General features: G+C 74.1%; 57 protein-coding genes (1 of these 57 only partly in view). 25 read left to right on the top strand and 32 right to left on the bottom strand.

Annotated features, from left to right (window positions below; all coding sequences use genetic code 11):
* Positions 1 to 140 carry the 5' portion of an HD domain-containing protein gene (locus AKI01S_RS05415; protein WP_067812632.1) on the bottom strand. The gene continues 469 nt to the left of window position 1, outside the view, so the window shows 140 of its 609 coding nt (coding positions 1-140); its start codon is at positions 138 to 140; the stop codon falls past the left edge of the window.
* 201 nt (positions 141 to 341) lie between these two features.
* On the opposite strand from AKI01S_RS05415, the gene AKI01S_RS05410 reads away from it, so the two are divergent.
* The 3 genes from AKI01S_RS05410 to AKI01S_RS05400 all read left to right on the top strand — a co-directional run bounded on the left by AKI01S_RS05410 (position 342) and on the right by AKI01S_RS05400 (position 5119).
* Complete coding sequence (locus AKI01S_RS05410) at positions 342 to 1490, top strand: ATP-grasp domain-containing protein (RefSeq protein WP_067812683.1); 1149 nt, start codon at positions 342 to 344, stop codon at positions 1488 to 1490.
* Positions 1491 to 1701: 211 nt separating this feature from the next.
* On the top strand, positions 1702 to 3321 hold the full coding sequence (locus tag AKI01S_RS05405; protein WP_067812631.1) for an IucA/IucC family protein: 1620 nt from the start codon (positions 1702 to 1704) through the stop codon (positions 3319 to 3321).
* 193 nt (positions 3322 to 3514) lie between these two features.
* Positions 3515 to 5119 carry an AMP-binding protein gene (locus AKI01S_RS05400; protein ID WP_245681486.1) on the top strand — a complete coding sequence of 535 codons (1605 nt, stop codon included), beginning with the start codon at positions 3515 to 3517 and terminating at the stop codon, positions 5117 to 5119.
* A gap of 153 nt (positions 5120 to 5272) precedes the next feature.
* On the opposite strand, the gene AKI01S_RS05395 is transcribed toward AKI01S_RS05400, so the two are convergent.
* From AKI01S_RS05395 to AKI01S_RS05370, 6 genes are all read right to left on the bottom strand, one after another.
* On the bottom strand, positions 5273 to 5581 hold the full coding sequence (locus tag AKI01S_RS05395) for a hypothetical protein (protein ID WP_067812630.1): 309 nt from the start codon (positions 5579 to 5581) through the stop codon (positions 5273 to 5275).
* Between the two features lie 63 nt (positions 5582 to 5644).
* Positions 5645 to 6379 carry a class I SAM-dependent methyltransferase gene (locus tag AKI01S_RS05390; protein WP_067812681.1) on the bottom strand — a complete coding sequence of 245 codons (735 nt, stop codon included), beginning with the start codon at positions 6377 to 6379 and terminating at the stop codon, positions 5645 to 5647.
* 92 nt (positions 6380 to 6471) lie between these two features.
* Positions 6472 to 9825: an ATP-dependent helicase gene (locus AKI01S_RS05385; protein ID WP_067812629.1), complete on the bottom strand. Its 3354-nt coding sequence runs from the start codon at positions 9823 to 9825 to the stop codon at positions 6472 to 6474.
* Complete coding sequence (locus tag AKI01S_RS05380; RefSeq protein WP_245681485.1) at positions 9822 to 12959, bottom strand: ATP-dependent helicase; 3138 nt, start codon at positions 12957 to 12959, stop codon at positions 9822 to 9824. Before AKI01S_RS05380 ends, AKI01S_RS05385 begins: the two co-directional genes overlap by 4 nt.
* A 280-nt stretch (positions 12960 to 13239) precedes the next feature.
* Entirely contained in the window at positions 13240 to 13539 is a 300-nt protein-coding gene (locus tag AKI01S_RS05375) for an MGMT family protein (RefSeq protein WP_067812627.1), read from the bottom strand.
* Positions 13540 to 13569: 30 nt separating this feature from the next.
* Positions 13570 to 14250, bottom strand: coding sequence for a PucR family transcriptional regulator (locus tag AKI01S_RS05370; RefSeq protein WP_067812626.1), 681 nt, complete (start codon positions 14248 to 14250; stop codon positions 13570 to 13572).
* 146 nt (positions 14251 to 14396) lie between these two features.
* Here AKI01S_RS05370 and AKI01S_RS05365 point away from each other — a divergent pair, with 146 nt between their 5' ends.
* Complete coding sequence (locus AKI01S_RS05365; RefSeq protein ID WP_067812625.1) at positions 14397 to 15785, top strand: nucleobase:cation symporter-2 family protein; 1389 nt, start codon at positions 14397 to 14399, stop codon at positions 15783 to 15785.
* Between the two features lie 82 nt (positions 15786 to 15867).
* Here the strand turns inward: AKI01S_RS05365 and AKI01S_RS05360 are convergent, their stop codons facing one another.
* From AKI01S_RS05360 to AKI01S_RS05335, 7 genes are all read right to left on the bottom strand, one after another.
* Positions 15868 to 17049 carry a S8 family serine peptidase gene (locus tag AKI01S_RS05360; protein ID WP_067812624.1) on the bottom strand — a complete coding sequence of 394 codons (1182 nt, stop codon included), beginning with the start codon at positions 17047 to 17049 and terminating at the stop codon, positions 15868 to 15870.
* Positions 17043 to 17771: a hypothetical protein gene (locus AKI01S_RS05355; RefSeq protein ID WP_157419672.1), complete on the bottom strand. Its 729-nt coding sequence runs from the start codon at positions 17769 to 17771 to the stop codon at positions 17043 to 17045. The genes AKI01S_RS05360 and AKI01S_RS05355 overlap by 7 nt, the downstream gene beginning before the upstream one ends.
* Before the next feature lie 26 nt (positions 17772 to 17797).
* Positions 17798 to 19015 carry a S8 family serine peptidase gene (locus AKI01S_RS05350; protein WP_245681484.1) on the bottom strand — a complete coding sequence of 406 codons (1218 nt, stop codon included), beginning with the start codon at positions 19013 to 19015 and terminating at the stop codon, positions 17798 to 17800.
* Between the two features lie 26 nt (positions 19016 to 19041).
* Positions 19042 to 19884, bottom strand: coding sequence for a hypothetical protein (locus AKI01S_RS05345; RefSeq protein WP_157419671.1), 843 nt, complete (start codon positions 19882 to 19884; stop codon positions 19042 to 19044).
* A 67-nt stretch (positions 19885 to 19951) separates the two neighbouring features.
* Positions 19952 to 20086, bottom strand: a complete 135-nt coding sequence (locus AKI01S_RS54165; protein ID WP_281185833.1) for a hypothetical protein — start codon at positions 20084 to 20086, stop codon at positions 19952 to 19954.
* A 91-nt stretch (positions 20087 to 20177) separates the two neighbouring features.
* Complete coding sequence (locus AKI01S_RS05340; protein WP_067812620.1) at positions 20178 to 20687, bottom strand: Clp protease N-terminal domain-containing protein; 510 nt, start codon at positions 20685 to 20687, stop codon at positions 20178 to 20180.
* Between the two features lie 13 nt (positions 20688 to 20700).
* Positions 20701 to 20916, bottom strand: coding sequence for a helix-turn-helix domain-containing protein (locus tag AKI01S_RS05335; RefSeq protein ID WP_083998930.1), 216 nt, complete (start codon positions 20914 to 20916; stop codon positions 20701 to 20703).
* Positions 20917 to 21223: 307 nt separating this feature from the next.
* Between AKI01S_RS05335 and AKI01S_RS05330 the strand changes: the two genes are divergently transcribed.
* Positions 21224 to 21619 (top strand): STAS domain-containing protein, encoded by a 396-nt coding sequence (locus AKI01S_RS05330; RefSeq protein ID WP_083998928.1) that lies wholly within the window; start codon positions 21224 to 21226, stop codon positions 21617 to 21619.
* A gap of 372 nt (positions 21620 to 21991) precedes the next feature.
* Here AKI01S_RS05330 and AKI01S_RS05325 read toward each other — a convergent pair whose 3' ends face one another.
* Complete coding sequence (locus AKI01S_RS05325; protein WP_067812618.1) at positions 21992 to 22933, bottom strand: AraC family transcriptional regulator; 942 nt, start codon at positions 22931 to 22933, stop codon at positions 21992 to 21994.
* A gap of 81 nt (positions 22934 to 23014) precedes the next feature.
* Here AKI01S_RS05325 and AKI01S_RS05320 point away from each other — a divergent pair, with 81 nt between their 5' ends.
* The gene (locus AKI01S_RS05320) at positions 23015 to 23848 is read left to right on the top strand and encodes a Rossmann-fold NAD(P)-binding domain-containing protein (protein ID WP_067812617.1); all 834 of its coding nucleotides are present in this window, start codon (positions 23015 to 23017) and stop codon (positions 23846 to 23848) included.
* Here the strand turns inward: AKI01S_RS05320 and AKI01S_RS05315 are convergent, their stop codons facing one another.
* From AKI01S_RS05315 to AKI01S_RS05300, 4 genes are all read right to left on the bottom strand, one after another.
* On the bottom strand, positions 23849 to 24310 hold the full coding sequence (locus AKI01S_RS05315) for a hypothetical protein (RefSeq protein WP_083998926.1): 462 nt from the start codon (positions 24308 to 24310) through the stop codon (positions 23849 to 23851). It lies immediately after the preceding gene.
* Positions 24310 to 24897: a hypothetical protein gene (locus tag AKI01S_RS05310; RefSeq protein WP_067812678.1), complete on the bottom strand. Its 588-nt coding sequence runs from the start codon at positions 24895 to 24897 to the stop codon at positions 24310 to 24312. Before AKI01S_RS05310 ends, AKI01S_RS05315 begins: the two co-directional genes overlap by 1 nt.
* A 190-nt stretch (positions 24898 to 25087) precedes the next feature.
* The gene (locus AKI01S_RS05305) at positions 25088 to 25282 is read right to left on the bottom strand and encodes a CsbD family protein (RefSeq protein ID WP_067812616.1); all 195 of its coding nucleotides are present in this window, start codon (positions 25280 to 25282) and stop codon (positions 25088 to 25090) included.
* Positions 25283 to 25354: 72 nt separating this feature from the next.
* Positions 25355 to 25552 (bottom strand): hypothetical protein, encoded by a 198-nt coding sequence (locus AKI01S_RS05300; RefSeq protein ID WP_067812615.1) that lies wholly within the window; start codon positions 25550 to 25552, stop codon positions 25355 to 25357.
* Between the two features lie 191 nt (positions 25553 to 25743).
* Between AKI01S_RS05300 and moeZ the strand changes: the two genes are divergently transcribed.
* The 5 genes from moeZ to AKI01S_RS05275 all read left to right on the top strand — a co-directional run bounded on the left by moeZ (position 25744) and on the right by AKI01S_RS05275 (position 31243).
* Positions 25744 to 26925 carry an adenylyltransferase/sulfurtransferase MoeZ gene (gene moeZ, locus AKI01S_RS05295; RefSeq protein ID WP_067812614.1) on the top strand — a complete coding sequence of 394 codons (1182 nt, stop codon included), beginning with the start codon at positions 25744 to 25746 and terminating at the stop codon, positions 26923 to 26925.
* Positions 26926 to 27140: 215 nt separating this feature from the next.
* Positions 27141 to 27440, top strand: a complete 300-nt coding sequence (locus AKI01S_RS05290; RefSeq protein ID WP_067812613.1) for a hypothetical protein — start codon at positions 27141 to 27143, stop codon at positions 27438 to 27440.
* A 98-nt stretch (positions 27441 to 27538) separates the two neighbouring features.
* The gene (locus AKI01S_RS05285; RefSeq protein ID WP_067812612.1) at positions 27539 to 28303 is read left to right on the top strand and encodes an SGNH/GDSL hydrolase family protein; all 765 of its coding nucleotides are present in this window, start codon (positions 27539 to 27541) and stop codon (positions 28301 to 28303) included.
* 384 nt (positions 28304 to 28687) lie between these two features.
* Positions 28688 to 29665 carry a pectate lyase family protein gene (locus AKI01S_RS05280; RefSeq protein ID WP_218009555.1) on the top strand — a complete coding sequence of 326 codons (978 nt, stop codon included), beginning with the start codon at positions 28688 to 28690 and terminating at the stop codon, positions 29663 to 29665.
* A gap of 165 nt (positions 29666 to 29830) precedes the next feature.
* Positions 29831 to 31243 carry a HAMP domain-containing sensor histidine kinase gene (locus AKI01S_RS05275; protein WP_067812611.1) on the top strand — a complete coding sequence of 471 codons (1413 nt, stop codon included), beginning with the start codon at positions 29831 to 29833 and terminating at the stop codon, positions 31241 to 31243.
* Positions 31244 to 31289: 46 nt separating this feature from the next.
* On the opposite strand, the gene AKI01S_RS05270 is transcribed toward AKI01S_RS05275, so the two are convergent.
* The 3 genes from AKI01S_RS05270 to AKI01S_RS05260 all read right to left on the bottom strand — a co-directional run bounded on the left by AKI01S_RS05270 (position 31290) and on the right by AKI01S_RS05260 (position 33604).
* Positions 31290 to 31778, bottom strand: a complete 489-nt coding sequence (locus tag AKI01S_RS05270; protein ID WP_067812610.1) for a winged helix-turn-helix domain-containing protein — start codon at positions 31776 to 31778, stop codon at positions 31290 to 31292.
* A 162-nt stretch (positions 31779 to 31940) separates the two neighbouring features.
* Positions 31941 to 33137, bottom strand: coding sequence for a serine hydrolase domain-containing protein (locus AKI01S_RS05265; protein ID WP_245681483.1), 1197 nt, complete (start codon positions 33135 to 33137; stop codon positions 31941 to 31943).
* A gap of 140 nt (positions 33138 to 33277) precedes the next feature.
* Positions 33278 to 33604, bottom strand: a complete 327-nt coding sequence (locus AKI01S_RS05260; RefSeq protein ID WP_067812609.1) for a rhodanese-like domain-containing protein — start codon at positions 33602 to 33604, stop codon at positions 33278 to 33280.
* A gap of 37 nt (positions 33605 to 33641) precedes the next feature.
* Between AKI01S_RS05260 and AKI01S_RS05255 the strand changes: the two genes are divergently transcribed.
* From AKI01S_RS05255 to AKI01S_RS05245, 3 genes are all read left to right on the top strand, one after another.
* Positions 33642 to 34256: a TetR/AcrR family transcriptional regulator gene (locus AKI01S_RS05255; RefSeq protein WP_174567352.1), complete on the top strand. Its 615-nt coding sequence runs from the start codon at positions 33642 to 33644 to the stop codon at positions 34254 to 34256.
* Positions 34257 to 34344: 88 nt separating this feature from the next.
* Positions 34345 to 35583 carry an MFS transporter gene (locus tag AKI01S_RS05250; protein ID WP_067812608.1) on the top strand — a complete coding sequence of 413 codons (1239 nt, stop codon included), beginning with the start codon at positions 34345 to 34347 and terminating at the stop codon, positions 35581 to 35583.
* Positions 35584 to 35633: 50 nt separating this feature from the next.
* Positions 35634 to 36191 (top strand): TetR/AcrR family transcriptional regulator, encoded by a 558-nt coding sequence (locus AKI01S_RS05245; RefSeq protein ID WP_067812607.1) that lies wholly within the window; start codon positions 35634 to 35636, stop codon positions 36189 to 36191.
* A gap of 21 nt (positions 36192 to 36212) precedes the next feature.
* Here the strand turns inward: AKI01S_RS05245 and AKI01S_RS05240 are convergent, their stop codons facing one another.
* Both AKI01S_RS05240 and ku read right to left on the bottom strand, forming a co-directional pair.
* Entirely contained in the window at positions 36213 to 36506 is a 294-nt protein-coding gene (locus AKI01S_RS05240) for an LppU/SCO3897 family protein (RefSeq protein ID WP_067812606.1), read from the bottom strand.
* Positions 36507 to 36625: 119 nt separating this feature from the next.
* Positions 36626 to 37447, bottom strand: coding sequence for a non-homologous end joining protein Ku (gene ku, locus AKI01S_RS05235; protein ID WP_067812605.1), 822 nt, complete (start codon positions 37445 to 37447; stop codon positions 36626 to 36628).
* Between the two features lie 113 nt (positions 37448 to 37560).
* On the opposite strand from ku, the gene ligD (AKI01S_RS05230) reads away from it, so the two are divergent.
* The 7 genes from ligD (AKI01S_RS05230) to AKI01S_RS05200 all read left to right on the top strand — a co-directional run bounded on the left by ligD (AKI01S_RS05230) (position 37561) and on the right by AKI01S_RS05200 (position 42686).
* Positions 37561 to 38541, top strand: a complete 981-nt coding sequence (gene ligD, locus AKI01S_RS05230) for a non-homologous end-joining DNA ligase (protein ID WP_067812604.1) — start codon at positions 37561 to 37563, stop codon at positions 38539 to 38541.
* Positions 38531 to 39430, top strand: coding sequence for a non-homologous end-joining DNA ligase (gene ligD / locus AKI01S_RS05225; RefSeq protein ID WP_067812603.1), 900 nt, complete (start codon positions 38531 to 38533; stop codon positions 39428 to 39430). The genes ligD (AKI01S_RS05230) and ligD (AKI01S_RS05225) overlap by 11 nt, the downstream gene beginning before the upstream one ends.
* 121 nt (positions 39431 to 39551) lie before the next feature.
* Positions 39552 to 40886 (top strand): dihydrolipoyl dehydrogenase family protein, encoded by a 1335-nt coding sequence (locus tag AKI01S_RS05220; protein ID WP_067812602.1) that lies wholly within the window; start codon positions 39552 to 39554, stop codon positions 40884 to 40886.
* 13 nt (positions 40887 to 40899) lie between these two features.
* Entirely contained in the window at positions 40900 to 41091 is a 192-nt protein-coding gene (locus AKI01S_RS05215) for an Rv3202a family protein (protein WP_067812601.1), read from the top strand.
* A 197-nt stretch (positions 41092 to 41288) separates the two neighbouring features.
* Positions 41289 to 41909 carry a TetR/AcrR family transcriptional regulator gene (locus AKI01S_RS05210; protein ID WP_067812674.1) on the top strand — a complete coding sequence of 207 codons (621 nt, stop codon included), beginning with the start codon at positions 41289 to 41291 and terminating at the stop codon, positions 41907 to 41909.
* Positions 41910 to 42024: 115 nt separating this feature from the next.
* Entirely contained in the window at positions 42025 to 42258 is a 234-nt protein-coding gene (locus AKI01S_RS05205) for a DUF3107 domain-containing protein (RefSeq protein ID WP_067812600.1), read from the top strand.
* Positions 42259 to 42395: 137 nt separating this feature from the next.
* Positions 42396 to 42686 (top strand): GlsB/YeaQ/YmgE family stress response membrane protein, encoded by a 291-nt coding sequence (locus AKI01S_RS05200; RefSeq protein ID WP_067812599.1) that lies wholly within the window; start codon positions 42396 to 42398, stop codon positions 42684 to 42686.
* 105 nt (positions 42687 to 42791) lie between these two features.
* Here the strand turns inward: AKI01S_RS05200 and AKI01S_RS05195 are convergent, their stop codons facing one another.
* Positions 42792 to 43592, bottom strand: coding sequence for a hypothetical protein (locus tag AKI01S_RS05195; RefSeq protein ID WP_067812598.1), 801 nt, complete (start codon positions 43590 to 43592; stop codon positions 42792 to 42794).
* 428 nt (positions 43593 to 44020) lie between these two features.
* Between AKI01S_RS05195 and AKI01S_RS54820 the strand changes: the two genes are divergently transcribed.
* Together AKI01S_RS54820 and AKI01S_RS05185 are read left to right on the top strand one after the other, a co-directional pair.
* Positions 44021 to 46342 carry a DEAD/DEAH box helicase gene (locus AKI01S_RS54820; RefSeq protein ID WP_439951656.1) on the top strand — a complete coding sequence of 774 codons (2322 nt, stop codon included), beginning with the start codon at positions 44021 to 44023 and terminating at the stop codon, positions 46340 to 46342.
* A gap of 138 nt (positions 46343 to 46480) precedes the next feature.
* Positions 46481 to 48544 (top strand): phosphocholine-specific phospholipase C, encoded by a 2064-nt coding sequence (locus AKI01S_RS05185; RefSeq protein WP_067812673.1) that lies wholly within the window; start codon positions 46481 to 46483, stop codon positions 48542 to 48544.
* A gap of 40 nt (positions 48545 to 48584) precedes the next feature.
* Here the strand turns inward: AKI01S_RS05185 and AKI01S_RS05180 are convergent, their stop codons facing one another.
* Positions 48585 to 49259 (bottom strand): glycerophosphodiester phosphodiesterase, encoded by a 675-nt coding sequence (locus tag AKI01S_RS05180; RefSeq protein WP_083998924.1) that lies wholly within the window; start codon positions 49257 to 49259, stop codon positions 48585 to 48587.
* A 91-nt stretch (positions 49260 to 49350) separates the two neighbouring features.
* Between AKI01S_RS05180 and AKI01S_RS05175 the strand changes: the two genes are divergently transcribed.
* Positions 49351 to 50238 (top strand): alpha/beta fold hydrolase, encoded by an 888-nt coding sequence (locus tag AKI01S_RS05175; protein WP_067812597.1) that lies wholly within the window; start codon positions 49351 to 49353, stop codon positions 50236 to 50238.
* A gap of 33 nt (positions 50239 to 50271) precedes the next feature.
* Complete coding sequence (locus tag AKI01S_RS05170; protein ID WP_067812596.1) at positions 50272 to 50967, top strand: creatininase family protein; 696 nt, start codon at positions 50272 to 50274, stop codon at positions 50965 to 50967.
* Here the strand turns inward: AKI01S_RS05170 and AKI01S_RS05165 are convergent.
* From AKI01S_RS05165 to AKI01S_RS05140, 6 genes are all read right to left on the bottom strand, one after another.
* Positions 50884 to 51855 (bottom strand): lysylphosphatidylglycerol synthase transmembrane domain-containing protein, encoded by a 972-nt coding sequence (locus tag AKI01S_RS05165; protein WP_245681482.1) that lies wholly within the window; start codon positions 51853 to 51855, stop codon positions 50884 to 50886. The genes AKI01S_RS05170 and AKI01S_RS05165 overlap by 84 nt on opposite strands.
* Positions 51852 to 52646: a methyltransferase domain-containing protein gene (locus AKI01S_RS05160; RefSeq protein ID WP_067812595.1), complete on the bottom strand. Its 795-nt coding sequence runs from the start codon at positions 52644 to 52646 to the stop codon at positions 51852 to 51854. Before AKI01S_RS05160 ends, AKI01S_RS05165 begins: the two co-directional genes overlap by 4 nt.
* Complete coding sequence (locus tag AKI01S_RS05155) at positions 52643 to 53746, bottom strand: glycosyltransferase family 4 protein (protein WP_067812670.1); 1104 nt, start codon at positions 53744 to 53746, stop codon at positions 52643 to 52645. The genes AKI01S_RS05160 and AKI01S_RS05155 overlap by 4 nt, the downstream gene beginning before the upstream one ends.
* A gap of 8 nt (positions 53747 to 53754) precedes the next feature.
* Entirely contained in the window at positions 53755 to 54153 is a 399-nt protein-coding gene (locus AKI01S_RS05150; protein ID WP_067812594.1) for a 6-pyruvoyl trahydropterin synthase family protein, read from the bottom strand.
* Position 54154: 1 nt separating this feature from the next.
* Positions 54155 to 55132 carry a zinc-dependent alcohol dehydrogenase gene (locus AKI01S_RS05145; protein WP_067812593.1) on the bottom strand — a complete coding sequence of 326 codons (978 nt, stop codon included), beginning with the start codon at positions 55130 to 55132 and terminating at the stop codon, positions 54155 to 54157.
* Positions 55044 to 55620 (bottom strand): CDP-alcohol phosphatidyltransferase family protein (locus AKI01S_RS05140; RefSeq protein ID WP_157419670.1); only part of this gene is annotated, 577 nt, incomplete at its 5' end. The genes AKI01S_RS05140 and AKI01S_RS05145, both read right to left, overlap by 89 nt.

Genomic DNA, 55620 nt, shown 5'->3' with positions numbered 1-55620 from the left:
TCCACCAGGTCCAGCACGGCGACCAGATGGTCGCGCGTGTGGTAGCGGCGGTGCGGCTCCCCGTACCGGGCGTCCAGCTCGGTCCCGATGTGCCGGGTCGGCGCTCCGGCCAGTTCCACCCAGCGTTCCTCCAGATCCATGGGGCCATCCTCGTCCACGCGCGGCGAACCGGCCAATTCCGGGGCGGCCTTGCGATGCGCACACCACGACTCGACAAAACCGCCGTCAGCCGGGGACATGCGGTGCCATCGTTCTAGCGCGCGGAGCGCACCCGGATCACTAGGGTGACTTCGCGAGTCAGGCAAGCCCTACCTTCACCAAGCCGACTGGAAAGGGTGGCCGTGGCCGCCTCGCTCTACATCGTCGCCGGCAGAACCACCGACTCGGTCACCCACGGACTCCTTCCCGCCGCCGCCGTGCTCGGCCGGGAGCGGGGCCTGGAGACGGTGCTGCTCACCGACCGGCCCGCCGAGCACGCCAAGGTGTGGGACGGCCGCGTGGTCGCCTGCGACGTCACCGACTACCGCGAGATCATCGCCGCGGCCGGGTCCCGGCCCGCGGCGGTCCTCACCGACAGCGACCGGCTCCAGGCCCCGGTGGCGCTGGCCGCCGCCTACCTCGACCTGCCCGCCAAGGACTGGCGCGCGGCGACCCGCACCCGGAACCGGGCGCTGCTGCGCCGCCACCTGGCCGGGCTGGACCCGGTCTTCTGCGCCGACGCCTGGCGGGTCCCGCCGGACGCGCCCTACCCGCTGGTCCTGCGGCCCCGCGAGGGCGGCGGGGACGCGTTCCGGGTCCGCGACGCGGGGGAGCTGGCGGCGCGCCGCGAGGAGCTGAACTCGCGGCGCGGCGGCGCGCTGGTCGTCGAGGAGCACCTGCCCGGCGAGACGTACACGCTGGAGCCCCTGGGCGACGGCCGCGAGCTGCGGGTGCTCGGCGCGTTCCACGCCCGGGTCGCCCCGCCGCGCTTCGTCGTCGAACGCCTGGACTGGACGCCGCCGCCGGAGGGCGCCGACCAGGTGCTGGCGCAGCTGGAGGCGCTGGGCGTCGGGCTGGGCGCGTGCCACACCGAGTTCGTCGTCCACGAGGGCCGCGCCCGGATCGTCCGGATCGCCCACCGGCTGATCGGCGACCGCGACGGGCTCCTGCTGGCCGACCTGCTCGGCGTCCCGCTGTTCGAGCAGGTCGTGCGGGTCCATCTGGGCGAGCGGCTGCCGGACCCGCCGCCGCGCACCGACCGGCACGCGGTCGCCGACGCGGTGCTGACCGAGCGCAGCGGCGTGCTGGTCGCCGCGCCGGACCGCACCGAGCAGGAGACCAGCGGCGTGCGGATCTCCTACCGGCCGCGGCGCGTGGTCGGCGACCGGGTCGACGCCGGCCGCGCCGACCGGGACCGGCTCGGCACGGTCCGCGCGACCGGCCCGTCCCGCGCGGCGGTGGAGGCCGCCGTCGCCGCGTTCCGCGCCGCGCACACCTGGAAGATCGCATGAACGGGCCCGGGAAGCGGGAAGGCCGGTGCCCGGAGGCGCCCCGCAGGCACGCGGGACGCACCGCGAGCAGGCCGGAAGGGCGCGGCGCCGTCTGGACTGACCCGCGAGCGCGGCGAGCCGATGGGCACTGCGGCCACGCGGAGCGAAGCGACCAGAATGACGAGGGAAGACGGTGCCTGGGGGCGCCCTGGAGGCACGCGGGAGGTACGGCGTGAACGCGCGCCGAGCCGAGTCCCGTCTGGCCGCGCGCATCCTGGACACCCTGCTGCGCGAGGACTACGGGGGCCTGAGCAAGCACGTCGACCACGTCCACCGCGTCCTGACGCCGCCGGGCTGCGTCCGCATCCGGCTGCGCGGGCCGGACGAGGCGCCGACCGGCGGGATGCACCCGGGGTTCCTGTCGGAGCTGACCGTGGACCCCGACCAGGGGCTGCGGCTGGAGGAGGTCCTGCTGATCGCGCGGCGGGTCGGGCATCCGCGCGACGACCTCCGGTCGTTCGAGCGCGAGTGCCGCGAGTCCCTGGTCACGCTGCGGATGCACCAGGAGGCCCTGCCCGACCTGCTGGCGCGCCTGGCGGACGTGCCGGACGGGCTGCGGCGGGGGCCGGGCACGTTCTACGAGACGCTGGCGGCGTTCCAGGACCACCCGGTGTACCCGACGGGCCGGACGCGGTTCGGGCTGTCCCCGTCGGACCTGCGCAAGTACGCGCCGGAGTTCGACCCGGCGGTGACGCTGCGCTGGGCGGCGGTGCCGAAGTCGCGGGTGACGCGGGCGGGCGAGCGCCCCAACTGGTGGCCCGAGCCCGCCGACGTCGGCATGTCGGAGAGCCTCAACACCACGCACGACCTGCTGCCGGTCCATCCGCTGACGGTGCCGTACCTGCGCGACGACCGGGACGCGCGGCTCGGGTCGCGGCCGTATCTCCAGGTCATGCCCACCCTGTCGATGCGGACGGTCACCACCGACCCGCTGACGCATCTGAAGGTGCCGCTGCCGACCAGCACCCTGGGGGTGCGGAACCGCCGCACGATCGTTCCGGAGAGCCTGCCGGACGGGGCCCGCGCCGAACGCATCCTGCGCCGCGTGCTGCTCCGCGAGCCGAACCTGCCGGTCCTGCTGGCCGACGAGCAGACCTGGGGGCACGCCGGGTCGCCGTACCTGGGCTACCTGGTGCGGCGGTTCCCGCCGGAGACGGCCCGCGCGCACATCATCCCGGTGGCGGCGCTGACCGCCGAGTCGCCCGAGGGCGGCCCGGTCATCGCGCAGTGGAACGTGCCGTGGCTGTTCGGGGCCTATCTGGACGCGCTGCTGACGTGGAACGTCAAGCTGTTCCGCTACGGCATCGCGCTGGAGGCCCACCAGCAGAACCTGTCCCTGGTCCTCGGCGACGGGCGGCTGCGGCTGCTGCTGAAGGACAACGACGGGATGATGGTGGACAACCTGCGGCTGATGGGCGTGTTCGGCCGCGACAGCGAGCCGGGCCGCTTCCACGACCCGCGCATGACCACCGACGACCCCGAGGCGCTGGCCCGCGTGTTCGTCACGATCACGCTGCACCTGTGCGCGGCGGCCCCGGCGTTCGCGCTGGCCGAGCAGGGCCTGCTGCCGCTGCGCACCGGCCTGGGGATGATCGCCGAACGGCTCGACGCGCTGCTGGGCCCCGGCGACCGCCTGCTGCGCGCCCGCACCCTGGACGCGCCCGCGCTGCCCGCCAAGGCGATGGTGACCGCCGGGACCCTGGTCGACCGGTCCCGCCTCGGCTGCGCCGACATCAACAAGCACTACGGCCCGATGGGCCCCAACTACCTCCGCACCCTGTCGGGCCGGTGACCGCCCGCGTCGCCCGTGGCCGTCGAAGGGCCGCGCGTCCGGAGGCGGCGGGGGTGTGGTTCGGGTCACATGCCCGTCTCGGGGTGTCGCCGGGAGAGGTATTCGACTACATATCTAACTGAAAGCCGGGTATGGCCCTGACTCCCCCGTGGCCGTCACCCGCGGCCCTCCCCCACGGCAAGGAGAAGGTCCAGTGCTGCTCGACCGGGTCCGAACGTTGGCGAGTCAAGGGGCGCGGGCGACCCGCGCGGTTCTCGACGTCGGGGTGCTGCGCCCGGTGCGGCCGGACCGGCTGGCGCGACTGCCGCTCCAGTACCTGCGGTACGGGCCGGTCCCGGCGACGGTCGGGGCGATGGCGGCGCTGCGGTTCCCCGACCGGATCGCGCTGTACGACGAGAAGGGGCATCTCACCTACGCCGAGCTGGAGCGGCGCGCCGCCGCGCTGGCCACGGTGCTGGCCGGGCGCGTCGGCGACGGCGAGCGCGTCGGGGTGCTGTGCCGCAACCACCGGGGGTTCGTGGAGGCCGTGCTCGCCGCCTCCCGCCTCGGCCACGACGTCGTCCTGCTGAACACCGACTTCTCCGGCGCGCAGCTCGGCGAGGTCGCCGGGCGCGAGGACGTCGGGCTGCTCCTGCACGACCAGGAGTTCGACGAGGTGGTGGACGACGCGTCGTTCGGCGGGCAGCGCGTCCACATGTGGCGGGACCGGGACGAGGGCAAGCACCCGTCCGCCGACGAGCTGGTCGAGGGCGTCGAGCCCGAGCCGCAGAAACCGGCGCGCGCGGGGCGGACCATCATCATGACGTCCGGCACGACCGGGACGCCCAAGGGCGCGCAGCACGACGTCGGGCTCGGCGCGCTGCTCCCGGCGGCGGTCAGCCACCTGATGCGGGTGCCGGTGCGGTCCGGGGCGCCGGTCGTCATCGCGCCGCCGCTGTTCCACGTGCTGGGCTTCGCCTACCTCGCGGTCGGGATCGGCCTCGGCATGCCGCTGGTGCTGGCGCGCCGCTTCGACCCGGCCGCGACCCTGAAGGCGATCGAGGAGCACCGGGCGGAGACGCTGATCGCCGTCCCGGTGATGCTCCAGCGGATGCTGGACGTGCCGGACGGGCCGCGCCCCTCGTCGCTGCGCGTGGTGGTCTGCGGCGGGTCGGCGCTGCACCCGCACCTGTCGGAGAGGTTCATGGACGGGTTCGGCGACGTCCTCCACAACGTCTACGGCGCGACCGAGACGGGCTGGGCGACCATCTCCACGCCCGAGGACCTGCGCGCGGCCCCCGGAACGGTCGGCAGGCCGTCGTTCCGCCTCACCGTCAGGATCCTGGACGAGGACGGCAACGAGCTGCCGCCCGGCGAGACCGGGGAGATCTACACCGGCGGCGGGCTGAAGTTCGCGGGCTACACCGGCGGCGGGACCAAGAAGGTCCGCGACGGCCTGACCGGCACCGGCGACCTCGGGCACTTCGACGAGCAGGGCCGGCTGTTCGTCGACGGCCGCGCCGACGACATGATCGTGTCGGGCGGGGAGAACGTGTTCCCCGGCGAGGTCGAGGACCTGCTCGGCGAGCACGAGGCGATCGCGGAGGTCACGGTCACGGGCGTGGAGGACGAGCGGTTCGGCCAGCGCCTGGCGGCCCACGTGGTCCTCAAGGAGGGCCACCGGCTGACCGAGGACGACGTCAGGGCGTACGTGAAGCGCAACCTGGCCCGGTACAAGGTGCCCCGCGACGTCCACTTCGTCGACGAGCTGCCCCGCACCAGCACCGGCAAGGTCCGGCGCAAGGCGCTCCGCGGCTGACGTGCCGCCGAACGGCTGACCGTCGTCCGGCCGACGCCCTCGGCCGCACGCCGGTCACCGCGAGGTGCTCGCCCGGCGAGGCGTCCACGCCAGGGTTTCCGGGGAACGGTCCTGGGCGCGTTCCCCGCCCGGGCCGCCGCGCGGGAGGGCGGGTCAGGCGACGCGGACGGGGCGGTCCTCGTTGCGGGCGGCCATGCAGATGCGGGCCAGGTCGTTGAGGGCGTCGGCGCGGCGCTCGTCCAGGGAGCGGGTGTCGCCGGGCGCGGCCTCGGCCAGGGTGTCGATCACCAGTGAGAACAGCGGCCACTCGGCCGGCCCGATCGCGCCCTCGAAGTCCAGACCGCTCTCCAGGTCGTCGAGGTCGAGGTTGCGGGCGAAGGTCGCCAGCGCCGCCTCGGCCGCCACGATCCCGATGCGCATGGCCAGGGCGGCCGGCTCACGATCCACGGTGCTAGAACCCATGTTCGACAACATAGAACACACGAACGAAGACCGTCGAACGTTTGGACGAAAAACGCATCCGTTTCACCCGGCAATCGCCAGAAGCCAGAGGTTCGTGCGGGTGACGTGCGGTTCGCCGTCGATCATATGGGGGCGCAGCCCCGTGGCGGGTCCGCCCGCGAGTTCCGCGAGCACCTCCTCGCGGACGCGCGCGGCGGCGTCGGCGCCGGTCCGCGCCAGCCAGGACGCCAGCGGCACCCGCTCGTCGAACGGGTCGGCGCGCTTCACCTCGGCCCCGGCCCCGGTGACCAGCGCGGTGAGGCGGTCCTCGGTGAGGAGGGCGCCGTGCGCGGGGTCGCGCAGCCGTTCGATCCGGTCGGGGTCGCCGTCGGGTCCGGCGGGCCGTACCGTGTCGGCGACGACCAGCGCCGCGCCGGGGCGGCACACCCGCGCCGCCTCCCGCACCACCGCCGCCGGGTCGGCGGCCCGGTGCAGCGCGTTCCAGACGACGACCAGCGTGAACGTCCGGTCCAGCCAGGGCAGCGCGGCGGCGTCCCCGCGCATGAACGTCACGTTGGTGATGCCGTCCCGGTCGGCGGCCCGCTTCCCCTCGGCGAGGGCGGCGGGCGCCGGGTCGAGGGCGGTGGCGTGACGGACGCGGCGCGCGACGGCCCGCGCGACCGGTCCGGTCCCGGCGCCGACCTCCAGGACGACGTCCTCCAGGTCCAGCTCCGCGTCCATGAACCGGACCAGCCGGTCCAGGTCGGCCACCCCGGTGGGGAGCTCCCGCGCCGCCTGCTGGTCATCGACTTCACGCATCACCGTCACGCCGCCTCCTCCAGGGTGTTGCCGGGATCATCCCCGAATCCGGGGGAGGTGAACAGTGGGGAGTGACGACCATCACTTCCGCGTCAGATGGCGGGGATCTTCTCCAGCAGTTTCGCCAGGCCCGCGGCGTCGAGCAGGTCCACGGGCCGGACGGTGTGGTCGGCGCGCACGTAGTGGAACGCCGCCCCCACCCGGTCCAGCGGCACGCCCCTCAGGTCCGCCCACGCCAGCCGGTAGGCGGCGAGCTGCACCGCCACGTGCCGCATCTCCTCCTCGCCGGGCGGCGCGCCGGTCTTCCAGTCCACGACCTCGTAGCGGCCGTCCTCGTGCTGGAACACCGCGTCCATGCGGCCCCGCACCAGCCGGTCGCCGATCATCGTCTCGAACGGCACCTCGATGTCGACCGGCTCGCGCGACCCCCATTCGGACGCCTCGAACCGCTCCTGGAGCATGGCCAGGTGGACCTCGTCGGCGGCGTCCTCGTCGGCGGCGCCGGGCAGCTCCTCCTCGTCCACCAGGCGCTGCTGGCCCCAGCGGCTCTCCAGCCAGGTGTGGAACGCGGTGCCCCGGCGCGCGAACGGCGCGGGCGGGCGCGGCATCGGCCGCCGGATCTGGCGGGCCAGCGCCTGCGGGTCGCGGGCCAGGGTGACCAGCGAGGAGACGGTGAGGTTGGGGGGCAGCTCGACCAGCAGGCCGTCGCCGCCGCGGCCCCGGTCGCGCTCGGCGAGCAGCAGTTCCACGTCGCGCGCCCACGCCTGCATGCGGCCCTTGTCGGCGGCGGTGAGGCCGTCGGTGCCGACCCAGCGGACGTTGCGTCCCTGCATGGCGTCCTCGACCATGCGGGCGGCCTCGACGGTCGCCTCGTAGCGGGCCCGCGCGGTCGCGTCGGCGCGTCCCCGGTCGCCGGGCTGGACCGGCCAGGCGGCCTCCTCGTCCTCGGCCAGCAGCGGGTTGGTGGCGTCCTCGGCGGGCGGCTCGGTCCACACCGCCACCGACCCGGCCCCGGCCAGGCAGACCTCGCGGACCTCCTCCAGGAACGGCGAGGGCCCGAGGGGGCGCCCCGACTGCCCCCACCAGTAGCCGGTGCAGATCAGCAGGCTCGCCGACCGGGTGACCGCCACGTACGCCAGGCGGCGCTCCTCCATCAGGTCGCGGGCGGCGGCGGCCTCGTTGAACGCCACCAGGTCGTCGGTCTCCAGGCCGCGCAGCTCGGGCAGGTCGCGGCGGTCGCCGCGCAGCGGCCAGGGCAGCACGCGGGCGTTGTCGGTCCAGCGGGTGGTGTTCTGCGGCGGCGAGGGGAAGATCGACCCGGTGGCGGGGCCGCCGTCCTTCCTGGGCCGGTAGGACAGCCCCGGCACGATCACCACCGGCCACTCCAGGCCCTTGGAGGCGTGCACGGTGAGCAGCTTGACGCTGTCGGTCTCCCCGACCCGGCCCGCCGCCAGCCCGAACTCCTCGGTCTCGGCGGCCTTCAGGTACGCCAGGAACGCCCCCAGCGTCGCGTCCTCGGCGTCCCCGGCGAACTGCGCGGCGGCGTCGATGAACGCGTCCAGGTCGGCCCGCGCGGTGACGGGGTCGAGGCCGGAGCGGGCCGCGACCTCGATGTCGAGGCCGAGGGCGCGCTCGACCTCGTTGACCAGGTCGGGCAGCGACAGCCCGACCTGGGTGCGCAGGGACCGCAGCTCGTCGCGCAGCCGCCGCAGCCGGCCGTAGCCCTCGGGCGAGTACGCGCCCGGGTCGCCGAGGTCGTCCAGGGCGTCCACGAGGCTGCCGGTCTCGCGGTTCAGTTCGGAGACCAGCTCGCGGAGCGGGTCCTTGCCCTGCGGCGGGGCGTCCTCGCCCTCGGGGTCGGCGGCGTCGCCCGGGCGGGTGACGTCGCGGGAGGTCTCCTCGGCCAGGCGGCGCGCCCGGCGGCCGAGCGCGACCAGGTCGCGCGGGCCGAGGCGCCAGCGCGGCCCGGTCAGCAGCCGCGCCAGCGACGCCCCGGCGGTCGGGTCGTGCATGACCCGCAGCGTCGCGACGACGTCCTGCACCTCCGGCACGGTCAGCAGCCCGCCCAGCCCGACGACCTCGACGGGGATGGAGCGGGCCTCCAGCGCCCGCCGGATCAGCGGGAACTGCGACCGCTTGCGGGCCAGCACGGCGATGTCGGAGTACTTCAGCGGCTCGCCCTGCGGCCCGCCGTCCGGCGCGATCTCCGGGTCGCCCGCCATGAGCCGCGCGACCCGCGCGGCGATCATCTCGGCCTCCTGCTCGACGTGCTCGAACAGCGCGCACTCCACCCGGCCGCGCCCCTCGCGGCCCGCGCCGGGCGTCAGCACCGGCACCTGCGGGGTCTCCTGGCGCAGCTCCTCCTGGATTCGGGCGGCGGCGCGCAGCACGTGCTCGCCGTTGCGGAAGCTCCGCGAAAGCTGCCGGACGGGGGCGGGGCTCGGCGGGCGGTTCAGGACCGGGGTCTGCAACGGGAAGTCGTGGGCGAACCGCAGCAGCCCGCCCGCGCTCGCGCCGCGCCACCCGTAGATGGACTGGCAGGGGTCGCCGACCGCGGTGACCGGGTGCCCGCCGCCGAACAGCGACCGCAGCAGCACCAGCTGCGCCTGGCTGGTGTCCTGGTACTCGTCCAGCAGCACCACCGAGTAGCGGGACCGTTCGATCATCCCGACCTCGGGGTGCTTGAACGCGATCCGCGCCGCGTGGGCCATCTGGTCGCCGTGGTCGACGACCTCGCGGTCGGCCTTGGCCTGCCGGAACGCCTCGATCAGCGGCACGAGCTGCTCGCGGACCGCCTGCTTGGCCAGCACGTCCCGCTGCGCCTTGAGGGGTTTCGGCAGGGCGGCGAAGCGCTCCTCCAGCCATCCGCCGACCTTGTACAGGTCGGTGGGCTGGCGCAGGTGCTCGGCCAGGTCCCCGGCCAGCTCCATCACGGCCTTGGTGACGGTGTCGGGCGACCAGTCCACATGGTCCATGGGCCCGTCGTAGGCGTCCACGGCCCGCGAGCAGATCTGCCAGGCGACCGCCGGGGAGATCAGCCGCATGGTCGGCTCCAGCGCCTCGCGCAGCGCGTGGTCGCCGAACAGCCGGGCGGCGTAGGAGTGGTAGGTGGACACGGTCGGCTCGCCGTCGAAGATCTGCTCGCCGCCGAGCCGCTCCACCTCGTCGGGCGGCAGCTTCTCGCGCAGCGTGTCCAGGCGCTTGCGGACCCGCGCCCCGAGCTCGGCGGCGGCCTTGCGGGTGAAGGTGAGGCCGAGGACGCGTTCGGGCCGCACGAACCCGTTGGCGACCAGCCACACCACGCGCGCCGCCATGGTCTCGGACTTGCCCGAACCGGCCCCCGCGATCACCGCCATCGGCGCCAGCGGGGCCTCGATCACCCGGGCCTGCTCGTCGGTCGGTTCGGGGATCTCCAGCAGCCGCGCCAGCCCGGCTGGTGTGATCATGGACCGACCTGCCCCCCTTCCTCCTGGACCGGACAGCAGGACCGTACGGGGCAGGACCGACACTTGTCGTTGACGCGGGCCTGGAACACCTCCGACGCCATGCCCGCCGCGACGATCTCGACCAGCTTCCGCGGCCACTCGGGGTCGGGGTCACCGGTCGGCGGCGGCTGCTCCTGCTCGCGCACCTTGGCGGCGAACGCGGCCTTGCCGACCTGGATGAGCTTGGCGCCGCCGGGCTCGACCAGGCCGTGCCGCTCGAACGCGCCCATCATGACGGCGAGCTGGTAGACGCCGAGCTGCGGGTTGCGCGCCAGGTCGTCCTTGGGGACCGGCGTGTTCGACGTCTTGATGTCGATGATGACGGCGCGGCCCTCGGCGTCGCGCTCGGCCCGGTCGATCCGCCCCTTGATCACGATGCGGCCGAGGTCGACCCGGAACGGCTCCTCCAGCGCGACGATCTCGTTGGGGTTGGCGCGGTGCCAGGACAGGAACTTGTCGACCATCCGCGACGCCTGCTCGCGCTGCTTGTCGGAGTACCAGGAGGAGCGGAAGTCCAGCTCCGACCAGATCTCGTCCAGCCGCCGCCCCACGTCCACGTCGTTCAGGTCGTCGGTGGACCCGGCCAGCTCGGCGACGGCGTGGACGACCTTGCCCATGGTGGAGAACTCGTTGGGCCCGCCCTCCTGCGCGCCGACCGCCGAGGTCAGCAGCCAGCGCAGCCCGCAGGTGGTGAACGTCTCGACCTGCGACGGCGAGATGGTGATCTGATCGTCCTCCCCGATGACGGGGCCGGTGTCGGACAGGGCGGTGATGGCGTACCAGTTCTCGGGGCGGGCCCCGCGCACGCCCGCCCGCGCGAGCCGCGCCAGGTGCCCGGCGGCGGCGCGCCGCAGCGGCTCGGGGCGCGCCGGGTCGGTCACCACCGAACGCAGGTCCGCCACCAGCGACGACAGCGACAGCCACCGGGTCTTCTCGTCGAGCTGGGACTGCTCCAGCGCGCCGGGCAGCAGCTCGTTGAGGAAGCGGGAGGGGCGTTCCTCGGTGTCGTCGCCGCCGACCGCGGTGATGATCAGGCGCTTGCGGGCGCGGGTGATGGCGACGTAGAACAGGCGGCGTTCCTCGTCGAGCATCTTGGCGGCCATCGACCAGCCGGCCGCGCCCTCGCCCTCGTCGCCGGGCAGGTCGTTGCCGGCGTGGTGCTCGATCAGCTCCTCGACGCCCAGCAGCGAGCCGCGCAGCCGCAGGTCGGGCCAGACGCCCTCCTGCACGCCCGCGACGATCACCACGTCCCACTCCAGGCCCTTGGACCGGTGCGCGGTGAGGATCTTCACGGCCTCGCCCTCGGGGGCGTGCTCGGCCAGGGTCGTGGCGGCGATCTCCTGGGCCGCGATGTCGTCCACGAACAGCTCGGGCCCGGCCTGCGGCAGCCGGTCGACGAACCGGGCGGCGTGGTCGAACAGCGCGACGACGGCGTCGAGGTCCCGGTCGGCGGAGGCCCCGCGCGTCCCGCCCCGGACGCTCTGCTCCAGCAGCGTGTCGCCGAGGCCGCTCTCCTGCCACACGGCCCACAGCACGTCCTCGGCGGTCCCGCCGAGCGACGCCTGCTCCCGGGCGACCTCGATGAGCCGCGCGATCCGTTCGGCCGGGGCGCGGACCTTCTCGTGGACGAGCGCGAGCTCCCGCGGGTCCTGGAGGGCCGAGATCAGCAGCTCGTTGAGCGGCCGGTCCCCGCCCGACAGGGTCTCCAGGTCGCGCAGCGCCCGCTTGAGCCGCCGCATCCCGAGGGCGTCGGCGCCGCCGAGCGGGCCGGTCAGCAGCTCGTCGGCGATCTCGGCGTCCAGGTGGTCCTTCTTCAGCGCGGCCCGCAGCAGCAGCAGGACGGGCCGCACGGCGGGCTCGCCCATCAGCGGGACCTCGTCACCGGCGACCACCAGGGGCACCCCGGCCTGCGCCAGGGCGCGCCGCAGCGGCGGCACCTGCTGCACCGAGCTGCGCACCAGCACCGCCATCCGCGACCAGGGCACCCCGTCCAGCAGGTGCGCCCGCCGCAGCTCGTCGGCGACCAGCGCGGCCTGCTGGCTCTCGGAGTCGGCCAGGATCGTGCGGACCTCGCCCTCCTCGGCCTCGGGCAGCGGCTCCAGCGCCCGGTGCTCGGCCGAAACGGCGGTCCCGGCGGGCAGCCGCCGCGCGACCCGCCGCGACGCGGTGAGGATCTCCGGGCCCATCCGGCGGCAGGTCCGCAGCGCCACGACCGGCGCGGGGTCGCCGTCCAGGGTCCGGAACCGGGCCGGGAACTCCATGATCCCCCGCACGTCGGCGCCCCGGAACCCGTAGATCGACTGGTCGGGGTCGCCCACCACGACCAGCTCGCGCCCGTCCCCCGCGAGCTGCCGCAGCACCTCCTCCTGCGCGGGGTCGGTGTCCTGGTACTCGTCGACGAAGACGACGTCGTAGGCGTCGCGCTCCAGGGTCCGCGTCTCGTCCTGCCCGGCCAGCAGCAGGGCCGCGACCCGGATGAGCTCGCCGTAGTCGTAGGTGGGCATCGGGTCCAGCGCGAACCGGTCGATGTACCGCTGCATGAAGCCGCCGACCGCGGCCCAGTCGTCGCGCCCCCTGATCCGCCCGAGCGACACCAGGTCGTCGGGCTCGTAGCCGCGTTCGGCGGCGCGCATCATGAAGTCGCGCACCTCCTCGGCGAACCCGCGCGTGCCCATCGCCTCGTGCAGCCGGTGGGGCCAGCCGTGGGACCCGTCGATCCGCTCGCCGTCCAGCAGCCGCCGCACCTCCAGCAGCTGTTCGGGGGCCGACAGCAGCCGGGGCGGGAGGTCCCCGTTCAGGACGGCGTCCCGCCGCAGCAGCGCGTAGGCGTAGCTGTGGAACGTCATCGCCAGCGGCGACCGCGTGGTCCGCCGCAGCCGCCCGGTGATCCGGTGCCGCAGCTCCTCGGCGGCCTTGCGGCTGAACGTCAGGACCAGCACGCGTTCGGGGTCGATCCCCCGGTTCTCGATGCGGTCGACGACGGCCTCGACGATCGTGGTCGTCTTCCCGGTGCCGGGCCCCGCCAGCACCAGCAGCGGCCCGCCCCGGTGGTCGACGACGCGCTGCTGCCGCTCGTCGAGCCGCGGCGCGTCCACGCGCGCGGCACCGGCGCGACGGACGAGACGATACGAGGCTGACGGCACAAGAGACGATTTCAGCAGATCATCGGGGCTGCTCGGACCACATCTCTCGCATGTCGCATAAGAGACGCCGGTGACCTGCGAATCCTACGGGAAGTAAGGATCAGGCGCGGAGGGTGGGGAACGGGTCCGCGGGCGCGGGCCGGGGTTCCCGAGCGGCCCGGCGGTCCTCACGGTGGGAACGGGATGTTTCCGCGCCCGCACGCCCCGTGCCGCACGTCCCTTCGGCGGCGGGTCAGCGGCCGTCCCAGCGGGCGCGGCGCATGTCCACGCGGCGGCCGTCCGGGCGCAGCGGGGTCCCCTCCACGCGGTACTCCTCCAGCGCCCGGATCTCGTGGCCGGGCGGGGGGCTCCCGTCGGCGCGGATCACCCGCCACCACGGGACGGCGCCGCCGTGCAGCGACATCACCCGGCCCACCTGGCGCGGCCCGCCCGCGCCGACCAGCTCCGCCACGTCGCCGTAGGACAGGACGCGGCCGGGTGGGATGCCCTCGACCGCGTCCAGGACGGCCTCGACGTACTCCTCGGGTCCCATCTCCTCTGGTTCCACGCCGCCGATTCTCGCTCAGGACCGCAGCGCCAGCAGCAGGTCCACCCGGTCCTCCAGCGACGACAGGTCCCGTCCGGTCAGCTCCTCGATCCGGTTGATGCGGTACCGCAGCGTGTTGACGTGCATGTGCAGCCGCCGCGCGCACACCGTCCACGACCCCGAGCACTCCAGGAACACCTGGAGTGTTCCGAGCAGGTCGCTGTGGGAGCGCCGGTCGTACTCGGCGATCTGCCCGAGGACCTGGTGGCGGAACGTCCGCCGCACGTCCTCCGGCAGCCGTCCCAGCAGTCCCCGGTGCGAGCCGAGCGGCGGGGCGGCGCCGTGCCGCTCCAGGTCGAGGCGGCGCAGCACGATCTGCATGAGCGCCGACAGCGGGGTGTGGCGGGGCACCGCGACCAGCGGCAGCTCGTGCCGCTCGCACGCCTCCACCAGGTCGTCCGGCACCGGGACGACGGCCTCCCCGGCGGCCAGCGCGGTCACGCCGCGCCCGGCCAGCCCGGACACGAACGGGTCGGAGTCGTAGGGGCCGCGCCGCCACATCAGACCGGTCAGCACCAGTTCGCCGCCGGTCAGATAGGGCGTGGGATCGGGCAGGTCGGTGACGAACACGCCGGAGAGCCGCCGGTCCAGCCGTTCCGCCCAGGCGAGCGGGCGCAGCCCCAGTTCGGGGTCCTGGAGCAGATCGTTGATGACCACGGCCCCACGGTACGAAACGAACTTCTTGTACGGAAGTACGGAGTTACGCCCCGGTCATGCGCCCGTTTCCGGAGCTTCCTCCGCTGACGAACGCGCGGACGGCGGGTTTCCATACTCCAAACCGGCAACGGCATGGAGGTGGCCGCATGGCCCGCACGGCCCGCACACCCGTTCCCCGCCATCCCGTCGACGAGGTCCCGCCGACGCGGCAGCTCCTCGCCTTCGGCCTGCAGCACGTCGTCGCCATGTACGCCGGGGCGATCGCCGTCCCGCTGATCGTCGGGCAGGCCGTCCACCTGCCGCCCCGCGACATGGCGCTGCTCATCAACGCCGGGCTGCTGGTCTCCGGGATCGCCACGCTGGTCCAGTGCGTGGGCGTGTGGCGGTTCGGGGTGCGGCTGCCGCTGATGCAGGGGGTGACGTTCGCGGCGGCGTCCCCGATGGTCGCCATCGCCACCGCCGGGGGCGGCCTGCCCGCCGTCTACGGCGCGGTGATCGTCGCGGGGCTGGCGGCGGTGGCGGTCGCGCCGCTGTTCGGACGGCTGCTGCGGTTCTTCCCGCCGGTCGTCACCGGAACGATCATCCTGCTGATCGGGGTGTCGCTGATGCCGGTCGCGGTGCGGTGGGCCGCGGGCGGCGCGGGCTCCCCCGGTTTCGGCGACCCGGTCAACATCGCGCTGGCGGGCGGCGTCACCGTCGCGGTGCTGGCGCTGCAACGGATCTCCAGCGGCTTCCTGTGCCGCGCGAGCGTGCTGCTCGGCATCGTGGCCGGGACGCTGGTCGCGGTCCCGCTGGGCCGGGCGGACTTCTCGGGGGTGGCCGACGCCGGATGGTTCGGGGCGGCCGCCCCGCTGCACTTCGGGGCGCCGACGTTCGAGCCGGCGGCGATCGTGGCGATGGTCGTGGTGATGCTGGTCGCGATGACCGAGACGACCGGCGACATCCTGGCCGTCGCCGAGATCACCGAACGTCCCGTCGACTCCCGCCGCCTCACCGACGGCCTGCGCGCCGACGCCGCCTCGACCGCGCTGGCCGGGGTGTGCAACGCGTTCCCGCAGACGGCGTTCGCGCAGAACGTCGGGCTGGTCGGGCTGACCGGCGTCAAGAGCCGCTGGGTGGTGGCGTGCTCGGGCGGCATCCTGGTCGTGCTGGGCCTGTTCCCGGTGGCGGGCGCGGTGGTCGCGGCGATCCCGGCCCCGGTGCTGGGCGGCGCGGCGATCGTGATGTTCGGGACGGTCGCGGCGGGCGGCGTCCGCACCCTGACGCAGGTCGACTTCGCCGACAACGCCAACACCGTCATCGTCGCGGCGTCCCTCGGCATCGGCCTGATCCCGGTGTGCGTGCCGACGTTCTACGACCGCTTCCCCGACTGGGCGGTGGTGGTGCTGCACTCGGGCATCAGCGCGGGCAGCGTCACCGCCCTCGTGCTGAACCTGGTCTTCCACCACCTGGGCCGCCGCCCGGTCGTGGTCGCCGACGCCGGGACACCGCACCCGGTGGAGGTACCGACCCGCCCGGCCGGGTCCACGCCCTGATCCCCTCGCGCTCCGCCGTCCTCCGGACCCCGGGTCTCGGCCGGAGGACGGCGGGACCCCGCCCGCGCCGGTCCGGGCGCGGTCACCTCCCGGACCGGCGTGCTCTGGCCAGGATCGTCAGGGCGGTCGCCAGGCCCGTCCCGGCGATCAGGCAGGCGACGGCGTAGGCGGTGATCAGGCCGCCGTCGCGGTGCACGACCCGGACCGGCTCGGGATCCTCGCCGGTGAAGCGCCGCTCCCCCGGCAGGCCGAGGCCCTCGGCGCGCGCCCCGGCCAGGCGGGCGGCCTCCCGCAGCGCCGCGTACGCGTCCACCCGGCCGAAGCCCACGCCCAGGTCGTAGCCGCCGGGCGGGCGCCGTTGCGCGCTCGCCGTGATGGCCTGGGTGACCAGCGCGGGCGGCAGCCCGGGATGGCGGGAGCGGATCAGCGCCGCCACCCCCGACACGAACGCCGTCGCCGGGCTCGTCCCGTCCCCCACCCAGTACCGGTCCCCCGGTCCCGCCCCGACGATCCGCACGCCGGGGGCCGACACCACCACCGCCGAGTTCCGGTTCGAGAACCCCGCGTGCCCGCCCCGCGCGTCCACGGCCGCCACCGAGATCACCCCGGGGAACGACGCCGGGTACGTGAACACCGCGTGCCCGCCGCGCCGCGCCCTCCCCGCGGCGCCGCCGTTGCCCGCCGCCGCCACGACCACCACGCCCCGCCGGATCGCGTGGGCGACGGCCTCGCGTTCGGCGCGCGTGGGGTAGGTCCGCCCGAGCGACAGGTTGATCACGTCGGCGCCGTGGTCCACCGCGTACCGGATCCCCTGGGCGATCGTGCCCTCGTACCGCGAGTCCCCGCCGAACGACGCGAACCCCGGCTCGTCCCGGTCCAGGATCACCCGCAGCGCCAGCAGCCGCGCCTCCGGGGCCACCCCCATCATCCCGTCGGCGTTGCCCGGACCATGCCCGTGACCGGCGATGATGGACGCCATGTTCGTGCCGTGCAGCCGTTTCGGCGCGACGCCGGGCGGGTTCGCGCCGCGCGTGTAGTCGGGTCCCACCGTCACCGAGCCCACCAGGTCGGCCTGCGTCGGGTCGACGCCGGAGTCCAGCACCGCCACGGTCACCCCGCGTCCCCGGCTGAGCGTCCACGCCCGCGGGACGTTCAGCGACTCCAGCACCGGCATCGTCGCGTCCCGCACGGTGTCGGCGTGCGCGGGCGGCGCGAACGGCACCACGACCGCCAGCGCCGCCAGGATCCCCCAGCGCCTCAACACACCCACTCCGCCGTACCGCAACGCACGGCCTTCGGCGCGGTGAGCCGCCGCAGGACCCCCTCCGCCAGCTGCGGCCCCAGCGCCGCCGGGTCCCGCTGCTGCTGCCGCGCCCCGATCGCCGGGCGCCCGTCGGTGTACCCCACCGTCGCCGCCACCACGTACGGCCCGCCGTGCCGGACCGCCGAGGCCTGCCGCGCCGCGTCCCCGAACCGCGCCACCACCGACCCCGGGAACGGCAGCGCCCGCAGCCCCGGCCCGCGCTGGTCGGCGGGGAACCACCGCGCGGCGTCCCGGGCGGCGTTCACGTCGGGGAACGCCACCACCCCGACCGTCGCCGCCAGCCCCTGCATCTGGTCCAGGTACGTGGCGCGCAGCGCCGCCCGGCACCCCCGCACCGTCAACGTCCCGCTGAGCTGCGGATCCACCGCCGCCGAGCATCCGGTCCCCGGATCGATCCCCACCCGCGCCGCGGTCTCGGCCGCGCCCCCGACCAGCGTGTACGGCAGCCGCTCGGGGAAGATCCGCCCCGCGGGCCACGACCGGTACCGGGCGGCGATCTCGGCGGCGGACGCGGCGGCGCGTTCCCCCGGCGTCGGGTCGCGGACGAGTTCCCCGGTCAGCCGCCACCCCGCGACCCCCAGAACCGCCAGGCAGCCCGCGGCGGTCACGGCGGCGACGACCGTGCGGGTCCGGGAGGAAGCAGGATGATCGTCGCGCGGCACGCTGCGGAGCGTAGCCGACCCGCGGGTCACCAGGGGTGCGGCCCGACGGGCGTCTCCCGGCGCGGCGGTTCCGGGGAGCGCGGGTTGCGCCGCGCCAGCAGCACCGTGACCAGCACCGCCCCGGCCGTACCGGCGACCCCGCCGACCACGACGACCCCGATCACCGGCCGCACCCAGAACGGATGGTCGATCACCTCGACCGGCTCGGGCGCGGCGGTCCCGAACCGCTGCCCGGCGGCCTTCCCGGCCGCGGCCCCCCGGCCCGGCGCGGTCAGCGAGTCGGCGGCGGCCAGCGCGCGCACCGCGTTCACCTCGCCGAACCCGACCTCCGGGTCGTAGCCCCCGCTCGGCCCGTACCTCGATCCGGCGATCAGCGCCTGCGCGACCAGCGGCGGCGGCAGCCTGCGGTGCCTGGCCCGGATCAGCGCCGCCACACCCGCCACGACCGCGCTGGCCTGGCTGGTCCCCGAGCCGAGGAAGTACTGCCCGCCCGGCCCCGCCGTCACCACCCGGTCGCCGGGCGCGGCCACCAGCACCGAGTAGTTGCGGTTGGAGAACGGCGCGTGCCCGTGCGACGGCCGCGTCGCCGCGACCGCCACGACCCCCGGGTACCCGGCCGGGTAGGAGAACGGCGTGAACCCCTTGTCGTCGCGGCGGCGCTCGTTGTCGCCGTCGTTGCCCGCCGCCGCCACGACCACCACGCCCTTGCCGATGGCGTAGGCGATCGCCTCGCGCTCCTCGGGGTTCGCCCGGTACTTGCCGAGCGACAGGTTGATGACGTCCGCGCCGTGGTCCACGGCGTACCGGATGCCGCGCGCCACGGCGTCCTCGGCGCGGCCGGACGACCGGTACAGCCGGTAGGAGGCGTCCTCGGGCTCGGCGATCGCCCGGATGGACAGCACCCGCGACCCCGGCGCGACACCGATCACGCCGTTCCGGCCGCCGGGCCCGTGCCCCCGCCCGGCGATCAGCGACGCCATGCCCGTGCCGTGCTGCCGCGTGGGCGTCGCGGAGCCGTCGATCGCCGACAGCATGTTCGGCCCGGTGGTGACCACGCCCTTCAGGTCCGCCTGGCGCGCGTCCACCCCCGAGTCCACCACGGCGACGGTCACGCCCTCACCCCTGGTGGTCTTCCAGGCGTTCTCCAGCTCCAGCGTCCGCAGCATCGGCCGCTGCCGGTCCCGCACCTCGTCGGCGCCCGCGGACCCCACCGGCACCAGCACGGCGGCGGCCCCCAACGCCACCGCCCCCACCAACGAGGCGCCCCGCATCAACACCGCCACTCACGTTTCGAACAGTCCGGCAGCGCCGTCACCGACAGCGGCTTCGCGACCGCCCGCGCCAGCTGCGGCGCCGGCAGGAAGGGCTCGTCCGGCCGGTCCTCCGGCACCGCCGCCGCCGGGCGGCCGTCGGCCTGCCCCGACACCGTCAGCACCACGTACGGGCCGCCGCGGTCCGACGTCCGGTCCTGCCGCGCCAGGTCGGTGAACCGCGCCGCCGCGGTCCCCGGGAACGCGAGCGCCCGCAGCGCGGGCCGCACCCCCTGCCCGCCCTTGGACCGCGTCGACGCCGGGATCTCCCGGAACGCCGCGTCCGCCTTCCACGGGTCGGGGAACGCCGCCACCCCGACCGTCACCACCACGCCCTGCAACGCGTCGGCGTAGGTGGCCCGCAGCACCGCCCGGCACCCGTGCCTGCGCAGCACCGCCCCGAGCTCGACGTCCACGCCGCTCTCACACCTGGAGTCCCCGGAGATCCCCAGCCGCGACGCGAACTCGCTGCGCCCGCCGTCCACCTCGTACGCCAGCCGCTCGGGGAAGATCCGTCCCGCGGGCCAGGCCCGCCAGCGGCGCGCGACCTCGGCGTTGGCGGCGCGCTGCAGCTCGGCGTTGGTCGGCTCGCGGTTCAGCGTCACCCACGCGCCGCCGATCCCGACCGCGCTGAACGCCAGGTAGCAGCAGCCCAGCACGAGCGCCACGACCATCCACTGGCGGGAGTGCAGGCCGAGGACGGTTCCGCGTGCGGGCGGGGCGGATACCGGCCCGGCGGGCGGTCCGTAGGGAGGACCGGCGAGCGGGGCCGGGGGCCGGGGTTCGGGGGGCAGGAACGCCACAACCGCCAAGGTTAATCGGATTTGCGCCCTTTCGCCGCACGGTGCCGTCCGCCCAGGGGACGTCCGCTCACTCCTCGTGGGGCCCCTCCGGCCCGAGCGGGACCTTGAGCCAGGCCATCGTCGGCACGTCCAGCACCGCCCGGTTCCCCACCGGCAGTCCGTCGCAGTCCAGCCCGGCGACCCGCACGGACCCGTGCGGCATGTCCACGATCCGTTGGAGGCGTCGTCCCGGCCGTGTTGGACGCACCGCAGAGTCGCGGTCTCGACCGCGACCCTGCGGTGCGCGTGCCGGGTCAGTCGCCGTGGATCTCCTGGCGGGCGGCGTGGGCGAGCGCCGACGGGTCGATGCCCATCGCCCGCAGGGCCCTGGGCGCGGTCCCCTCCTTGAGCTCCGCCACGGCGGCCACGAAGTGCGCGCCCAGCAGCGCGGACCTGTCGGCCTTGGCCTGCTTGGTCGCCGCCTGGAACGCCTCCTGCGCGGTCGCGGTCGTCTTCATCACACCGCGCGCCCGAGGAGGATTGGCGCGGATCGCCTCGTCCATCTCCTGCTCGTGCGCCGACCGGACGCCGATCATCGCCAGCGCCTCGGCGTGGACCTGGTCGATCGCCGCGCGCAGCCCGTCCGGTTCGGCCCCCACCCGCTGGAACGCGCGCCGCGCCGAACCGTCGGGCAGCGCCAGCGCCGACAGCAGCAGGTGCTCGGGGCCGGGCACGTTCTCACCCGCTTCCAGGGCGTGCCTCTCGGCGCCGTTCAGCAGCGCGTTCATCGTCTTGACGTCCTGCATGGGGCGAGGAAGTCTCATCGGCCCTGCTCCTTCACTGGTCGCCGGCCCGCTTGGGGCCATGCCGGTGGTGTGCCGCCTGACGGGTGATGCCGAGTGCCTGGGCGACCTGCGCCCAGGACCAGCCCTGCTCGATCGCCCGCGTCACGGCCGCGCGTTCCAGCCGGTCGGCCAGCCGCCGCAACGCGACGACCGCAGCGAGCGCGTCCGCCGGATCCTCCGGCCCCGGGACATCGATACGTTCAGCCACGCGTCAAACGTATTTGACACTCCTGCCACTGTCAAATCTCTTTGACGATCTACTCGATGCATCCCCCCTTGCAGGCAGTTCATGGGCCACGGGACATCTCGTCAACGGAATGAGACGACGAGTTGCAGCACTCCGCTCCGTCCCCTGGCACCGAGCGGCGGACACCTGTGCGCGTCGGCCGGCCGCGAGAGGTCGCGTCCGGCGGCAGGAATGCGCTCGGTCACCAATGCGTCACGAGACCTAGTTCCATCGGGCGTTAAGTGGGCAAGGTGCGCGGCACAAGGCGGCGGCGGGAGGCGGTGACAGGGTGACGGGGAACCAGTCGCCAGGACTGGCGGTACGGGTGGAGCGCCGGCAGGGATGGCTGGTGGTGGGTCTGACCGGGGAGCTGGACCACACCACCACCGGTCTACTGGACGCCGAGTTGGCCAGTGCGGTGGCAGGAGTGCTGGGCGCATCGGTGGCGCTGGAGCTGGCGCACCTGACCTTCACCAGCCTGGCCGGGCTGGGGCTGCTGGTGATCTGGTGGCGGCGACTGACCCGGGCCGGCGGCCGCCTGGTGCTGCTCAACCCCGCCGGCCAGGTGCGATCGACGCTGGCCGTCACCGGTATCGACCAGGTCATCACGATCCACCACACAGCCGGACGCACCCGGAAGTGTCACCGACCGCCCCTGCCGCCGTCCCCGGAACCGCTAGCGTGACGACCTGCTCCTTCACGGAGGCGCCGCTCCGGGGGGACGGCGCACGCGGATGGCCGGGAGCATGGGGGCATCCCGGCCACCGCGCCTTCACCCCGTACGACTACGCCTTGATGCGCGACACCAGGGCGAGTAGAGACGCCCGCACCACCCATGTCGTTCGACCGGGACGACTTCCGCCAGGTCGTTCCGCGCACTGCCGCCCCTTCACGGCCTCCGCCAGAACGCGCAGGGACGCCCGGCCCGCGCGCAAGAAACCGGCGGCTGGAGCCTTCGAGTCGCGCGGTCCAGCGACTTCACCGAAGCCGGGCAGTTCCACGCATTCGGAGTCCCGGGTCACCCCGGGGCGCGTCGTTGACGAACGTGACACCAGGCTCACTGCGCTGGCGCGGCGCTGCGATGCTCCTGTGGACTGATGCCGTAGACCCGCTTGAACGCCGAGCTGAGGGCGAACCCGCTGCCGTAGCCGACCTGCCGGGCGACCGCGGTCAGCGTGGCGTCGGACTGGCGCAGCAGGTCGGCGGCCAGGGCCAGGCGCCACTCGGTCAGGTAGGTCATCGGTGGCGTACCGACGGCGCTGCGGAAGCACTCGGCCAGCGTCGCCCGTGACACGCCGACCTCGGCGGCGACCCGCGCCAGCGTCCAGTCGTTCGCCGGGTCCTCATGGAACAGGCGCAGCGCCTCGCCGACCACCGGGTGGGTGTAGGCCCGGTACCAGGCCGGGGCCTCGCTCTCGGGCCGGTCGAACCACACCCGCAGCACCGAGATGAGCAGCAGGTCGAGCAGGCGGTCGAGCACGACGCCCTGAGCCGGCCCCTGTCGGGTGGCCTCTCTGGCCAGCACCGGGATGAGCGTCGAGTCCCACGTGTCCTCGGACACGACCAGCAGTGGCGGCAGCACGTCGAGCAGGCGCTGGCCGACGGCGCCGACCTCCTCGTACACACCGAGCAGCACCTGCACCGACCCGTCGGGGTTGCTGCCCCACGTGCGCACCCCCAGCGACATCCGCTCGCGCAGATCGACGCCCTCAGGCGTGGCGCAGCGCTGGCCGGGATGCACGATGACCTGCGGCGGGGTCGCCGTATCGTCGCTCATCACGTAGGGGTCCGGTCCGCGGACGATGGCGACGTCGCCCGGACGCAGCCGCACCGGCTCGCCGTGGTCGGGCGCGAAGTACGCTTCGCCGCTGAGCATTACGGCCAGGCACAGTGGCGACCCGTCCTGGACCCGGATCGACCATGGAGGGTCCAGCACGATGCGGAGGAGGAAGGAACCGCTGGCCCGCGGCCCCTCGAGCAACGCTGCGAGTGCGTCCACCGGCCCAAGACTAGACGATCGGTTATGCATTCCGGAATCTCGGCCATGGATCGTCCAGGCGGGGCCGTCCAGACTGCTGCCATGACGACGAACGAGCACACGACGTTGGTCCTTGGTGGCACTGGCCGGGTCGGCCGCCGGGTGACCCGGCGGCTGGTCGGGCGAGGCGTGGACGTGCGGGTCGGCTCCCGCACCGGCGAGCCTCCGTTCGACTGGGAGGACCCCTCGACCTGGGCCGGCGCCGTCACCGGCGTCAAGTCCGCCTACCTGATGTACTACCCCGAAGTCGACTGGCCCGGCGCCGGCGACGCCATCGCCGCCGTGGCCCGGCTGGCGGTCGACGCCGGAGTCGACCGCTTGGTCCTCCTGTCCGCCCGCAACCAGGACGAGGCCGTCCGATGCGAGGACGCCGTGACGAGCCTCCCGGTCGAATGGACCATCGTCGCCCCGGCCTCGTTCAACCAGAACTTCGACGAGGGGGTGTTCCTCGAGCCGCTGCGCCACGGCGTGCTGGCCCTGCCCGCCGGCGACAACCCCGACCCGTTCATCGACGCCGACGACATCGCCGACGTCGTGGTGGCGGCCCTCACCGAGGACGGCCACGCGGGCGAGCGCTACGAGCTGACCGGCCCCCGCCTGTGGACCTTCGCCGAAGGCGTCGGCGAGATCGCCCGGGCGACGGGCCGCGAGCTCCGCTACGTGCCGATCACCCGGGACCGGTTCGCCGACGCGATCGTCGACGACGGCGCCCCGCGCGAGTTCGCCGAGCCGCTGGCCACGCTCATCTCGGAGTTCTTCGACGGCCGGAACAGCTCGCTGGCCGACGGTGTCGAGCGTGCCCTGGGCCGCAGGCCCCGCGACTTCGCGGACTGGGTGGCCGAGATCGCCCCCACCGGCGTGTGGAACGCCGCCTGACTAGTGGCGGCGGGTCAGCAGTAGGCGGGGGACGCGGTGGAGGCCGCCGCCGAAGAGCAGCAGGCCGCCGACGGACAGCAGGACCAGGTTCATGATCCATTCTCGGGATCCGGCGGGCAGGTACACCGTGCTCGAACGGCCGATGTCGCGTGCCCGGGCCGTCTCGCCCACGCGCAGGCCGTCGCCGCTGCCGTGGAGGGCGACGACGGGGCGGATCACCGCCCCGTCGTCGGACCGGAACGTCCCGCGCAGCGTGCACGCCTCGTGCCCGGGATGGCGGACGCAGGTCCGCTCGCGGGCGGTGAAGACGCCGGGCGTCCCCTCCCCGGCCCGCGCCGCGCGCAGCACGGTCCCGGCGTTGGGCAGCACCAGGTACACCAGCAGCAGCCCGAACGCCGCCATCAGCATCCCGAACGCCGAGACGCCCTTCGTGCGCGCGGCCGTCGCCCCGTCGAGCGTCATCACGCCGCTTCGGCGACGGGCCTGCGCTCGGGGACGGTGGCGCACGCGCACCTCATCGCGGCGCGTTCGGTCGCGCTGGGCCTGCGGTGCAGGTACATCGCCACCACCATGGGGGCGAACACGAGCGCGTTGTAGAACAGGTGCAGCTCCACGCGCGGCACCAGGAGCTGGATGATGCTGGTCGGCGCGGCGCGTCCCGCCAGGTTGGCGCCGGAGAGCGCCTGGAGGAGCAGCAGCAGGTGTTCGAGGTGGTGCCAGACCTGGACGCCGAGGGAGATCTTCCACCAGGTGCGGGCCCGCCCGGTGAAGCCGGGCAGCAGCAGGACCAGCCCGACCAGCATGATCAGCGCGTAGCCGTAGTGCATCCACTCCGAGGTGACCAGCCACGGGAACGGCACCCCCAGCACGCCGCGCGCCTCGGGCAGCGACCAGCCGAGGACCCAGATCTGGACGGCCTGCGCGACGTGCTCGGCCCAGTGCGCGACGACGATGAACAGATAGAAGGCCAGCCCCGCCTTGTGGTAGCGGGTGTTGAGCGTGCGCACCGCCGACCGGAGTCCGCCGCCTTGTTCCAGAACGTTCGCCACCTGCGGCACCTTTCGCGAGAGGACGATCTCCTCATCCCACCTCGGATCGGCGCGGCGCGATTCTTTGAGCGTGCTCACCTTCCGCGCGGCGCGGCCGTGGCCGACACCGGCCGTTCGGTCCGGAACGCCGAAAAGGGCCCCTCCGGAGAGGGGCCCTTTTCACGGGGTCACCATGAGGACACGCTGTGGTCTACTTCTTCATGGTCCTCCGGGCTTCCTTGGCCGCGTCCTTGAGCTGCTCGCCGACCTGCTTGGCGCCGCCGGACATGCGGTCCTTGCGGCCCTCGGCCTCCATGTAGGGGTCGCGCGAGTCCCGGCCGGCCTGCTCCTTGCCGCGGCCCTTGGCCATCTGGAGCTTGTTCTTCATCTTGTCGAGGAAGCTCATGCTCTCCTCCTTCGTACGAGGTTCGTACAGTCCTGGGCGTGCCCGCCATATCCCGATCTATGCAGGCCGCCGTCAACGAGATGCGCGCACGTCATGGCGGATGCGGGCGGCCTCGCGGTGGATGCGGGCCTCGGTCTCCATCAGCTTCGCCTCGGCGCGCTCGGTGCGCATCCGGGCCCGCATCTCCGAGAACGTCGGCACGCGGCGGCGTTCCCGGCGGGCGGCCCCGCGGCCGGCCCGCGCCCGCGTGAAGCGGTCCAGCAGTCCCATCTCCCTCGCCTCCCTCGGTCGGCCACCCGATGCCCGGTTCCCGGCGATTCATGCGCGCACACCGCCTGACGTGGGCGTTCGGCGGACGGTCGCGTTGGGGGAATGCGGAAGCGCATGGCAAGGTTGTGGCGTGAAAGGACGATGGCGTCCGCCCCCGTACCCGCCGATGCGTCAGCACAGGAGCACCCACCGTGTCGTTGCCACCTCTGGTCGAGCCCGCAGCGGAGCTCACCCGTGACGAGGTCAATCGTTACTCGCGGCACCTGATCATCCCCGACGTCGGGATGGCCGGGCAGAAGCGCCTCAAGAACGCCAGGGTCCTGTGCGTGGGCGCGGGCGGTCTCGGATCCCCGGCGCTGATGTACCTGGCCGCCGCCGGTGTGGGCACCCTCGGCATCATCGACTTCGACGTCGTGGACGAGTCCAACCTCCAGCGCCAGATCATCCACCGGCAGGCCACGCTGGGCCTGCCGAAGGCGGAGTCGGCCGCCGCGACCGTGCGCGAGATCAACCCGTTGATCGACGTGGTCGTGCACAACACCGCGCTCGACCGCGACAACGTGATGGAGATCTTCGCCCAGTACGACCTGATCGTCGACGGCACCGACAACTTCGCGACCCGCTACATGGTCAACGACGCGGCGGTGCTGCTCGGCAAGCCGTACGTGTGGGGGTCGATCTACCGGTTCGACGGCCAGGCCAGCGTGTTCTGGGCCGAGCACGGGCCGTGCTACCGCTGCCTGTACCCCGAGCCCCCGCCGCCCGGCATGGTGCCCTCGTGCGCCGAGGGCGGCGTGCTCGGCGTGCTGTGCGCCTCGATCGGCTCGATCCAGGTGAACGAGGCCATCAAGCTGATCACCGGCATCGGGGAGCCGCTGGTCGGCCGGCTGATGATCTACGACGCCCTGGAGATGAGCTACCGGTCGGTCAAGGTCCGCAAGGACCCCGAGTGCCCGCTGTGCGGCAAGAACCCGACCCAGACCGAGCTGCTGGAGGACTACGACGCGTTCTGCGGCGCGGTCTCCGACGAGGCCGCCGAGGCGGTCCGGGACTCCACGATCTCCGTGCACGACCTGAAGGCGATGCAGGACCGGGGCGACGACATCTTCCTGGTGGACGTCCGCGAGATCAACGAGTACGAGATCGTCTCGATCCCGGGCGCGACGCTGATCCCCAAGGGCGAGTTCCTCAACGGCTCGGCCCTGGAGAAGCTGCCCCAGGACAAGAAGATCGTGCTGCACTGCAAGTCCGGTGTGCGGTCCGCCGAGGCCCTGGCCGTGGTGAAGAACGCCGGGTTCGCCGACGCCGTCCACGTCGGCGGCGGCGTGCTGGCCTGGGTCAACCAGATCGACCCGAGCCAGCCCTCCTACTGATCCGCCGAACGGCGAGGGCCCCGCGGGACGCGTCCCGCGGGGCCCTCGCCGTTTCCCGCCCCCTCCGACCTGCGATCTCCTCCAAAGCGGTTGTGATCTGGCGCACGTGCCGAAACACTGGGGCGGTACCCCGGACCCGCGCCGTACGGCCGAACCGGCCGACGATGCCGCGCCCGGCGGACGTCTTTCCCACCCCACCCTCGTTGGAGGACCCCATGTCCGCGCAGGTGATCACTGAGGCCGAGGTGGCGCTCGGGCACCTGGAATCGCTCACCGACGAGCTGCGTGCGCGCGGCTGGGCCGTCGAGATCGCCGCGTTCGGCGACCGCTGGCCGTCGGCGACCGTCGCCAACCCCGAGCTGACCGGGCTGAACGAGACCGTCATCGCCGTCCTCGACCACACCGACCGCTCCTGGTCGTTCTTCTACGGCTGGGGCGAGCGGATCGCGCCCTGCGCCGAGGTGCACCGCGCGGCGACCGCGCTGGCCCGCGTGCTGGCCGTCCGGCGCGACTGAAGACTCCGCGGCGGCGCGGTGCGGAGGGCCCGTGCCGCCGCGGTCCCCAACTGACCCCCAAGTCACAAACCGCTGACCAGCCTGAATACCATGAACACATGGCTTGGACGCGGTATGTGGCAATCGGAGACTCCTTCACCGAGGGCATCGGTGACACCCATCCCGACGGCACGCCCCGGGGATGGGCCGACCGCGCCGCCGAACTCCTCGCCGAGCGCGCCCCCGGCTTCGGCTACGCCAACCTGGCGATCCGCGGCAGGCTCCTCGACCAGATCGTCGACGACCAGCTTCCGGCCGCGCTCGCCCTGGAGCCCGACCTGATGTCGATCTCCGGCGGCGGCAACGACCTGCTGCGCCCCGGCGTCACCGTGGAGGCGCTGGCGGCCCGCATGGAGGAGGCGGTGGCGAAGGCGCGCTCCACCGGGGCCGACGTGGTGCTGTTCACCGGCGTGGACCCGGCGGACTCGGCGGTCATCCGCCGCACCCGTTCCCGCGTGATGGCCTTCAACGGGCACCTGCGGGAGATCGCCGCGCGCCACGGCGCGTACGTGGTGGACCAGTGGTCGATGGACATCCTCCGCGACTGGCGGATGTGGGGCGAGGACCGGCTCCACATGTCCCCGGCCGGGCACCGGCGGGTGGCGCTGGCGATGCTGGAGGCGTTGAAGGTCCCGGACGTCGAGGACTGGCGGGAGCCGCGGCTGCGCCCGCTTCCCGAGCTGAGCCGCAGCGCGCAGTTGCTGCGCGACCTGCGGTGGGCGCGCGGGCACCTGGTCCCGTGGATCGGCCGCCGCCTGCGGGGCCGCTCCTCCGGCGACACGGTGACGGCGAAGCGCCCCGCCCTCGAACCGTTCGCCCGCTAAGGTCCGGCGGCCGGGCGGTCGGGAAGGGCGCCGGGAACACCTTGGCCCGACGACCGTGGCGACTGTGCGGACGGGCGATCGATGAGCTCCGGGGCAGTGACCTGCTCCACGTGGAGAGCGGCCGGGCTTCGACCGGCCGCTCTCGACGTGCTCAAGGACCCGCGCCGCGCCCGGCGAGGACGACCCGCAGGTGGGGCCCTACGGCATGGACCACGAACGCCGTGAGCCGTCGGGCCGCGTGAAAACTGTCTGAAACAACCCTTTGCCGCGCCGGGAATCGCGTCTAGCGTTCTGGTAAGCGCTTTCCAAGGGGGTTCCGGGACTCCTCGCACGACGGCATGCCGCTCCCACCCATGATCCACGCGCGGAAACAAGGAGAACGCCGTGATCAAGACCTCACTGTCCGTCGGAACGCTCGCCCTCGCCGCCCTCGCGGCGGCCGGCTCCGCCCTGCCGAGCGCCTCCGCGCAGGTCCGTGCTCCCATGGTCCAGGCGAACGCCGAGTCCGCCCCCGTCGGCTACGCGAGCATGAACGGCGGCACCACCGGAGGCGCGGGCGGCGCCACGGTGACCGTCGGCAACGCGGCCGACTTCGTCAGGTACGCGACCTCCGCCGGCCCCTACGTCATCCGGGTCAACGGCACGATCACTCTGTCCGGCATGCAGGACGTGGCCTCCAACAAGACCATCATCGGCGTCGGCACCTCCGGCCGCATCACCGGCGGCGGGCTGGACCTCGACTCGGTCCGCAACGTCGTCATCCGCAACCTGACCTTCACCGGGGCCGGCGACGACGCCATCAACGTCCAGGACGGCTCCACCAACATCTGGATCGACCACAACGACCTGTCGAACGCCAAGGACGGGCTGATCGACATCAAGCGCGGCTCGGACTTCGTCACGGTGTCGTGGAACCGCCTGCACCACCAGGACAAGTCGATGCTGCTCGGGCACTCCGACGGCAACGCCTCCCAGGACACCGGCAAGCTGCGCGTGACCTACGTGCACAACTGGCTGGACGGCACCACCCAGCGCCACCCCCGGGTGCGCTTCGCCAACCCGGTGCACGTGTTCAACAACTACTACGTCAACAACAGCGGCTACGGCGCGGCGTCCACCGAGAACGCGGGCGTCCTCGTCGAGAACAACTACTTCGAGAACGTGGAGGAGCCCACCTCGATCCAGGAGGGCTCGTCCGACCCCGGCAACATCAGGGCCGTGGGCAACCACCTCGTCAACTCCGGGACGCCCGTCACGCGCAACCCCGGCGCGGTGAAGGCGGTCCCCTACTCCTACACCGCCGAGGCGGGCAGCACGGTGAAGGCCACCGTCACCGCAGGCGCGGGCGTCGGCAGGATCTGATCCCGGATCCGGCCGGAACGCGGGGCCGGGCGGGACGCGTCCCGCCCGGCCCCGCGCACCGACGCGCGGGCGCGGGGTCGCGGTGATTTTGCCGGTGGCGGATCGCCCCTTGACAATCGCCAGGCGAGGGAGCGGGCAGGCAGGCACGCAGGGGGAAGGGGGACCATGGGCCGCCTGCGGCGCTGGCACGCCCGGCTGTGGATCTCGGTGCGCGGCCGGGCCACCGTGCTCACGCTGCTGGTCGCCGCGGTGGTGCTGGGCGTGGCGCTGACCCTGGTCACCATCCTGATCACCCAGCTGGTGCGCCAGCAGGTCTACCGGGAGACCGCCGAGACCGCCAGCCGGGTGGCCGCCGAGGCGGACGCCGGGCGACTGCCCGACCCGATCCCGGTGCGCCGGCCCCGGGTGCGGTGGGTCCAGATCGTGGACGCCTCGGGCCGGGTGCTGGCCGCGAGCCGGGACGCCCGGGGCAGGCCGCCGCTGGTCGCGCGCCCCGCCGACCTGATCCTGAACGACTACACCCGGTGCCCGCCGGACCTCGGCTCGTGCGTGACCGTCCGGGGCGTGCACCTCATCGAGTCCTCCTACGGCCCCGACGTGATGGTGTACGCCGCCGCCCGGGTGCCCGGCCTGAGATCCCACTGGCCGGTGTTCGCCTCGATGGTCCTCCTGTACGTGCTGGCGCTCGCGCTGATCGGCCGCTGGGTGTGGTGGCTCATCGGGACGGCGCTGAGGCCGGTGGAGGCCATCCGCTCGGACATGGCGCGGTTCAGCACCGACCATCCGGGCCGCCGCGTCCCGGTGTTCTACAGCGGCGGCGGCGAGATCCAGCGGCTGGCCGAGACCGTGAACGCCACGCTGGAGCGGCTGGACGAGGCCAACGACCGGCAGCGCCGGTTCATCTCCGACGCCTCCCACGACCTGCGCCAGCCGATCGCCGCGGTCATCGCCGAACTCGACCTGGCGCTCCAGGACCTTCCCGACGGCGAGGCCCGGTCCGGTGTGGAGGCGGCGCTGCGCCAGGCCGAACGGCTGAACGAGATCGTCGCCGACCTGCTGGAGCTGTCCCGGCTGGCCTCCGGCGCGCCCGCCCCGGTCGAGTGCCTGGACCTGGCCGACCTGGTCCGGCGGGAGCTGTCGGACCGGCACGGTCGCGTCCCGATCACCTGCCGCCTGGAGCCCGGGGCGACGGTGCGCGTCAACCGGATCCGGCTGGCGCGCCTGCTGGGCAACCTGGTCAACAACGCCCTGCGGCACGCCGAGACCGCGGTGGAGGTCACCGTCCGGACCGACGGCGGCACCGCCGTCCTGGAGGTCGCCGACGACGGCGCCGGGGTGCCCGAGGATCTGCGGGACAAGATCTTCGAGCGCTACGCCCGCGGCCCGGACTCCCGTTCCCGCGATCCCGGCGGCACCGGACTCGGCCTGTCCATCGCCCGCGAGATCGCCCAGACCTACGGCGGTTCCCTCACCCTCGCCGACGGCGCGCCGGGCGGCGCCCGCTTCGTCGTCCGCCTCCCGGCGGACCCCCCTCCCGGGCCGTCCCGGAGCGGGTCGGCCGCGCACCGCGCGTCGTGACCGTCCGGGGGCGTCCACCAGGCCGTGGAGGAGGGCGGCGGGCCCGTCATCTGCTCGGGCCGGTGGGGTCCTCGGCCACCAGGCGCAGCCCGTAGCCGCGGATCCACTCGATGTCCACCCGCGCGTCCGCCGCCCGCAGCTTGCGGCGCAGCCGCAGGACCGCGCTGTGCACCACCGTGGCCCCGACGCCGCCCGGCGTCCCCCACACCGCCCGGATGATCTCCCGGAACGGGCTGGCGCGTCCGGCCGGACGCGCCAGCCGGCCGAGCAGGTCGATCTCCTGGCGGCTGAGCGCCAGCGGACGGCCGCCGCACAGCACCCGCCGCTCCCCCGGCCGGATCTCCAGGCGCCCCACCGTGACCGGGGCCCGCTCCGGGCCGCCGGGCCTCCGGCCGGGCGGGCCTCCGGCGCGTGACATGACCACCACGGTGTTGTCGGCCCGCAACAGGCTCTGGACGGCGTCCGGGTCCTCGGCGAAGAGGACCACGTAACCGGCCTTGGTGAACGGAACGGGCTCGGGCGACGACGAAGCCATGTCTCCTCCGCGGAGCGGACGCTCGGACGGTCCCGAACATGATGGTGTCGCGGTGTCGGCGAGGACAGGTGCCGGAAGGCCATTTCCGCCCCGTCGGCCGCCCACGGAGGGGGTTCGGCGGTAGCACCATGGCACCAGGTGCCGTCGTCACAGGCGCCGTCGTCAGGGGCAGAAGACCTTCGTGGCGATCCCGTACACCTCGTTCTGGCTGGGGTTCCGGGTGTGGGGGTTGACCGACAGGGTCATCCGCCGGCCGTCGTCGGAGCGGAACGCGAACGTCAGGTAGCCGATCAGCTCGCCGCTGTGCCCCCAGATCGCCCGCCCGCAGGGCAGCGTGTACTTCTGCAGTCCCAGCCCGTAGGCGAAGCCCGCGTCGGTCTGGCGCGCCGCCCGCATGGCGGTCAGCGAGTCCCCGCTGGTGAGCCGGCGCGTGAGCAGCCCTTCGAGGAACCGGTCGAGGTCGCGCGTCGTGGAGATCATCTCCCCCGCCGCCCAGTCCAGCGAGGGGTTCATCCGGGTCGCGTCCACGATCTCGCCCGTCGGCAGCGGCTCGTAGCCGCGCGCGTGCGGCCGGGGCAGGCCGGGCCGGTTCCCGGGGACGACCGTCTGCGTCATCCGCAGCGGGCGCAGGATCCTGCGCTCGATCTCCTTGCCGTAGGACCGGCCGGTCAGCTTCTCCACCAGCAGGCCCGCGACCACGTAGTTGGTGTTGGAGTAGCGCCAGCTCGTGCCCGGCTTGAAGTACGGCGGCTTGGCGAACGCCACCTTCAGCAGATGCTCCGGCGAGTAGGAACGGAACCGTTCCTCGCCGCGCCAGCGGTTGGTGGAGTATCCGGGTTCGCTCATGTAGTCCCGGAGGCCGCTGGTGTGGTCGAGGATCTGCCGGACCGTGACGTGCGCGCCGTCGGGGACGACGCCGGGCAGGTGGCGTTCGACGGGGTCGTCCAGCTTCAACCTGCCCTCGTCGCGCAGTTGCAGGAGCACGGTCGCCACGAACGTCTTGGTCACGCTGCCGATCCGGAAGTACCCGGCGGGGTCGGCCGGGCGCCGGGAGGCCAGGTCGGCGACGCCCGCGCCCGCCGTCCAGCCGCTCCGCCCGCCGCCGCCGACTCTGATCATCGCCGCGGTCGCGGCCTGGTCCCGGACCATGCCCTCCAGCGCCGCCTTGATCTCCGCCCTGGTCCGCGCGCCGGTCCGCGCGGTGTCCTGCGGGGCGGCCTGCGGGGCGGTCGCCGCCACGCGCCGGCCGTCCGCCGCCCGGTCGCCGGTGTTCAGGACGGCCCACGGCACCACGGCCGTGGCGGCCGCCAGCGCGCCCGACACCAGTGCGACGTTCCGTTTCCGCTGTTTTCTGATCATGCTGGAACGCTAGGGGCGGGCCGGGGACCCGGACCATGCGGCCGACCGTCGTTCCGGCTGAGGTTTTCCGCACCCCGCGGCATGCGGGAACGAGGGCGGGGAGGCGGCCCCCGGCGCCGCCTCCCCGCCCGGCGTCCGCGCTAGGCGGACTCGGTGGGCAGGCCCGCGGCCACCCAGTCCTCGATGCCCTCCCGGTACTTGCGGACGTTGCCGTAGCCGAGGGCGGTGAGGCGGTCGGCGACCTGGCCGCTGTTGGGGCAGGCCGGGTTGGAGCAGTAGGTGACGATCGCGGCGTCGCGGTCCGGCAGCACCTCCGCCGCCCGCGCGTCGACCTCGCCCGGGGCCAGGGCGACGGCCCCGGGCAGGTGCTGCTTGGCGTGGTACTCGCCGCCCAGCGCGTCGACGACGGTGACGGCCCCCTCGTCGATCGCCGCCTTGAGCTCGTCGCGGGTGATGAGCGTGGTCATGTCACTCCCTCCACAAGATTCGGACTATAGTCCGCTTATGCCCGAGAACAGTAACGGACCGCAGTCCGCTTCTGCAACACCCCTGGAGCTGCTCCGCACCCCGCCGCCCCGGGAGCGCGCCGACGCCGCCCGCAACCGGGCCGCCGTCCTGGAGGCCGCCGCCCGGCTCTTCGCCGAGCACGGCGTGGCGGCGGTCTCCATGGACCAGGTCGCGGCCGCCGCCGGGGTGGGCAAGGGCACCCTGTTCCGCCGGTTCGGCGACAAGGCGGGGCTGGCGTCGGCGCTGCTCGACGCGCGGGAACGGGTGCTCCAGGAGGCGATCCTGTCCGGCCCGCCGCCTCTCGGCCCCGGCGCCCCGGCCGCCGACCGGCTCGCCGCGTTCGTCGACGCCTACCTCGACTACCTGCTGGAACACCTGGACCTGGTGCGGATGTCGGAGACCGCGTCCCCCGGGGCCCGGTACCGGATCGGGGCCTACCGGTTCTGGCACCGGCACGTGACGCTCCTGCTGGACGGGCCGCCCGACCCCGAGCACGCCGCGCACGCCCTCCTCGCCGCGCTGGCGGCCGAGCACGTCGCCGCCCTGCTCCCGGACCTCGGCGAACGGCGCGTCCGGGCCGGACTGCGCCATCTCGCCACCCGCCTGCGGTGACCGGCCCGGCACGGGAGAAATTCTAACGCTCGTTCAATATGTTACGGTCGTTCAAGTTCTTTCCGGAGCGGACGACTGGAGGTCGGCCATGGCCAACCCGTACCGAGACCTGTTCCGCGCGCCGGGCGCGGCGGCCTTCACCGCCGCGGGCCTGGTGGCGCGGCTGCCGATCGCCATGACCGGGATCGGGATCATCACGATGCTGGCGCAGACGCGCGGCGCGTACGGGCTCGCCGGGGCGGTCTCGGCGACGTTCACGCTCGCCACCGCCGTGTTCGGCCCGCTGGTCTCGCGGCTGGTGGACCGGGCGGGGCAGCGCCGGGTGCTGCCGCCCGCCGCCGCGGTGAGCGTGGCGGCGACGGCCGCGCTGCTGCTGTGCGCCCGCCACGGGGCGCCCGCCTGGACGCTGTTCGCCTGCGCCGCGCTGGCCGGGACGCTGCCCAACATGGCCGCCATGGCCCGGGCGCGCTGGACGCACCTGTACCGGGGGACGCCCCGGCTGCACACCGCCTTCTCGCTGGAGTCGGTGCTGGACGAGCTCACCTTCGTCGTCGGTCCCGCCCTGTCGGTCGCGCTGTGCACGGCGCTGTTCCCGGAGGCCGGTCCGCTGGCCGCCGCGGCGCTGCTGGCGCTGGGCGTGGCGGCGTTCGTGCCGCAGCGGCGCACCGAGCCGCCGGTCGTCCCCGCCGGGCGGGGGCCGGGCGCGGGCGGGTCGGCCATCCGCGTCGGGGCGGTGCGCGTCCTCGCCCTGGTCCTGGTCGCCGGGGGCGTCATCGTCGGGACCGTGGACGTGGTGAGCGTCGCCTTCGCCGAGAGGCAGGGCTCCGCGGCGGGCGCGGGCGCCGTGCTGGCCGCCTACGCCCTCGGCTCCGCGCTGGCCGGACTGGGGTTCGGCGCGCTGCGGCTCGCGACACCGCCGTCCCGGCTGCTGGTGCTCGGCACCGCCGGAACGGCGCTGACCACGCTGCCGCCGCTGCTGGCGGGCGACGTGGCGACGCTCGCCGCCGCGGTGTTCTGCGCCGGTCTCTTCTTCGCCCCGACGATGATCACGGTGATGGGCCTGATCGAACGGAGCGTTCCGCCCGCCGCGCTCACCGAGGGCATGACCTGGGCCGTCACCGGGCTGAGCGCGGGGGTGGCGCTGGGCGCGGCCGGGTCGGGCGCCGTGGTGGACCGGTACGGCCCCGGGAGCGGCTTCGCCGTGGCCGTCGGGGCGGGGGCCGCCGCCCTGCTGCTCGCCCTGGCGGCCCGGCGGACGCTGACCCGCCGTCCCGCCGGCGAGCCCGGCCCGGAGTCCGCGCCGCGGGCCACCGGCTGCCCCGTCTGACCAGCGATAGGGTCCCCTGGAACGGACCGGAACACGCCGAGGAGCCAGGGGTGAGCGACCCGACCGGGGACGGCCGCCGTGTCAGGGGCGAACGCAGCAGACGGGAACTGATCGAGGCGACCGTCCGGGTCGTCGCGCGCGACGGGGTGGCCGGGGTCAGCCACCGGGCGGTGGCCCGCGAGGCGGGCCAGCCGCCGACCGCCGCCGCCTACCACTTCCGGAGCATCGACGACCTGCTCACCGCCGCGCTCACCCGCTGCATGGAGCAGGACGCCGCCCGGATGCGGGCGCTGGCGGCGCGGGCGGACGGCTCGGCGGCGGGGCTGCGGGACCTGGCCGAGCTGATGTGCGCGGTCGTCGCCGACCCCGACCATCTGCTCGCCGAGTACGAGCTGTACCTGCTGGCCGCGCGCCGCCCGGAGCTGCGCGGCCCGACGAGCGACTGGCTGGCGGCCGTGACCGAGCTCGGCCGCCGCTACACCGACGACCCGGTGCGGCTGCGGCTGCTGGCCGGTGCGGTCGACGGGCTGCTCATGCAGGCGCTGCTCACCGACGAGCCGCCCACGCCCGAGGGGTTCGAGGCGGTGCTGCGCGTCGTCCTGCCGTGACGCGCGCCGGGCGGCGCCGGGTCAGCGCTTGACGCTCTTGACGCACATGGTGGAGTCGTTCACCTGCCAGGAGAAGGTGAACATGCCGTCCTTCGGGCACTTGTCCTTCTGGTTCGGCGGAAGGACCGCCGAGACCTGGTACTTGGCGTCCGGCGAGGCGCAGTCCACGATCTTGATCTTGTTGAGGTCGGCCATCATGCCGCCCCCGTCGAGGCATTCGCCCTGCTTGGCGTCGGCGGCGGCACGGCCGCACGCGGCGAGGCCGGAGGCGGCGAGCAGGAGGGCGGCGGTTCCGAGGACGGCACGCTTGAGCATGAGGGGGCTCCGTTGATAGACAGCCGTGTCTTTATATCGGAGCGCCTTCGCCCGGGTCATGGGATTTTGTCACATTCGTCGCGTGACGCGGCGCACGCCGAGCGATCCGTCGGCGTTCCTCAGGCGGAGCGTCGGCGGCGCTTCTGGGCGGGCTTGTCAGGGGTCTCGCCGCGCCGCTTCTTGGCCGCCTCCACGCTGGCCCGCAGCGCGTCGAGCAGGTCCTCGGCGGGCCGGGTCCCGTCGTCGGGCGGCGGGACCACGTCGTGGCCGTCCGCCTTCGCGTCGATCACCGCCTGGAGCGCCTCCCGGTAGGCGTCGTGGTGCTCGGCGGGGTCGAACGCCCCGCGCATCGAGTCGACCAGCGAGCCCGCCATCGCCAGCTCCTGCTTGCGGAACTCGATCTCCTCCTCCAGGAACGGGAACTCCGGCGTGCGGACCTCGTCCGGCCACAGCATCGTCTCCAGCACGAAGACCCCGTCGCGCACCCGCAGGGTCGCCAGGGACTCGCGCTGCCGCAGCGCCACCTTCGCCACGCCGACCAGGCCCGACCGCTCCACCGCGTCGCGCAGCAGCACGTACGGCTTGTCGCCGCTCTCGTCGGGCTCCAGGTAGTAGGAGCGGGCGAAGTAGATCGGGTCCACCTCCTCGGGCTCCACGAACTGGAGCACCTCGATCCGGTGGCCGGTCGGCAGCGGCAGGTCGGCGAAGTCCTCGTCGGTGAGCACGACCATCTCGCCGCCCGGCAGCTCGTACCCCTTGGCGACCTCGCCGTAGGGCACCTCCTCGCCGTCCACCGAGCAGACCCGCCGGTACCGGATGCGTCCGCCGTCGGCGCGGTGCACCTGGTGGAACGTGACGTCCCGCTGCTCGGTCGCCGCGTACACCTTGATCGGGATGGTCACCAGGCCGAACGAGATCGCGCCGTTCCAAATGCTGCGCATGTAGCCGTCCCTACCCCGCGGACGCCGTCCCTAGCGTCGCCCAAACGTTCGATTTGCTCCACCTGACGTGTTTGATCCTTTTTCTTGGACCGCGCGAGGGGTAGGACGCGGTTATGACGATGCCGTGGCCGATCGAGCCGATGCTCGCCGTCACCGGCGACCTGCCCGAGAACACCGCCGAGTGGGGCCTCGAACTGAAGTGGGACGGGGTCCGCGTCATCAGCTACGTCTCCGCCGACGGAGTGCGCGCCAGCGGGCGCGGCGGGCGCGGCGGCGACCTGTCCGGACGCTACCCCGAGCTGTCCGGGCTGGCCGACCTGCTCCCCCACCACGACGTGGTCCTGGACGGGGAGGTGGTGGCGTTCGAGGAGGGCCGCCCCAGCTTCGCCCGGCTGCAACGCCGCATGCACGTGGACCGCCCCGGCCCCCGCCTCATCCGCGAGGTGCCCGTCCGGTACGTGGTGTTCGACCTGCTGTTCCTGGACGGCCATCTCCTCTACGACCTCCCCTACGCCGACCGCCGCGCGCTGCTGGCCGACCTCGACCTGGCCGCCACCGGCCCCGTCGAGGTGCCGCCGTCGCTGCACGGCGGCGACACCGCGCAGGTCACCGAGCTGCTGGAGTTCACCCGCGAGCAACGGCTGGAGGGCCTGCTGGCCAAGCGGCTGGACTCCCCCTACCGCCCCGGCCGGCGCGTCGACTCCTGGCGCAAGGTCAAGAACGTCTCCACCCGCGAGGTGATCATCTGCGGGTGGCGGCCGGGCCGGGGCCGCCGCCAGGGAACGGTCGGCTCCCTGCTGCTCGGCGAGTACGACGACAAGGGCAGGCTGTGCTTCACCGGGCACGTCGGCACCGGTTTCACCGACCGGATGCTGGACGACCTGCACGAGGCGCTGTGGCCGCTGCGGCGGACGACCGACCCGTTCGACGAGGTCGTCCCGCCCGAGCACGCCCGCGACGCCCAGTGGGTCGAGCCGCTGCTGGTCGGGGAGGTCGCCTACGGCGTCCGCACCCGCGACGGGCGGCTGCGGTTCCCGGTGTGGCGCGGCCTGCGCGACGACAAGGACCCCCACGAGGTGACCCGTGAGCTCTAAGCGAGTGGCCGTCAAGGTCGAGGGACGGGAGCTGAGCCTGTCCAGCCTCGACAAGGACCTGTACCCCGAGTTCACCAAGGGCGAGGTGGTCGACTACTACACCCGGATCGCCCCGGTGATGCTGCCGCACCTGAAGGACCGGCCCGCGACGCGCATCCGGTTCCCCGACGGGATCCACGGCACGTCGTTCGTGGAGAAGAACGCGCCGTCCGGCACCCCCGGCTGGGTCCGGACCGTCACGCTCGCCACGCCCGGCAGCTCCCGGGGCCGCGACACGCTGGACTTCGTCATGGTGGACGACCTGCCGACGCTGGTGTGGTGCGCGCAGATGGCCGCGCTGGAACTGCACGTCCCGCAGTGGACGGTCGGGCCGCGCGGGGGACGCCGCAAACCGGACCTGATGGTGTTCGACCTGGACCCCGGCGCCCCCGCGTCGATCATGGAGGCGTGCGAGGTGGCGCTGCTGCTGCGCGACCTGCTGGCCGCCGACGGGCTGACCGCCCACCCCAAGACCAGCGGCAAGAAGGGCCTGCACCTGTACGTCCCGATCGCCGAGACCGACCGGGCCGAGGAGTACGCCAAGCAGGCCGCCTACAAGCTGGCCACCGACCACAAGGACCTGGTCGTCGCCAAGATGGAACGCCAGGTCCGCCGCGACCGCGTGTTCGTCGACTGGAGCCAGAACAACCCGGCCAAGACCACCGTCGCGCCCTACTCGCTGCGGGCCGCCGAGCGTCCCAGCGTCTCCACCCCCATCACCTGGGAGGAACTGGAGGACGCCCGCCGCCCCTCGGACCTGGTGTTCACCGCGCCCGACGTCCTGGACCGCGTCGCCGAGCACGGAGACCTGCTGGAACCGCTGCTGAAGGAGCGCCAGACCCTCCCCTGACGCGGCGCCCTGACTCCCTTTTCTGACAGGGCGCGTGCCGTATGTGTCCGAACCGCCACTCTCCGGCACCGTTTTCCGTCACCATTGGGACGCGGGGACACAGCGCGGAGGGGATGAACAGTTGACGCGGAACCACCACTATGACGTCGTGGTGCTGGGCGGGGGGACCGCCGGGGAACTGGCCGCCAGCGAGCTGGCCCAGGCCGGGCGCGGCGTCGCGCTCGTGGAGAACCGCCTGGTCGGCGGCGAGTCCCCGTACTTCGCCTGCGTACCGTCCAAGAGCCTGCTGCTGTCGGCGCGGCGCGGCGAGACCTGGGAGCTGGCGGTGGCGCGCCGCGACGAGGTCACCGGCCACCTCGACGACGACCCGGTCGTGGCGCGGATGGCCGAGGGCGGGGTCACGGTGCTGCGCGGCTGGGGCCGCGTCACCGCGCCCGGCGTGATCGACGTGGACGGGACCGAGCACCGCTTCACCGACCTGGTCGTCGCCACCGGCAGCACGCCGCTGCGGCCCGCCGTGGACGGGCTGGCGTCGGTCCCGACCTGGACCAGCGACGAGGCCCTGACGGTGCCGGACCTGCCACGCCGCCTGGTCATCCTGGGCGGCGGGCCGGTCGGGTGCGAGATGGCGCAGATCTACGCCTCGTTCGGCTCCCAGGTGACCGTGATCGAGTCGTCGGGGCGGCTGCTGACCGCCGAGGCCCCGTTCACCGGGGAGATCCTGGCCGACGCGCTCCGCCGGATGGGCGTGGACCTGCGGCTCGGCGCGGAGCTGGCGCGCGTCGAGCGCGGCACCGTCGGCCTGCGGCTGTGGCTGAGCGACGGCGGCGCCCTGGACGCCGACCGCATCCTGGTCGCCGCCGGGCGCCGTCCCCGCACCGACGGGCTCGGCCTGGAGAACCTCGGCGTCACCGTCCCGCCCGGCCACCCGCTGCCCGTCGACGAGACCTGCCAGGTGGTCGCGCCGGGGGCGGGCACCGGCGGGGTGTGGGCGGCCGGGGACGTCACCGGCGTCGCCCGCACCGCGCACGCGGCCCGCTACCAGGCGCGCGTCGTGGTCTCCAACGTGCTGGGCAAGCGCCGCGAGGCCGACTACCGGGCCGTTCCCCGCGTCGTCTACACCACCCCGACGGTGTACTCGGTCGGGGTGTCCCCCGTTCTCGCCGAGGAACGCGGCATCGATCTGCTCACCGCCGGGTACGACCTTTCCGCGACGGCCCGCGCCGCGGTGGAGGCCGACGAACGCGGCCGTGTCGAGCTGTACGCCGATCGCAACCGTGGGCTCTTGATCGGAGCGGCGGCGGTCGGCCTCTACGCTGAGGAGTGGATGAGCGAGATCGCGCTGGCCATCCGGGCGGAGACCCCGATCGGGCTGCTCACCGACGTGGTGCACGCGTTCCCCACCTACGGTGAGTCGATCGAGGCCCCGCTGCGGTCCCTGGCCGAGCGCCTGTGAGGGGAGGACGCGCATGAGCGAGTACACCGAGGACCTGCCCGACGACGCCCCGGAGGCCGACCTGGTCGAACAGCGCGCCGCCCTGGTGGACGACGAGGACGAGGAGAGGGCCGAGTGGCCCCGGACGGTGCCGTTCGACGCCGACGAGGCCGACGCCGCCGAACAGGGCCGCGAGGTCGAGCTCGACGAAGACGATTATCGCTGACCTACGGTTGACATAGGTTTTTCCGGAAAGGCCCGGACGCCCGTCGTCCGGGCCGTTTTGGGACGCCGGGCCGGCGACGCGCCGGGCGACGTCGCCCGTTGTTGGTGACCCACGAGGTTACCGACGCGTAGGATGATGAGATTGAACTCGCGGCGGTACCCCCCGTCCGCCGCCTTGATCGGTGATCGGAGAGTGTGGTGACCGCGACCCCGGACGCCCGCCCTCGTGGCACGCGACTGCCGCGACTGGCGCGCCGCAGACAGCTGCTCGGCGCTGCCCAGGAGGTTTTCGTCGCCCAGGGCTATCACGCCGCGGCGATGGACGAGATCGCCGAACGCGCGGGCGTCAGCAAGCCGGTGCTCTACCAGCACTTCCCCGGCAAGCTGGAGCTGTACCTGGCGCTGCTCGACGAGCACGCCGAAGCCCTGGTGAAGAAGGTCCGCGACGCGCTGGCCTCCACCACCGACAACAAGCTGCGCGTGCAGGCCAGCATGCAGGCGTTCTACGACTTCGTGGCCGGTGACGGCGAGGCGTACCGGCTGGTGTTCGAGTCCGACCTGCGCAACGTGGCCCCGGTCCGCGCCCGCGTGGAGCGGGCCAACCAGCAGTGCGCCGAGATGATCGCCCAGGTGATCGCCGAGGACACCGACGCCCCCGGCGAGGAGGCCCACCTGCTGGGCATGGGCCTGGTCGGCATGGCCGAGGTCAGCGCCCGCTACTGGCTGGCCCAGGGCCGCGCGATCCCCAAGGACACCGCCGAGAAGATCATCGCCCGGCTGGCCTGGCGCGGGATCTCCGGCTTCCCGCGCAGCGGCTGAGGCGCCCCCGCCGTTCCGCCGACGTCCGGCCGGGCGCGGTGATCTCCATGTCACCATGGAGGCACAGACGGCCCGCCGGCCGTGGCGGGGCGGACGGAACCCACAGGGAGATCACGTGCAGGTTCGCATCGGCGTCCAGTTCGTGCCCAAGGAACTCGTGGTCGAGACGCGGCAGAGCGCCGAGGAGGTCCAGCGGGCGCTGGCCGACGCCCTGGCCGTGGACCACGGCGTGTTCACGCTGGAGGACCAGCGCGGCGGGCGGGTGGTGATCCCGGCCGCGCACGTCGGCTACCTGGAGATCAGCGAGGAGGCCGACCGCACCGTCGGGTTCGGCACCCAGTACACCTGAGCCCGGCCGACACCATCGGTTGGGAGCCGGTTGACCGGGACTTTGTTTAGATTCCGTCGAGCGGGCACATCCCTCACCGACCGAACGGACCGCGGCGTCCACGGCGACGCGGTCCAGAGAACGGATTGGTGGCCGAAATGCTCGCGACGATTCTCTGGTTCATCCTCGTCGGCGCCGTGATCGGCGCCGTGGCGCGGCTGATCGTCCCCGGCCGTAACCCGATCGGCATCCTGCTGACGGTCCTGGTCGGGATCGCCGGCGCGCTCCTCGGTGGAGTCGTGGCCGACGCGCTCGGGGCGGGAACCCTGGTCGCCCTCGTCTTCGCGGTGATCATCGCCGCGCTGGGCGTGGCGGCGCTGACGGCGTTCCAGGCCCGGGGCGGCAGCGGCGGGCGCGGCTGGCGCCGCACCGGCCGCGGCACCTACTGACCCGGCACCGCCGTCCCGACGGTGACGACCGCCGCCCCCAGCCGCCCTGAGCGGCCGGAGCCGAAGCCCCCGTACCCTGCATACGGGGGCTTCTCCCCGTTCGGGTCACTTGCCACCGGCGCTGGCCAGCAGGCGCGGGTACAGCTCCGGGTTGATCATGTCCTTCACCTTGTCGTAGGGCGCGGTGAAGGTGAAGTTGTTGCAGTCGGTCCCGGTCGTGGACCAGATCAGCTGCATCCCCTCGGCCCGGAACATGATCCCGGCGGGGGCGGGCGACTCGACCGGGTCCCCGTCGCGCTTGCCGGGGAAGAAGTCCTGGCGCCGCAGGTCCTCCAGGTCGCAGTCCTTCCAGTCCTGCTTGGGCCCGCTGAGGGCCTCCCAGAGCTTCTTCAGCCCGTCCTTCTCCAGGGTCTTCCCGGTCAGCACGTCCGCGGCGGTGAGCGCCTTGGCGTTCTTCACGTCCACGATCACCGGAACGGTCGGCAGCGCCCCCTCGCCCTCGTAGCAGGGGATCAGCGAGATGGAGTTGGACGCGGCGACGATCTCACCGCGCAGCCCGAGCAGGACCTTGGTCTGGATGACGTTGTTGCGGCCGGCGCACTGCTTCTTGCGCTCCTCGTCCAGGGTGGAGGACGTCCAGTTCACCGCCCACTCCAGCGGGGCGCGCAGCGCCTGGTTGACCTGCTGCTCGGCGTTCCGGTCCGCCAGACCGCCGATCTTGACGGTCTCGGCCTCCTTGAGCTCGACCTGCTTGTCGGCGCGGACGGCGCTCTCCTCGACCACGCGCGGCCCCGGGGCGGTCTCCCCGCCCTGCTTGCCGCCGTCGTCCGAGGAGCATCCGGTCAGCCCCGCCGCCAGCACGGCCGCGGCCGCAACGGCCCACGCGCCCTGGAACCTCGCCCGCATTCGTCCCGTCCTCCCAGTCCGCCGATGTTCGAGCAATTGTGGCGGATGTCCGGCAGTGCCGTTGATCACCCCCGGTGGCCGGAGCGCCCCGTACACCCCGTTCGCGACTTGGCCGACTGTGGCCGCGCCCGTCCCGGAGATCGCGGATTCCCTTGTGCGGCGGGGCCTGCGGAGACGGCGGGGAATAACCTGAAGGAGGTCATCGTTGGTACAGGAGATCGACTATTGGTGCAGGCATTCCAAGGTCGGTACACTGCGTCGCGGAGTGTGACCGCACGCAGCCACTCCATGCGGCTGCTTTCAACCCCTGACTGCGGTCGCCGAAGAAATTTTGATCGACGGCTGGTCCCTCTCGCGCGAGCGCGCGGCCAACGGACGCGACCGGCGACGCCGCAACCGACGCGGCACGCCCGGCGCGCCCCCGGCATGTGAGCCGGGAAACTGCGCAGCGCCGCGCAGGGAGCGAGGACCCCGCACTTTGGAGGCTGAAAGCCCTGTCTACCTTCGCTGAACTCGGGGTCGTACCCGAGATAGCAGATGCCCTGAAAGCCGAGGGCATCGTCGATGCCTTCCCCATCCAGGAGCTCGCCCTGCCCATCGCGCTGGGCGGCCACGACATCATCGGCCAGGCCCGCACCGGGACCGGCAAGACGCTGGCGTTCGGCATCGCGCTGCTCCAGCGCATCCGGCACGGCGGCAAGAAGCCGCAGGCCCTCGTGCTCGCCCCCACCCGCGAACTCGCCATGCAGGTCACCGACGACCTGCTGGTGGCGGGCGGCAAGCTGGGCACCCGCGTACTGAGCGTGTACGGCGGGCGCGCCTACGAGCCGCAGATCTCGGCGCTGCGCGAGGGCGTCGACGTCGTCGTCGGCACCCCGGGCCGCCTGCTGGACCTCGTCAAGCAGAAGCACCTCGACCTGTCGGAGGTCGCCGTGCTGGTCCTGGACGAGGCCGACCGCATGCTCGACCTGGGCTTCCTGCCCGACATCGAGCGGATCGTCGACCGCATCCCGGTGCGGCGCCAGACGATGCTGTTCTCCGCGACCATGCCCGGCGAGATCGTCGCGCTGTCGCGGCGCTACCTGACCCGTCCGACCAACGTGCGCGCCGAGTCGCACGCCGAGTCCGAGACGACCCCGCAGGTCAAGCAGTTCGTCTACCAGGCCCACCAGATGGACAAGCCGGAGATGCTGGCGCGCGTCCTGCAGGCGCGGGGCCGGGGCCTGTCCATGGTGTTCTGCCAGACCAAGCGCGCCTGCGACCGCGTCGCCGCCGACCTGGAGCAGCGCGGCTTCGCCGCCGCCGCCGTCCACGGCGACCTCGGCCAGGGCCAGCGGGAGCGGGCGCTGCGCGCGTTCCGCAACGGCAAGATCGACGTGCTGGTCGCCACCGACGTCGCCGCGCGCGGCCTCGACGTCGACGACGTCACCCACGTGGTCAACTACGAGTGCCCCGACAGCGCCGACACCTACGTCCACCGCATCGGCCGCACCGGCCGCGCGGGCCGCGAGGGCACCTCCGTCACGTTCGTGGACTGGTCGGACCTGCCCCGCTGGAAGCTGATCAACGGTCAGCTCGGGCAGGACCTCGCCCAGCCGGAGGAGACCTACTCCACCTCCCCGCACCTCTACGCGGAACTCGACATCCCCGAGGACATCACCGGCCGCCTGCCCAAGGAGCAGCGCGGCGAACGCGCCGGGCTGGACGCCGAGGAGCTGGAGGACATCGGCGAGACGGGCAAGACCCGTTCCCGCACCCGTGACCGCGATCGCGACCGCGAGCGTGAGCGCGAGGAGGAGCGTCCCCGCCAGCGCCGCAGCCGCACCCGGACCCGCACCCGGAACGGCAAGCCGGTCGAGGCGACCGCGCAGGACGAGACCGCCGAGGTCACGACGGTCGTCGCCGAGGCCCCGGCCGAGGCGGAGACCAAGCCCAGGCGCACCCGCACGCGCAGGGCCGCCGAGATCGTCGAGGCCGAGGTCGTGGTGACCACGGAGGCCGAGGTGACCGCCGAGGCGGAGACCACCGCCGAGGCCAAGCCCAAGCGCACCCGTACCCGCAAGACCGCCGAGGCGATCGTGGTCGAGCCCGCCGCCCAGACGGAGGAGACCGAGGCCAAGCCCAAGCGCACGCGGAAGACCGCCGAGATCGTCGAGGCCGAGGTCGAGGTGGCCACGGAGGCGGAGGTGACCGCCGAGGCGGAGACCCCCACCGAGGCCAAGCCCAAGCGCACCCGCACCCGCAAGACCGCCGAGGCGATCGTGGTCGAGCCCGCCGCCCAGACGGAGGAGACCGAGGCCAAGCCCAAGCGGACCCGCACCCGCAAGGTCGCCGAGACCGTCGAGGCCGAGGTGACCGCCGAGGCGGAGGCCAAGCCGAAGCGCACGCGCAAGGCCGCCGAGGCGGTCGTGGCCGAGCCCGCCGTCGAGGCAGAGGAGGCCGAGGCCAAGCCCGAGCGCACGCGGAAGACCGCCGTCAAGGCCGTCGTCGACGCCGAGGTGGACGCCCCGGCGGACGCCGACGCCGACGTCGCGGCGGAGAAGCCGAAGCGCGGGGGTCCGGCGCGGATCCCGGCGAAGATCAGCCCGGCGGGCGTGCCCGAGGTGCTGTTCCAGCCGCCGCCCCTGCCGCCCGGCGGGGAGAGCGTCGTGGAGACCGTCGCCACCGAGCGCCGGCGCGGCCCGGCCCGCCGCCGTTCGCGCGGTGACCGGCCGGCCCCCGAGCAGGCCAAGGCCGCCCGGGGCGGCTGACGCCCGCACGCTGCGAGATCACACACCGGTGTGGTCTCGCAGCCGTCGCCGGCGCGGAGTGCGGCGGTCGCGCGGACGTCACCCGCCGGACGAACGCAGGATCGGTCCCGGTCATCCCGAACGGCCATGATCCGCCGCATGAATCCCCACCTCAGCCGCCGTTCCGTGCTGGCCGGCGGCACCGCCGTCGCCGCCGGGACCGCCGCCGCCTCGCTGCTGCCGCCCTCGGTCCACGCCGCCCTGGCGCTGCCGGTCCGGCCCGGCGGGCTCAAGGCGATCGAGCACGTGGTCCTGCTGATGCAGGAGAACCGCAGCTTCGACCACTACTACGGCGCCCTGCGCGGCGTGCGGGGCTTCGGCGACCGCAACGCGATCACGCTGCCGGACGGCCGGTCGGTGTTCGAGCAGCCGGGCCCGAACGGGCCGGTGCTGCCGTTCCCGCTGCGCGAGGCGGCCGAGCTGGCCAAGAAGGACCTCCAGTGGATGGGGTCGCTGCCGCACGGCTGGTCCGACGGGCAGGCCGCGCGCGGCAAGGGCTGGAACAACGGCTGGATCCCGGCCAAGACCCCCGCGACCATGGCCTACCTGGAACGCCGGGACCTGCCGCTCCAGTACGAGCTGGCCGACACCTTCACCATCTGCGACGCCTACCACTGCTCGGTGCTGAGCTCCACCAGCCCCAACCGCAACTACTTCGTCTCCGGTCACACCGGCTACGAGCCCGGCGGCGTCAGGCGCGCCATCGACAACGCCGCCTACGCCGAGGACACCCACGCGGGCTACACGTGGACGACCTACCCGCAGCAGCTGGAGAAGGCGGGGGTCTCCTGGAAGGTCTACCAGGAATGGGACAACTACCAGGACAACAACCTGGAGTTCTTCGTCGCGTTCAAGCAGATCGCCCGTAAGGCGCTCCAGGGCGACTTCAAGAGCATGGACTCCTTCTACGGCGCGCTCGGCAAGGCCGACGACGCCGGGCGGGAGCGGATGCTCAAGCGGCTGGAGGAGGGCGTCGCCAAGCTGACCCCCGCCGAGCGCAGCCTGTACGAGCGGGGCCTGCGGCGCGTGCGGCCCGGCGGGCTGGCGGCCGACCTGCGCGCCGACATCGAGGCCGGGCGGCTCCCGGCGGTGTCGTACCTGGTGCCGTCGGCGGCCGACTCCGAGCACCCCAGCGCCTCGTCGCCGATCCAGAGCGCCCGCATCACCTACGACGTGCTGGACGCCCTCGCCTCGGACCCGGAGGTGTGGTCGACCACGGCGCTGTTCATCACCTACGACGAGTACGACGGGCTGTTCGACCACGTCCCGCCGCCGCAGCCGCCCGCGCACGTGACCGGCGAGTTCCACCAGGGCGACCCGATCGGGCTGGGCTTCCGGGTGCCGATGACGGTGGTGTCGCCGTGGACGGTCGGCGGGTTCGTGTGCTCGCAGGTGTTCGACCACTCGTCGATCACGCGGTTCATGGAGACGTGGCTGGGCGTGCCCGCGCCGGACATCAGCGCGTGGCGGCGGACCGTGGCGGGCGATCTGACCTCGGCGTTCGACTTCCGGCGGAGCGGGCGTCCGCCGCGGGTGGAGCGGCCCGGCGAGGTGCCGCCGTTCTCGGGCCGGTGGAAGCCGCAGCCGCCCGCGAACCAGAGGATGCCGGTGCCGGAGCCCGGTGTCCGCCCGGCGCGTCCGCTGCCGTACCAGCCCGAGGCCCACGTCCGGCTGCGCGACGGCAGGCTGCGGCTGTCGCTGGCCAACAGCGGCACGGCCAGCGTCCACCTCCAGCTCTACCCGTACGCGGGCGAGCTGCCCGCGCCCCGGCACTACGACGTCGGCCGGACCGCCCACGACGACATCGTCCTGGCCGGGGACGCCTACCGGCTGGTGCTGACCGGCCCGAACGGGTTCCGCCGCGAGTTCGCCGGGACGCGGGACGACCGTGCCACCGTCGCCTCCGCGCCCAAGCCGGGCGGCCGCGACCTGGTCGTGGTGCTGGAGAACGACGGCGACACCGACCTGCGCTTCACCCTGCGGTCCCTGGCCTACGGCCGGCGGGTCCGCAGGGAGACGCTGCGGGCGGGCGCGCGCCGCACCCTGTCGTGGCACACCGACGACGGCTGGTACGACGTCGAGATCACCGTCGCGGAGGACCGGGCGTTCCGCCGCCGCCTGATGGGGCACGTGGAGAACGGCCGCCCCAGCGTGTCGGGCTGACCTTCACCACGGGCCCCGCCACGGGCCCCACCACGGGTCCTCACGACGAGCGCATCCGCAGCGCGGCCTCCGGGTGGTCGGTGATCAGCACGGCCACCCGGGGGTCGCCCAGGAAGCGCCGCATCAGCGGCTCGGCGTTGACCGTCCAGACCATCACGGGGAACCCGGCGCGGGCGCACTGGGCGAGCACGCCGACCCGCGCGAGACGGTGGTTGAGGGCGACCATGTCGGCCCCGGACGCCCGGATCGCGCGGATCGGCGCGAAGTCCCCGAACGCGCCGCGCTCCCAGAGCCCCCGGCCCACCGACAGCGCCGTGGTGACGTGCGGGAACGCCGTCTTCACCAGGGCGACCGAGGCGGGGTCGCGGGTGGTGACCACCAGGTCCTCCGGCGCGAACGCGGCCAGGGCCATCGCGACCGCCTCGTGCTCGCAGCCGCGCTCCTTGAGGTCCAGATGGGCCCTGGCGCGCCCGGAGATGATCCGTAGCGCGTCCGCGACACGCGGGACGGGCCGGGAGGCGGCCCGCTGGAGACGGTCCCGGGAGATCCGTTTCAGGGGCAGGCCCGCCACGGTGGGATCGTGGTGGACGACCAGTTCGCCGTCGCCGGTGCGGCGCACGTCGATCTCGACGTACTCGGCTCCGGAGTCGACGGCCTCGTGCAGGCCCGTCAGGCCCGCCTCGTCCCGGCGGTGGGCGGAGATCGCCGTCAGCACGTCCGCGACGCTACCACCGCGCCCCCGGCGGGCGACCGCCGAAGCGGCGACGCCGGTGTTCGCAGATGCATATTTAGTATGGTGGCACCCCGTGAGCACGCCCCCGTTCCTGACCCTGCCCGCCGGCGTCCGCCGGACGTTCGTCGAGACCTCGCGCGGCGCCTTCGCCGCGCTCGAGGCGCTGCCCGGGTCAGGTGTGGCCGAACGCTTTCCCGCCCTGCTGGTCCCGGGCTACACCGGCAGCAAGGAGGACTTCATCGCGATCCTCCAGACGCTCGCCGCGTCCGGGCGCCGGGTGGTGGCCGTGGACATGCGCGGCCAGCACGAGACGCCGGGCGCGGGCGAGGACCCGGGCGCCTACGCCCTGCCCGCGCTGGGCGCGGACGTGTCGGCGCTGCTGGAGGCGCTGGGGCCGGAGCCCGCGCACCTGGTGGGGCACTCGTTCGGCGGGCTGGTGACGCGGGAGGCGGTGCTGTCCGACCGGGTGCCGCCCGCGTCGTACACGCTGATGAGCTCGGGTCCGGGCGCGGTCACCGGCCAGGCGGCGGACAAGGCGCGGGCGCTCAAGGACTCCATCCCCCTGCTGGGGATGGAGCAGATCTGGGAGCTGAGCATCGGCCCCGACGCGGTCGCGCGCGGCGTGTCCCCGGAGATCCTGGACTTCCTGCGCCGCCGCACCCTGGGCAACTGCCCGGTGGGCCTGATGACGATGGCCCGCGAGCTGCTGACGGCCCACGACCGGGTGGACGACCTGGCCAAGCACGCCCGCGACACGGGCCTGCGCACGCTGGTGCTGTACGGCGAGGACGACGACGTGTGGGACCCGCGCGAGCAGGCCGCGATGGCCGAGCGCCTGGACAGCGCGAAGGTGGTCATCCCGGGCGCGGCCCACTCCCCGGCGGTGGACGCCCCGGAGACCACCGCCAGCGCCCTGATCGACTTCTGGAACCAGACCGAGCGCTGCGGCCGTCCCTGCTGACGCCGGGCGCCGGGACGCCGGATACTGGGGGGCATGCAGCTGCTGCCGACCATGACCACGGCCGACGTGCGGGACCGGAACGCGCGGGTCGCGCTGCTCCCGGTCGGGAGCTTCGAGCAGCACGGGCCGTTCCTGCCGCTGATCACCGACACCGTGGTCGCGTGCGCGGTCGCGCGGGAGATCGCCGACGCGTACCCGGTGCTGCCGCTGCCGCCGCTGACGATCTCCTGCTCGCACGAGCACGCGGCCTGGCCGGGGACGGTGAGCGTCTCCGCGCGCACCCTGCACGCGGTCGTGCGGGACGTCGCCGGGTCGCTGCGGCGCTCCGGCGTCGAACGGCTCGTCCTGGTCAACGGCCACGGCGGCAACTACGTCCTCGGCAACGTCGTCCAGGAGTCGCACGGCGCGATGGCGCTGTTCCCGGGGCTCGGGGACTGGGAGGCGGCCCGGCGCGCGGCGGGCATCGAGACCCCGGCCGACGGCGACATGCACGCCGGGGAGCTGGAGACGTCGGTGCTGCTGCACGTCCAGCCCGAGCTGGTGCGGCCCGGCTACGAGAGCGCCGACCACCTCGCCGACGAACGCCCCCACCTGCTCACCCTGGGCCTGGCCCCCTACACCGACTCGGGTGTGGTGGGGCGGCCGTCACTGGGCTCGGCCGCCAAGGGCCGGGACCTGCTGGCGAGCCTGGTCACGTCGTTCGGGGAGTACCTGGCGGTCCTCGGGTAGCCGCCGGGCGACCAGCACGGCGAGGCCGGGCAGGCTCGCCACCAGCGCCAGCACCCCGTAGACCACCGCGACGGTGAGGCCCTGGGCGGCGCCCAGCCCGGCGGTGCCGAACGCCGCCGCCGACGCCGCCTCGCGCGGTCCCCAGCCGCCGACGTTCACCGGCAGCGCCATCACCAGCAGCGCCAGCACCGCCAGCGGCACCAGGCGGCCGGCCGGGGCCGTCTCCCCCGCGGCGCGCGCCGCGACCAGGAACAGCGCCACGTATCCCGCCAGCGCCACCGCCGACAATCCCGTCACGCCCGGCCAGACGCCGCGGGCGAGCAGCCCGCCGCGCACGTCCCGCCACAGCGTGGCGCGGGCCCGCTGGACGCGCGGCAGCGTCGTGACCCACAGGAGCGCGCCGGCGGCGGTCAGCAGCGCTCCCCCGCCGAAGAAGACGGCGTTCACGCTCGCGCCGGGGAGCGGCACCGGGCCGCTCGCGAGCAGGACCAGCAGCCCGACCGCCACCAGCACGGCCTGGCCCGCGACGCGTTCGAGCACCACCGCCCGCACGCCCCGCCCCAGGTCGCCCGAGGCGCGGCCGTGCTCGACGGCGCGCCGCACGTCGCCGAGCACGCCCGCCGGGAGGACCGCGTTCAGCAGCAGCGCCGCGTAGTAGTCGGCGACGGCCGTGCGCAGCGGCAGCCGCAGGCCGAGGCCGCGCGCCACCAGCCGCCACCGCCAGGCGCTCGCCACCGTGGTCAGCAGCCCGACGCCGAGCGCCGCCGCGACCTCCGCGGCGCCGACCGCCCGCAGCCCGTCCAGGAACGCGCCGGTCCCCAGCTTCCACATCGGCACCGCCACCAGCGCCGTCCCCACCGCCAGGCGCGCCCAGGCCCCGAGCCTCACCGGCCCTCCCCCGGCAGCGCGAGCAGGTCGGTGTGGTGGACGACCGCGCGCAGCCCCCCGGCCGCGCACGCGTCGAGGCGCCGCCGCAGGTAGCCGAGGTCGGCGAGGTCCGGACGCTGCTCGACGGCCGCGCCGACCCAGCCGCGCAGCCACTCGGCCGTCAGCGCCGGACGCCCGTCGAGCCGCCACGGGCTGGCCGCGCGCAGCACCCGCGCGCCCCGCCGGGCGAACGCCTCCTCCGCCGCCGCGACGGCGTCCGGCCCCAGCAGGCCGTCCCGGCGCTGGTGCGCGTTGAACGCCGCCTCGTACTCCCCGTCCAGCGGGTCGGCCGGATCCAGCTCGACGCGCCCGGTCACCGACAGCGCGAACAGCGCCGGGCACCCGGCCTCCACGCACGCGGCGGCCAGGGCGTCCATCTCCTCGAACGTGAACAGGTCCAGCAGCGCCGACGCGACCACCAGCGCGGTGCCCTCCAGCTCGGCCGCGCCCAGCCCGGCCAGGTCGCCCACGCGCGTCTCCACCTCGCCGAGGTCGGCGGCCAGGTCGGCGGCGGCCAGCGCCAGCAGGCGGGGGTCGCGGTCGTGCAGCACCCACCGCACCGGCCCCGGCAGCCGCCCGGCCAGCCACCGCACCATCGATCCGGTGCCGCAGCCGAGGTCGCGCACGACCGGCCGGTCCACCCCGGCGAGCCGGTCCAGCAGCGGGGGCAGCAGCGCATCGGCGCGCGCCTCGGCGTCGGCGGGCTCCCGCAGCGCCAGCCACTCGGGCGCGAAGTCCGCGACCGCGCTCACCGGGCCTCCCCGCGCAGTCGCTCCAGCGCCGCCGCCATCCGCGACGCCGCCTCCGTCCAGTCGCGCAGCCCGTCGCGGCGCAGCCGCGCCGCCGAACGCAGCCGCAGCCGCAGCCCGTGGTCGGTGAGCCAGCGCCGCAGCGCGTCCTCCAGCGCGCTGACGTTGTCGGGCGGCACCAGCAGCCCCGGGACGTCCCCGCCGGGGGCCCGCCCCAGCGCCTCGGGCACGCCGCCCACCTCCGCCGCCGCCACCGGGACGCCCCGCGCCAGCGCCTCGGCCGCCGCCATCCCGTAGGTCTCCGCCCGCGACGGGAAGACCAGCAGGTCGGCGGTGTCGTAGGCGTTCGCCAGCGCCTCCCCGACCAGCGCGCCCGCCAGCCGGACGCGCCCGTCCAGCCCCCGCCGGGTGATCAGCTCGCGCACCCGCCCCGCGTATCCGGGATCGCGCCCGAGCGGTCCGACGACCACGCACTCCCAGTCCAGCCCGGCGAGCCCGGCCAGCGCCTCGATCAGCAGGTCGTGCCCCTTGCGCGGCGTCACCGACCCCACGCACAGCAGTTGCGTGGCCCCGTCGGTGCCGAGCGCCAGCGGCGCGGGGTCGGTCCCCGGCGGCACCACGTGGATCCGGGCGGGTTCGAGCCGGTGCCGCCGTATCAGGCGGCCCGCCGCCCACTCGCTGGTGGTCACGACCGCGTCGGCCCAGCGCAGGGTGTCGCGTTCGGCGGCCTCCAGCCCGGGGGGAGCGCCGACCTCGTCGCCGAGCGGCAGGTGCACCAGCACCATCGTCCGCAGCCGCCGCGCCGCCGGGACCACGATCTGCGGCACCCCGCACGCGACCAGCCCGTCCAGCACCACCGCCGTCCCGTCCGGCAGCGCGGCCAGCGCCCGCTCCAGCGCCTCCCGCGCGTCCCGGTCCGGCCGCGGCCAGCCGCCCGGGACGGCGATCTCGCGGACCCGCCAGCCCCGCGCGGGCAGCTCGTCGCACATCCGCCGGTCGTAGACGTTGCCGCCGCTGGGCAGCGCGGCGTCGTCCACGTCGCCCGGCAGCACGAAGCACACCTCGCCCGTGACCGGGCCCCGCACCGCGGGCGCGTCCGCCATGAACGCCGTCACAGCGGCCGCTCGTAGCTCGCCCACGCGACGTGGGACTCGTGCAGGGTCACCGCGATCCCGTCCAGGCCGCGCGCGCCCTCGCCGAGATCGCCCGCGTGGACGCGTTCGGCGAGCCGGTCGGCGACGACCTTGGCCAGGAACTCGGTGGAGGTGTTGGTCCCGGCGAACTCCGGGTGCTCGTCGAGGTTGCGGTAGTTCAGGTCCGCCAGCGCCTCGCGCAGCCGCCGGGTGGCCAGCCCGATGTCGACCACGATGTTGTCGGCGTCGAGCTCGGCCCGCCGGAACGTGGCGTCCACCAGGAACGTCGCCCCGTGCAGCTTCTGCGCGGGTCCGAACACCTCGCCCCGGAAACTGTGCGCGACCATCACGTGGTCGCGGACGGTGACACTGAACATCTCAATCCTCCCGGTCGTAGACGATCCGATGGCACAGCACGCCGGGCTCCCCGGCGGCCAGCCGGGGCATCACCTCCGGCAGTTCGGCGAACCGGCTCTCCCCGGTGACCAGGGCGTCGAACGCCGGGTCGGCCAGCAGCGCCAGCGCCAGCGCCATCCGCTCCGCGGCCCGGCCGCGCCGCGCGGGGGCGACCGTCCCGACCTGGCTGGCGCGCACGGCCAGCCGCCGCGAGTGGAAGGACTCCCCCAGCGGGACGCTGACCCGCCGGTCCCCGTACCAGCTCATTTCGATCACCTCGCCCTCGGGGGCGAGCAGCTCCAGGCAGCGGGCGAGCCCGGCCTCTGTGGCGCTGGTGTGGAAGACCAGGTCGCAGTCGCCGTCCGCCGCCTCGGGCGGCGCGTACCCCACCCCGAGGGCGGCGGCGACGCCGGCGCGGGCGGCGACGGGGTCGACGAGCTGCACGCGCGCCCCGGGGATCCGGGCCAGCAGCCGCGCGACGGCGCAGCCGACCATCCCGCCGCCCACGACGGCGATCCGGTCCCCGACGCGGGGCGCGGCGTCCCACAGGGCGTTCACGGCGGTCTCCACCGTCCCGGCGAGCACCGCGCGCTCCGGCGGCACCGCGTCGGGGACGACCGTGACGGCCCCGGCGGGCACCACGTACCGCGTCTGGTGCGGGTAGAGGCAGAAGACGGCGCGCCCCACCAGGTCGGGCGGGCCGTGCTCGACGACGCCGACGTTGAGGTACCCGTACTTGACCGGCCCGGGGAAGTCGCCCTCCTGGAACGGGGCCCGCATCACCGCGCGCTGGCTCTCGGGGACCCCGCCGCGGAACACCAGCGTCTCGGTCCCCCGGCTCACTCCCGAGTACCGGGTGCGGACGACGACGTCACCGTCCCGGGCCTCCGGCAGCCGGGCAGACCGGATCTCCCCCGTCCCAGGCTCTCTCAGCCAGAAGGCCAGCGCGGCCCGTTCCATGCCCCACCTCCGTCTCCACGGCCCGGCCGTGGTTCCACAGCCACACCGTGTCGCGTCCGAACGACCACACCAGCATCCCCAGCGCCCCCAGCACCAGACCGTGGGCGACCGGCTCGGGCAGCGCCCGCGCGCTCGCGGCCGCCAGCACGACGCCCTGCATCGCGGCGACGGCCTTGCGCGCCGTGCTCGGCGGCAGGCCCCCGCGCAGCCACGGCAGCGCCCATCCCGCCACGACGAACGCGTACCGCATCCCGCCGATCAGCAGGACCCAGGCGCCCAGCGACAGCGACACCTGGACGCTCAGCACGAGGATCAGGAACGCGTCGACCTCCATGTCGAACCGCGCGCCCATCGCCGAGGAGGTCCCGGTCCGCCGCGCCACGGCCCCGTCCACGCCGTCCAGCAGCAGCGCCACCGCGGCGATCCCGACGAGCGCCGCCGGACCGGCGCCGCCCGCGCCGTCGCCCGCGCCGTCGCCCGCCAGCCCC

Source organism: Actinomadura kijaniata NBRC 14229 (assembly GCF_001552175.1).
Taxonomy (GTDB): Bacteria; Actinomycetota; Actinomycetes; order Streptosporangiales; family Streptosporangiaceae; genus Spirillospora; species Spirillospora kijaniata.
The sequence above is the reverse complement of the archived record's forward strand: the minus strand, read 5'-3'. Positions and strand labels throughout refer to the sequence as shown.

What these genes read in the sequence shown, in the direction of transcription:
- AKI01S_RS05395 (WP_067812630.1), bottom strand. Translation starts at nt 5,581, where the DNA reads ATGGGTTCTAGCACCGTGGATCGTGAGCCGGCCGCCCTGGCCATGCGC.
- AKI01S_RS05390 (WP_067812681.1), bottom strand. Translation starts at nt 6,379, where the DNA reads ATGCGTGAAGTCGATGACCAGCAGGCGGCGCGGGAGCTCCCCACCGGG.
- AKI01S_RS05385 (WP_067812629.1), bottom strand. Translation starts at nt 9,825, where the DNA reads ATGATCACACCAGCCGGGCTGGCGCGGCTGCTGGAGATCCCCGAACCG.
- AKI01S_RS05375 (WP_067812627.1), bottom strand. Translation starts at nt 13,539, where the DNA reads ATGGGACCCGAGGAGTACGTCGAGGCCGTCCTGGACGCGGTCGAGGGC.
- AKI01S_RS05365 (WP_067812625.1), top strand. Translation starts at nt 14,397, where the DNA reads ATGGCCCGCACGGCCCGCACACCCGTTCCCCGCCATCCCGTCGACGAG.
- AKI01S_RS54165 (WP_281185833.1), bottom strand. Translation starts at nt 20,086, where the DNA reads ATGCCGCACGGGTCCGTGCGGGTCGCCGGGCTGGACTGCGACGGACTG.
- AKI01S_RS05340 (WP_067812620.1), bottom strand. Translation starts at nt 20,687, where the DNA reads ATGAGACTTCCTCGCCCCATGCAGGACGTCAAGACGATGAACGCGCTG.
- AKI01S_RS05320 (WP_067812617.1), top strand. Translation starts at nt 23,015, where the DNA reads ATGACGACGAACGAGCACACGACGTTGGTCCTTGGTGGCACTGGCCGG.
- AKI01S_RS05315 (WP_083998926.1), bottom strand. Translation starts at nt 24,310, where the DNA reads ATGACGCTCGACGGGGCGACGGCCGCGCGCACGAAGGGCGTCTCGGCG.
- AKI01S_RS05305 (WP_067812616.1), bottom strand. Translation starts at nt 25,282, where the DNA reads ATGAGCTTCCTCGACAAGATGAAGAACAAGCTCCAGATGGCCAAGGGC.
- AKI01S_RS05300 (WP_067812615.1), bottom strand. Translation starts at nt 25,552, where the DNA reads ATGGGACTGCTGGACCGCTTCACGCGGGCGCGGGCCGGCCGCGGGGCC.
- AKI01S_RS05290 (WP_067812613.1), top strand. Translation starts at nt 27,141, where the DNA reads ATGTCCGCGCAGGTGATCACTGAGGCCGAGGTGGCGCTCGGGCACCTG.
- AKI01S_RS05285 (WP_067812612.1), top strand. Translation starts at nt 27,539, where the DNA reads ATGGCTTGGACGCGGTATGTGGCAATCGGAGACTCCTTCACCGAGGGC.
- AKI01S_RS05275 (WP_067812611.1), top strand. Translation starts at nt 29,831, where the DNA reads ATGGGCCGCCTGCGGCGCTGGCACGCCCGGCTGTGGATCTCGGTGCGC.
- AKI01S_RS05270 (WP_067812610.1), bottom strand. Translation starts at nt 31,778, where the DNA reads ATGGCTTCGTCGTCGCCCGAGCCCGTTCCGTTCACCAAGGCCGGTTAC.
- AKI01S_RS05265 (WP_245681483.1), bottom strand. Translation starts at nt 33,137, where the DNA reads ATGATCAGAAAACAGCGGAAACGGAACGTCGCACTGGTGTCGGGCGCG.
- AKI01S_RS05260 (WP_067812609.1), bottom strand. Translation starts at nt 33,604, where the DNA reads ATGACCACGCTCATCACCCGCGACGAGCTCAAGGCGGCGATCGACGAG.
- AKI01S_RS05255 (WP_174567352.1), top strand. Translation starts at nt 33,642, where the DNA reads ATGCCCGAGAACAGTAACGGACCGCAGTCCGCTTCTGCAACACCCCTG.
- AKI01S_RS05250 (WP_067812608.1), top strand. Translation starts at nt 34,345, where the DNA reads ATGGCCAACCCGTACCGAGACCTGTTCCGCGCGCCGGGCGCGGCGGCC.
- AKI01S_RS05240 (WP_067812606.1), bottom strand. Translation starts at nt 36,506, where the DNA reads ATGCTCAAGCGTGCCGTCCTCGGAACCGCCGCCCTCCTGCTCGCCGCC.
- ku (WP_067812605.1), bottom strand. Translation starts at nt 37,447, where the DNA reads ATGCGCAGCATTTGGAACGGCGCGATCTCGTTCGGCCTGGTGACCATC.
- ligD (WP_067812604.1), top strand. Translation starts at nt 37,561, where the DNA reads ATGACGATGCCGTGGCCGATCGAGCCGATGCTCGCCGTCACCGGCGAC.
- AKI01S_RS05215 (WP_067812601.1), top strand. Translation starts at nt 40,900, where the DNA reads ATGAGCGAGTACACCGAGGACCTGCCCGACGACGCCCCGGAGGCCGAC.
- AKI01S_RS05200 (WP_067812599.1), top strand. Translation starts at nt 42,396, where the DNA reads ATGCTCGCGACGATTCTCTGGTTCATCCTCGTCGGCGCCGTGATCGGC.
- AKI01S_RS05195 (WP_067812598.1), bottom strand. Translation starts at nt 43,592, where the DNA reads ATGCGGGCGAGGTTCCAGGGCGCGTGGGCCGTTGCGGCCGCGGCCGTG.
- AKI01S_RS05185 (WP_067812673.1), top strand. Translation starts at nt 46,481, where the DNA reads ATGAATCCCCACCTCAGCCGCCGTTCCGTGCTGGCCGGCGGCACCGCC.
- AKI01S_RS05170 (WP_067812596.1), top strand. Translation starts at nt 50,272, where the DNA reads ATGCAGCTGCTGCCGACCATGACCACGGCCGACGTGCGGGACCGGAAC.
- AKI01S_RS05155 (WP_067812670.1), bottom strand. Translation starts at nt 53,746, where the DNA reads ATGGCGGACGCGCCCGCGGTGCGGGGCCCGGTCACGGGCGAGGTGTGC.
- AKI01S_RS05150 (WP_067812594.1), bottom strand. Translation starts at nt 54,153, where the DNA reads ATGTTCAGTGTCACCGTCCGCGACCACGTGATGGTCGCGCACAGTTTC.
- AKI01S_RS05145 (WP_067812593.1), bottom strand. Translation starts at nt 55,132, where the DNA reads ATGGAACGGGCCGCGCTGGCCTTCTGGCTGAGAGAGCCTGGGACGGGG.